We start from the raw sequence: 55,078 nt of genomic DNA, 5'->3' as shown, positions 1-55,078 counted from the left end.
TGCAATAGTTTCGGTAACTTGTCTAATATCCATAAGCACCTCCTAGATATTGTACATAGCATCGAAAATAGCTGCGCTCTGAATATTGATTTTGACATTCAATGTCTGGCCAAAGGCTTCAAACTCATTTCTTAGTTGAGTAAAATCATGTTTTTCATCACTGGATACTACAGCCATCATGGTAAAAAACTCATCCAAGACAGTTTGTGAAATATCATCAATATTTAATCCTAATTCAGCAATCTTAGTCGCAACACCTGCAACAATACCACCCTTATCTTTTCCAACAACAGTTATAATAGCTTTCATATTGGTCCTCCATCTTTGAAATCATAGAAAATAACCATATCTATATTTTTCTTTTTTCTCAGTATAGCACATTTACTTCAAAAAAACTAAAAAACGCCTGCTTACGAAATTGTTCTTAAAAGAAAAACAATTTCGTAAACAAGCGTCTACCCTACCATCTTATGATGAGTGTTCCCGCTAGGACAAAAGTCCTAGCGGTAGACCAGAGCTAGACTAAGAGCACAGGGCTCCATCATCATAACACTCAACAAAATTGATGATTTTATACTAATTCGATGATCGCCATTGGCGCTGCATCACCACGACGTGGTTCAGTTTTAAGGATACGAGTGTATCCACCGTTACGTTCTGCGTAACGAGGTGCGATTTCTGAGAACAATTTTTGAAGTGCTGTAGTAGAAGTGTACTTATCAGTTGCTTCATCATAGTTTTCAGATGCGATTTCATTACGTACGAAAGCAGCAGCTTGACGACGTGCATGCAAATCACCACGTTTACCTAGAGTAATCATTTTTTCAACAGTTTTACGGATTTCTTTAGCACGAGCTTCAGTTGTCACGATTGATTCGTTGATCAAAAGGTCAGTTGTCAAATCGCGAAGCATTGCTTTACGTTGTGAGCTAGTGCGTCCTAGTTTACGGTAAGCCATGTATTCCTCCTTTATTTATCTTTTAATCCAAGACCCAAATCAATGAGTTTGAGTTTCACTTCTTCCAAACTCTTGCGTCCAAGATTTCTTACTTTCATCATCTCTGCTTCAGATTTTTCTGTCAAATCATGCACAGTATTGATACCAGCACGTTTCAAACAGTTATATGAGCGTACAGACAAGTCAAGTTCCTCAATCGTACGTTCCAAAATACGGTCGTCCGATTCAGTATCAGCTTCTTTCATCACTTCTGCAGATTTAGCAATCTCTGTAAGATTTGTAAACAAATCAAGATGTTCTGTCAAAATACGTGCTGAAAGCCCTAAAGCATCTTCTGGAATAATCGTTCCATTTGTCAAGATTTCAAGGGTTAATTTGTCGAAACCATCATTGCTTCCTACACGAGCAGGTTCAACTTGATAGTTAACTTTTGTAACTGGTGTATAAATAGAATCTACAGCAAGTGTTCCAACTGGGGCATTATCTTTTTTATTTTCATCTGCAGGTACATAACCACGACCAGTGTTTACAGTCATAGTTGCTTTAAATGAAGCACCTTCTCCGATTGTAAAAAGATAATGATCTGGATTTACGATTTCAATATCACTATCAGTTAAAATATCTCCGGCTGTCACTTCAGCAGGACCTTCAACATCAAGTTCAATAGTCTTTTCGTCTTTTACATATGATTTAACTGCAATACCTTTAATGTTCAGAATGATTTGCATCACGTCTTCGCGAACACCAGGAATTGTATCAAATTCATGTAATACTCCATCGATATCGATAGATGTAACAGCTGCTCCTGGAAGAGAAGCAAGAAGTACACGACGAAGAGAGTTACCAAGTGTTGTACCGTATCCACGTTCTAGTGGTTCGATTACAAACTTGCCATAATCTTTATTTTCATCAATTTTTGTTATATTTGGTTTTTCAAACTCGATCATTTAGTTACTCCCTCTTAAACGAAAAGCAGTGTAAAGGTAATGATTATACACGGCGACGTTTTGGAGGACGAGCACCATTGTGTGGCACTGGAGTCACATCACGAATTGCTGTTACTTCAAGACCAGCGGCAGCAAGAGCACGAATAGCTGACTCACGACCAGAACCTGGACCTTTTACAGTAACTTCAACTGATTTAAGACCGTGTTCTTGTGCAGATTTAGCAGCAGCTTCTGAAGCCATTTGAGCAGCAAATGGTGTAGATTTACGAGAACCTTTGAAACCAAGAGCACCAGCTGATGACCAAGCGATTGCATTACCATGCACATCAGTAATCATAACAATAGTGTTATTAAATGTAGCGTGAATATGAGCAATACCAGATTCGATATTCTTTTTCACACGACGTTTACGTGTTGGTTTAGCCAAGACTTTTACCTCCTATATTATTTTTTCTTACCAGCAATCGCAACAGCTTTACCTTTACGAGTGCGAGCGTTGTTTTTAGTATTTTGTCCACGGACAGGAAGTCCACGACGGTGACGGATACCACGGTATGAACCGATTTCCATCAAACGTTTGATGTTCAAGTTCACTTCACGACGAAGGTCACCTTCAACTTTAATTGCATCCACTTCACGACGGATAGCATCTTCTTGATCTGATGTAAGGTCACGAACACGAATATCTTCTGAAACTCCAGCAGCTGCCAAAATCTTTTGAGATGTTGCAAGTCCGATACCATAGACATAAGTCAATGAGATAACTACGCGTTTGTCATTTGGAATATCAACTCCAGCAATACGAGCCATGTTTTCTCCTTTCTATCTTATCCTTGACGTTGTTTGTGTTTTGGATTTGCTGGGCAAATTACCATAACACGACCATTACGACGAATTACTTTACAGTATTCGCAAATTGGTTTGACCGATGGTCTTACTTTCATTTCTTATCCCTCCAAGTTTTTCGATTATTTAAAGCGGTAAGTGATACGTCCACGTGTCAAGTCATATGGACTCATTTCAACAGTAACACGATCTCCCGCTAAAATACGAATATAGTTTTTACGAATTTTACCAGAAACTGTTGCTAAAATCTGATGTCCATTTTCAAGTTCAACCGTAAACATTGCATTCGGCATCGTATCGACTACTTTGCCTTCAACTTCAATCACATCGTCTTTTGCCACGCAAAAGTACCTCCCTAAATTTCGATTTGATGCCTCTAGACACAGAGACAACAATTATAAGTCAGACTAACTCAGTATAACATTTGTCAAGACATTTTGCAAGCCTGAAAAACGCTTTTATTTCAAATTTGTCAATACCTTTTCGATATCTTTAAAGACATCATTGATATCTTGGTTGCCTTCGATATCATGTACTAGACCTTTAGCACGATAGTGAGCAATGATTGGTTCACCTTGAGCGATATTGACATCCAAACGACGTTTTACTGTCTCAGGTTTATCATCCTCACGTTGGTAGTAATCTTCCTCTTTGTAATCAACTGGTGGGTTGAATACTTTATGGAAAGTTTCGCCAGTTTCACGGTGAATGATACGACCACTCAAACGTTCAAGTAGGCAAGATGGATCTACTTCGATGTTGATAACACCTTCAAGTTTAATTCCAAGTTCAGCCAATGTTTTATCTAAGGCATGAGCTTGCTCAATTGTACGTGGGTATCCATCCAACAAGAAACCAGTTTCTTTAATATCATCTTGAGAAAGACGTTCTTTAACAATTCCATTTGTAACTTCATCTGGAACCAATTCGCCTTTATCGATATAAGACTTAGCTAATACACCCATTTCAGTTTGGTTAGCCATTGCTGCACGGAACATGTCACCTGTTGAGATGTGGGCAACGTGAAACTGTTCAACAATTTTCGCTGCTTGTGTCCCTTTACCTGCACCAGGTAAACCCATAATCAAAAGATTCATGATTCAAACTCCTTTTTTGTATTTAAATAGAAGCAAAAATTCATTTCAACTCCTATTTAAAAACAAAATAGAAGAGAGGAGATAAAAATCTGACAATGTCTTTGATTTTTACACTCCACTCTCTGAGCAATAGTGAATTTTATTTTCTATTACAATTATTCTGTTGTATCTAAGAAACCAACATACTTACGTTTCAATAGATAACCTTCCAATTGTTTAATTCCTTCGATACCTGTAGAGATAATGATTAGCAAACTTGTTCCCCCAAAAGCGACAACTTCTGAAAGACCAAATAAATCTTTAGCTACAATAGGTAAGATAGAAATCACACCTAGGAAGATTGATCCGACTGTTGCGAGACGACGAAGAAGTTTTGACATATATTCTTCTGTCCCTTTACCAGGACGGACACCATGGATATAAGCTCCACTCTTTTGTAAATTTTCTGCTGCTTTCTCTGGATTGATCTGTACAAATGTATAGAAGAATGTAAAGAGAATAATCAACAGAGCATACAAAGCAACACCTGTTGGGGTTGAAGTAGATACCAACTCTTGAGCTGTTTTTACCCATTCCCAATTAAGGCCAGACGCACTTACGAATTGTAAAATTGCTGCCGGTGCTGCTGTAATAGAGCTAGCAAAGATAACCGGGATAACCCCAGCAGGGTTAATCTTCAATGGAAGATAGGAGCTTGACGGCGCACCTTGAGCTACCTTTGTATACTGAATTGGAATCTTGTATTTAGCTTGTTCAACGTAAGTTGTAAAGTATACAATTAACAAAACAGCAATGATTAAGATGGCAACGAAAATGAGAGACGATGTCAATCGACTACTTGGTACATTGACAAAGTAGTCCACGTAGATGCCCTTAACCATGTCAGGAATTGAAGCAACAATCCCTGCAAAGATAATCATTGAAACACCATTACCATATCCCTTATCTGTGATTTGCTCTCCCAGCCAGGTTACAATCATGCTACCTGCTGTTAAGATCCCTCCAATCACAAGGAAAACTTGTGGTGTAAGTGGTACAGTCAAAAGTTTAGCTCCAGACAGAGCGTTAAATCCAGCAGTAATACCGACTGATTGAACAAATGCAAGCACTAGTGCAATGTATCGAGTCGCTTGGTTTAACTTTCTACGGCCAACTTCCCCTTGTTTGCCCCACTCCACAAACTTTGGTAATAAATCCATTTGCAAAAGTTGGACGACGATTGAGGCTGTAATGTAAGGGCTAACTCCAAGAGCAAAAACTGAAAAGTTTTTCATGGCATTCCCTGACACCAAGCTCAACATATTCAAGAAGGATAGTCCACTCAAAGCGTTCAAGCTATTTGCATTTACCCACGGTACAGTAATACTAGTACCGATACGAAAAACAAATACGATAAAAATTGTAAATAAAATCTTTGATCGAACTTGCTTAACTTTGAGTGCTTCTCTCAATAATTTAAAAAACATAGGTCACCTCACTTAGATGACTTCAACTGAACCACCTTTAGCAGTGATAGCTTCTTCAGCTGATTTAGAGAATTTAGCAGCTTTAACAGTCAACTTCTTAGTCAACTCACCGTTACCAAGAATCTTGATACCTGATTTTTCAGCTTTAACAATTCCTGATTCTACAAGTACCACTGGAGTTACTTCAGCACCATCATCAAAGGCGTTCAATTGGTCAAGGTTAACAATCGCATATTCTTTAGCGTTGATGTTAGTAAATCCACGTTTTGGAAGACGACGGAACAATGGAGTTTGTCCACCTTCGAAACCAAGGCGTACTCCGCCACCGCTACGAGCTTTTTGACCTTTTTGACCACGACCAGATGTTTTGCCGTTACCTGATGAAGTACCACGACCAACACGGTTACGAGTTTTACGAGAACCTTCTGCAGGTTTCAATTCATGAAGTTTCATTATATATTTTCTCCTCTTTTGTAAAATGCTAGCGCCGATAAGAGAGAAAAGGTTGTCTCTCCTATCAACTCGCCTATACTGAGTCATCTAAGATGACTATATCTAGTTTTAGGGGATGGTCTTATGCACATCCCCTAAAATTTTATTAGTTTACTTCTTCAACTGTTACCAAGTGAGATACTGCAGTGATCATACCACGGATAGCAGCATTATCTTCTTTAATAACAGAGCTGTTCAATTTGCCAAGTCCAAGTGCTACAACAGTTTTACGTTGTGATGGAATGCGTCCGATTGGAGACTTAGTCAAAGTAATTTTAATTTGAGCCATTTTATCCCCTTTCTTATGCCAAATCAGAAACTGAAATACCACGAAGGGCAGCAACTTCTTCAGCGCGTTTCAATTGTTTCAAACCTTCAACAGTTGCGCGAACAATGTTGATTGGAGTGTTAGAGCCAAGTGATTTAGATGTAATATCTGCCACACCTGCCAATTCCACAACGGCACGAACTGCACCACCTGCGGCAACTCCAGAACCTTCTACAGCTGGTTTCAACAATACTTTAGCTCCACCAAATTCTGAAAGAACTTCATGTGGGATTGTTGTTCCAACCATAGGAACTTCGATCAAGTTTTTCTTAGCATCTTCTACTGCTTTGCGGATTGCTTCTGGAACTTCTTGAGCTTTACCAGTACCAAATCCTACACGACCATTGCGGTCACCAACAACTACAAGAGCTGCGAAACGAAGACGACGTCCACCCTTAACAACTTTTGTAACACGGTTAACAGCAACTACGCGTTCTTCAAGTTCTACTGCATTGTCTTTAAATGCCATTTTCTAGTGTCCTCCTATTAGAATTTCAATCCGTTTTCACGAGCTGCATCAGCCAAAGCTTTCACACGTCCGTGATATAGATATCCACCGCGGTCGAACACCACTTCTGAAATACCTTTAGCACTTGCACGTTCTGCAACGAGTTTACCGACAGCAACGGCTTGTTCAGTTTTAGTTCCTTTTGAAACTTCTTTGTCAAGAGTTGAAGCACTTGCGAGCGTTACACCCGCTACGTCATCAATCACTTGAGCGTAGATGCCTGTATTAGAACGGAATACGTTCAAACGTGGGCGATCAGCAGTTCCAGAGAGTTTTCCGCGAACGCGACGGTGGCGTTTTTGGCGGAGTTTGTTTTTATCTGGTTTAGAAATCACAGTTTTCACCTCTTTAATTTTAAATCGTGTGCTATGCACAAAGTTGGTAATGAGGTTGGTGGTTGAAAATCAACCACTCAACATTATTTACCAGTTTTACCTTCTTTAAGACGAACATATTCGCCAACGTAACGGATACCTTTACCTTTGTATGGTTCTGGTGAACGAAGGCTACGTACGTAAGCAGCTGTTTGACCAACTTTTTCTTTTGAAATTCCGCTGATAACGATAGTCGTTGGGTTTGGAAGTTCGAAAGTAATTCCTGCTGGAGCTTCAACTTCATCTGGATGTGATTTACCAACAGCCAAAACAAGTTTGTTTCCTTGAAGTTGAGCACGGTAACCAACCCCACGCATTTCAAGTTCTTTCTTGAATCCTTCTGAAACACCAATAACCATGTTGTTCAAAAGTGCACGAGTAGTTCCGTGGATAGTTTTCATTTCTTTTGAATCGTTTGGACGGTGAAGAGTTACTTCAGTACCTTCCACACGGATTTCAATATCTTTTGAGAACTCACGAGTAAGTTCTCCTTTAGGTCCTTTTACAGTTACAACGTTGTCATTGTTAGTGAGTTCAACACCAGCAGGCAACACGATAACTTTATTACCAATACGTGACATGTTTTTATTCTCCTGTTAAATTGTCAGGCCATAAAGGCCAGTTTTCACGGGGTTTAAGATACTTGTTTAGTTCAAGAGCTGAACTGAACACGCTCTAAGAACTGTGTATCTTGATTTGAGTTCGAGCTAAGAATTTGGTGAAAAAGATAAGTTTGTCTTGGAGCATCGCTCCTGCTACAAACTTCCTATTTTCACTGCATTCTTTTAACGCTCTCACATCATCAATTACCAAACGTAAGCGATAACTTCCCCACCAACATTCTTTTGGCGAGCTTCTTTATCAGTAAGCAAACCTTCTGAAGTTGAAAGGATAGCAATTCCAAGGCCGTTAAGTACTTTTGGAAGATCTTCACGTTTTTTGTAGACACGAAGTCCTGGTTTAGAAACGCGTTTCAAGTTAGTGATAACTCGTTCACCGTTTGCTCCGTATTTAAGGAATACACGGATGATGCCTTGTTTGTCATCTTCGATGATTTCTACGTTCTTAACAAAACCTTCGCGTTTAAGGATTTCAGCAATCCCTTTTTTGATGTTTGATGCAGGCACTTCAAGTACTTCGTGTTTTGCTTGGTTAGCGTTACGAATACGAGTTAGGAAGTCTGCGATTGGGTCAGTCATAACCATTTTATTTTTCTCCTCTTACTAGTAGTTTGCAAGTTGCACTTGCTAGTTAATACATGATACAGAGAGCGTAACAGCTAGAGCAAAAATAGGCAATTTGATGCAGGAGCGATGCTCCAAAGAAAATTGGTCTTTTTTGCCAAAGCTGTAGCTCGTGTTCAAATTGGCGGGCCCAACTGAACCCGGGCTAAACTCTGCGCGAAAAAGATAAACTTTCCTAGAAACTAAAGTTTCTTCGTCAAATTTCCTATTTTCACTTAGAGTTTTGACGCCCTTGATATCTTAAATTACCAAGATGCTTTTGTTACACCAGGGATTTGACCTTTATATGCCAATTCACGGAAGCAAACACGGCAAAGTTTAAACTTGCGGTAAACTGAGTGTGGACGTCCACAACGTTCACAGCGAGTGTATGCTTGAGTAGAGAACTTCGCTGGGCGTTTGTTCTTAGCAATCATAGATTTTTTAGCCATTAGTTATACCTCCTATATTATTTTGCAAAAGGCATTCCAAGGCCTGTAAGCAATGCACGTGACTCTTCGTCAGTGTTAGCAGTAGTAACGATAACGATGTCAAGACCACGAGTTTTGTCAACGTCATCAAAGTTGATTTCTGGGAAAATCAATTGCTCTTTCACACCAAGTGTGTAGTTTCCGCGTCCGTCAAATGATTTTGTTGGAACACCGTGGAAGTCACGTACACGTGGAAGTGATACTGAAACCAATTTATCCAAGAATTCGTACATACGTTCACCACGAAGGGTAACTTTTGCACCGATCGCAACACCTTCACGAAGACGGAAGCCGGCGATAGATTTTTTAGCTTTAGTGATAAGTGGTTTTTGACCTGAGATAAGCGCCAATTCTTCAGCAGCTTTTTCAAGACTTTTAGCGTTTGATACTGCTTCACCAACACCCATGTTCAAAACGATCTTATCCACTTTAGGAACAGCCATCACTGATGAGTAGTTAAATTGTTCTGTCAAAGCAGGAACTACTTCATTAAGATATTTTTCTTTTAAACGATTTGCCATTATACTTCTCCTTTCCTTCGTGATTAATCAAGCACTTCGCCTGATTTTTTGTTGTAGCGAACTTTTTTACCGTCTACAAATTTGTAACCAACACGACCAGCTACACCATTTTTGTCCAAAACTTGAACGTTTGATACGTGGATAGCTGCTTCCTTCTCGATGATACCACCTTGAGGAAGTTCGTTAGTTGGACGTTGGTGTTTCTTAACGATGTTAACACCTTCAACGATAACTTTGTTTACTTTTGGAAGGGCAGTAAGGACAACAGCTTCTGTTCCCTTATCTTTACCAGCGATTACGCGAACTTTGTCGCCTTTTTTTACAAACATTTTTTTCTCCTTTTATTCTTACGCCCAATGGGCACCCTGGCTAAGCCAGGGGACTGTGTTTGTTTTTATTGATTAAAGTACTTCTGGAGCAAGTGACACGATCTTCATGAAGCCACCTTCACGCAATTCACGTGCAACTGGGCCAAAGATACGTGTTCCGCGAGGAGTTTTGTCGTCACGGATGATAACTGCTGCGTTTTCGTCAAATTTGATGTATGAACCATCAACACGACGAGCACCTGATTTAGTACGAACGATAACTGCTTTAACAACGTCACCTTTTTTAACCGCACCACCAGGAGTAGCTTGTTTTACAGATGCCACAATAACATCACCGATGTTTGCAAATTTACGTCCTGAACCACCAAGAACTTTGATAGTCAAGATTTCGCGAGCACCGCTGTTGTCTGCGACTTTCAAACGAGTTTCTGTTTGAATCATTTCAGTTTTCTCCTTTCAGGTTTGATTAGATGATTACCGCTTCTTCAACAACTTCTACAAGACGGAAACGTTTTGTAGCTGAAAGCGGGCGAGTTTCCATGATACGTACGATATCGCCTTCTTTGGCAACATTGTTTTCATCATGTGCTTTGTATTTTTTAGAGTAGTTAATACGTTTACCATAGACTGGGTGGTTACGTTTTGTTTCAACTACAACTGTGATTGTCTTGTCCATTTTGTCAGATACAACACGTCCAACAAGAACTTTACGATTATTGCGTTCCATTGAAATTTCTCCTTCCCTAGTCTATTATTTCGCTTCAGATTGAACTGTTTTGATACGAGCGATTTGTTTTTTAACTTCTTTCAAGCGAGCTGTTTGTTCTAATTGACCAGTAGCAGCTTGGAAACGAAGTTCGAACAATTCTTTTTTCAATTCGTTTTCGCGCTTCGCGAGTTCTTCTTGAGAAAGACCACGAAGTTCTTTAACAAATTCTTTTACTTCATTAAGTTTCATGCCTTCTCCTTATTCTGCTTCACGTTTTACGAATTTACATTTAACTGGCAATTTGTGGCTTGCAAGACGAAGCGCTTCGCGAGCAACTTCTTCAGATACACCAGCAACTTCAAACATTACTTTACCACGTTTAACTGGTGCTACCCAACCTTCAGGTGCCCCTTTACCAGATCCCATACGAACCCCGATAGCTTTAGCTGTGTAAGATTTGTGTGGGAAGATTTTAATCCAAACTTTACCACCACGTTTCATGTAACGAGTCATGGCGATACGAGCAGCTTCGATTTGGCGGTTAGTGATCCAGTGGCTAGTTGTAGCTTGAAGACCGTATTCACCGAATGCTACTTCTTTCCCACCTTTAGCTTCACCGCGCATTTTACCACGGAATTCACGACGGTGTTTAACACGTTTAGGTACTAACATTGGTTATTTACCTCCTTTAGTGTTTTTACGAGCTGGAAGAACTTCACCACGGTAGATCCATACTTTAACACCAAGTTTACCGTATGTAGTATCTGCTTCTTCCCAAGCGTAATCGATATCTGCGCGAAGTGTGTGAAGTGGAACTGTTCCTTCAGAGTATCCTTCAGCACGGGCAATATCTGCACCGTTCAAACGACCTGATACTTGAGTTTTAATTCCTTTAGCTCCAGCACGCATAGCACGTTGGATTGCTTGTTTTTGTGCACGACGGAAAGCAACACGTTGCTCCAATTGACGAGCAATTCCTTCACCAACAAGGTGAGCATCCAAATCAGGTTGTTTGATTTCGATGATGTTGATGTGTACTTGTTTTCCAGTCAATTTGTTAAGTTTTGCACGGAGTGCATCAACGTTAGCACCACCTTTACCGATAACCATACCTGGTTTAGCAGTGTGAAGTGAAACGTTAACTTTGTTTACTGCGCGTTCGATTTCAATAGTTGAAACTGCTGCGTCAGCAAGTTCTTTTTGAACGAATTTACGGATTGCAAGATCTTCATGAAGGTAATCCGCGTATTCTTTTTCAGCATACCATTTGGCATCCCAATCACGGATGATGCCGACACGCATACCAATTGGATGTACTTTTTGACCCACGATTTTACCTCCTTATTTTTCTGCAACAGCTACAGTGATGTGAGCTGTACGTTTGTTGATTGGTGAAGCTGAACCCTTCGCACGTGGACGGAAACGTTTCATAGTTGGTCCTTCGTTTGCGAATGCTTCAGATACTACCAAGTTAGCTTTATCCAAACCAAAGTTGTTTTCAGCGTTAGCTACAGCTGAGTTCAAAACTTTCAAGATGATTTCAGCAGCTTTGTTTGGAGTGAATGTCAAAATTGCGATTGCATCGGCTACACTTTTACCACGGATGTTGTCAAGAACAAGACGTGATTTACGAGGTGAAACACGTACTGTGCGAGCCATTGCTTTAGCTGAAGTAATTTCTGCCATTTATGTTCTCCTTATTTTCTACGTGTCTTCTTGTCGTCTGCGGCGTGACCTTTGTAAGTACGAGTTGGTGCAAATTCACCAAGCTTGTGACCTACCATGTCTTCTTGGATGTAAACAGGTACGTGTTTACGTCCATCATAAACTGCGATAGTGTAACCAATGAAACTTGGGAAGATCGTTGAACGACGTGACCAAGTTTTGATAACTTTTTTCTTTTCGTCGTTAGCTTGAGCTTCAACTTTTTTCATCAAATGCTCATCGACGAAAGGTCCTTTTTTAAGACTGCGTCCCATTTTTATATTTTCTCCTTTAAATATAGTACCACAGCGGCTTGCGCTCTCAACGAGCGCTACCGAGCTGGCGGATTATCTAGCGCTTAAGCGACTAATTTTAAATTATTTCTCGTTGCGACGACGAACGATAAGTTTGTCAGATTTCGCTTTCTTGTTACGAGTTTTAAGACCAAGAGCAGGTTTGCCCCATGGAGTTGATGGTGCTTTACGACCAACTGGTGCTTTACCTTCACCACCACCGTGTGGGTGATCGTTAGGGTTCATTACAGAACCACGAACTGTTGGGCGGATACCTTTCCAACGGCTACGTCCTGCTTTACCAAGGTTTACAAGTCCATGTTGTTCGTTTCCGACAACACCAACTGTTGCACGACAAGTTCCAAGAATCATACGAACTTCACCTGATTGAAGACGAACAAGAACGTACTTACCTTCTTGACCCAATACTTGAGCAGAAGCTCCAGCAGCACGTACCAATTCTCCACCACGACCTGGTTTCAATTCGATGTTGTGGATCAAAGTACCAACTGGGATGTTAGCAAGTGGAAGAGCGTTTCCGACTTTGATATCTGCTTCTGGACCTGAAACGATACGTTGACCTACTTCAAGACCTTTTGGAGCGATGATGTATGCTTTCACACCGTCAGTGTAGTGTACAAGAGCGATGTTTGCAGAACGGTTTGGATCGTACTCGATAGTTTTAACAACTGCTTCAACGTTGTCTTTGTTACGTTTAAAGTCAACCAAACGGTAGAAACGTTTGTGTCCACCACCTTGGTGACGAACTGTGATACGACCGTTGTTGTTACGACCAGCCTTGCTCTTCAATGCAACAAGCAATGATTTTTCAGGAGTGCTTGTTGTGATTTCAGCGAAATCCAAAGAAGTCATATTACGGCGACCGTTTGTTGTTGGTTTATAAACACGAATTCCCACGATATTTCCTCCTTAGATTATTCAGTATCAGCTGCAAACAACTCGATTGCTTTTGAATCAGCTGTAAGAGTGATGATAGCTTTTTTAGTTTTGTTAGTAAAACCAGTGTAACGTCCAACACGTTTAGCTTTAGGTTTTACGTTGATTGTGTTAACATTTGCAACTTTAACACCTTCGAAAGCAGCTTCAACAGCTTGCTTGATCAAAAGTTTGTGTGCACGAGTGTCAACTTCAAATACATATTTCCCTGCTTCAAGTTGAGCCATTGAGCTTTCAGTGATAACAGGTTTTTTGATAACATCATACAAATTCATTATGCAAGAACCTCCTCGATTTTAGAGATAGCTGCTTGAGTAACAAGAAGTTTGTCACTATTTGCGATGTCAAGAACACTTGCAGTTGTAGCAGTCGCAACTTTCACGTTTGGAAGGTTACGAGCTGAGAGAGCTGCGAATTCGTTTCCTTCTTCAAGAATAACAAGGACTTTAGAATCGATGCTCAAAGCTGCAAGAACTTTTGCAAATTCAGCAGTTTTTGGAGCTGTAAATTCAAGAGAATCAACGGCTACAAATTTGTTTTCAGCAACTTTCTCTGAGTAAACAGATTTAAGCGCAAGGCGACGAACTTTTTGAGGAAGTTTGTACGCATAGCTACGTGGAGTTGGTCCGAAGACGATTCCACCACCACGCCATTGTGGAGAGCGGATAGAACCTTGACGAGCACGTCCAGTTCCTTTTTGACGCCATGGTTTGCGTCCGCCACCTGAAACAGCTGAGCGGTTTTTAACTGCGTGAGTTCCTTGACGAAGGCTAGCACGTTGGCTGATGATCACATCAAACACAACAGATTGGTTTGGTTCGATACCAAAGATTGCATCGTTAAGAACAACTTCGCCCGCTTGTTTACCAGTTTGGTCGAATAATGTTACATTTGCCATTTTGACTGTATTCCCCTTTCCTTATTATTTACCAGCTTTAACTGCTGACTTGATAGTGATAAGAGATTTCTTAGCACCTGGTACGTTACCTTTGATAAGGATAACGTTCTTTTCTGGAACAACTTGTACAACTTCAAGGTTTTGAATTGTTACGCGGTCGCCACCCATACGTCCTGCAAGGTTTTTACCTTTGAATACGCGGTTAGGTGCAACAGGTCCCATAGAACCTGGACGACGGTGGTAACGAGAACCGTGAGCCATAGGTCCACGTGATTGTCCGTGGCGTTTGATAACACCTTGGAAACCTTTACCTTTAGATGTACCAGTTACATCAACAATGTCTCCAGCTGCGAAAGTTTCAACTGTGATTTCAGCACCAACTTCCAAGCCTTCAACGTTTTTGAATTCACGAATGAAGCGCTTAGGAGCCGTGTTAGCTTTTGCTACATGTCCTTTAGCAGGTTTGTTGCTCAATACTTCGCGTTTGTCATCGAAACCAACTTGGATAGCGTTGTAACCATCTGTTTCAACAGTTTTAACTTGAAGAACAACGTTTGGAGTTGCTTCGATAACTGTTACAGGGATCAATTCGCCAGCTTCAGTGAAGATTTGAGTCATTCCCACTTTTTTCCCTAAGATTCCTTTTGTCATGAGAAAATAGTTCCTTTTCTATATTTTTTATTCAAAAAGTTTTTAACGAGCGTTTTTTATGCTCAAGGTTTCAAACTTTAGATTAAAGTTTGATTTCTACGTTTACACCACTTGGAAGATCCAATTTCATCAAAGCGTCAACTGTTTTTTGAGTTGGGTTGATGATATCGATCAAACGTTTGTGTGTACGCATTTCGAATTGTTCGCGAGAGTCTTTATATTTGTGAGTCGCACGAATAATTGTGTAGAGGCTACGTTCAGTTGGAAGTGGGATTGGACCTGCAACTTCTGCACCTGTGCGAGTAGCTGATTCTACGATTTTAGCAGCCGCTGTGTCAAGCGTACGGTGTTCGTAAGCTTTCAAACGGATACGGATTTTTTTGTTTGCCATCTTTTTCTCCTTTTCGTCTATTTAAGATAATAGGCTAGCTCCACAAGAAAACCGACGCGCGTTGCGTGGCAATGCAACCGAGCGTGTCGCAACCTCTTGCATCAAAGCTAAGGCTGTAATTTACAGCACCATAATAGAATAACACAAAGCCCCTGCGATTGCAAGGGATTTGACAGGATTTTTTTAATTTTTCGAATGAAACTGTTTTCTTATCGCTCCTTATCTCAAATAAGCATAAATGAAGAGCGAATTTTTATTTTTTCTTCTATATAATATTCGTTTTGATCTGAAATTTATCATTTGATTGATTTATCAAGATATCCGCTTTTGACTCGGTTTCTTTATAGTATTGCAGATACTGTTCTCGTCTCATTTGCTGACTAGCCAATATAAAGGACGCATCGCGATTTCTCACAGTCGTATCTCGAGCTAGACGCCTCTTTAATTCTGTCTCTTCATTCGTGTAGAAACAGACAGTTTTGTCAAAGAGTTCCTTGGGTAGAAAACCCACAGACATCCCTTCGACTATCAGAATTGGTTTAGAACCAGACAAGATTTCACTAGCTTTCCAAGGTTCTTCGATTGTCAAGACATCCATACCCGCCTGCAGGGCGAGAATATCTCTCTGCAAACTTGCCAGTTCATGCGCCACTGGCAGACAGGCTGTCACCTTTTGATCAGGTGCTTGCTTTGGTACTACCAGGTGACGTTCTGAGGTGATATAGGGATCTGTTTCTAGCAAATTTACTGTAGTAGAATCTAGGGCTTGATACAATTCCTGAGCGAAGGTTGATTTCCCTGAAGCCCCATGACCGTAAATACCCAGCGTTTTTACTTTTCCGGACTCTATTTCTGATACTAGTCTTTCTATTAAGTCTTTTTTCTTCATTCTCTCTTCACCTGTTCATAGCTTTGCTTCCCATCATTAAGCTTGTCCCAAATAACTACTTTTCCACTTTGCATAGATTTTTGTACATCGATAATTCGTTGATTGGAAGAGCCACGGAATTGAAGCATGAGATTACGCTTGCTTTTATCATACCGTCCATCAACCAAGATATCAATCATTGACAAGAGCTCCAGTTTATCAGGTGTCTCCAACATCATCTCTTCCCATGTGTATCCCGTCCAAGACCAGATATCTTTTTCTGGCAATTCTTTCCGGATACGTTTCACGAGCGGCAAGAGGATTCCTGTATTTAGGAAGGGTTCTCCTCCTAATAAAGTCAAGCCTTGAACATAGGGTTGGGCTAGGTCTACTATGATTTGCTCTTCCAACTCTGGGGTATAAGGTATGCCTGCATTAAAGGACCAGGTCGCAACATTATAACAGCCCTCACAGTGAAACATGCAACCTGCTACATAGAGAGAATTGCGCACCCCCTCTCCATCGACAAAGTTAAAAGCCTTATAGTCAATGATGCGCCCCTGACTGAGTTCTTCACTTTTCCACTCGCCTGGTTTTGGTGTATTCCATGTCATGCTTTCTACTCCAAGTCTATCCAATAGCGCTCCGTTCCATTTCGAACATCCTCCAACTCCCCACCATTAGCTAAGATAACAGCTCGGCTTGCTGGATTTTCTGTGCTACAAGTCACTAAAGCTCGTTTAATATTTTTTCCCTTAGCAACTTGTAGACCTTGTCGGAGGGATTCTTTCGCATAATCCTTACCTCTTTCAGATGGACGAATAGAGTAGCCAATGTGGCCAGCATAATTCAGCAAGCCCTCATTCAGTCTTAATCGCAGATTCAAAAACCCTAAAGCACAACCTACATCATCAAATGATACAAATTGAATAGAAGGAACCCAGTTTTCAGGAATATTGAGTCCCGCTTCCGCTTGAAGATTTTCTTCTAACCACTCTTCATAAACAAAATTCTCAGCATCCCAAAATCCGCCATCGTGGGCTGATTGAGTCTGTTCAAACTCTGCCATCATCTCTAAAACTGTTTCTTTATCTGCCAATCTTGGTCTGCGTAGTTCCATATTCCCCTCCCCGCTATAAGAAAAGCGAGAGGCAACTCTCACTTTTTCTTGTTCTTGTTTAAAAATTGTTCTCTAAGGCTAGCTACTCGGTCTTTTTTATTGACTCCACCCTTTGAATGTTTTTCGTGGAATCGTTGAACCAAGGCCTTGCCTTTATCATCTAATTGATATTTTCCCATGCTATCTCTTTCTAATTTCTTACTTCATGTCCTGCTGTTTTGATAGTAGAACCGTTCATGTGTTTGACACGCGCAGCAATTTCCTTGTGGCGTCCATTAACCATCGGACGCGCTTGTGGGTTCCCAAGATAGCCACAGGTCCGTTTAACCACATCTACTGTTTTAGGATCGTTATTTCCACAGTTAGGACAAGCAAATCCTCTCTCAGTAGGTTCAAAATCTCCTTCAAAATCACACTTGTAGCAACGGTCAATCGGAGTATTGGTTCCTAGATAACCTACACGGTCATAAGCATAGTCCCACACAGCTTCCAAGGCCTTTGGGTTTTGTTGGAGAACAGGATACTCGCAGTAGTGGATAAAGCCACCTGATGCACCTGCTTCTGGATAAACCTTTTCAAAATCTAGTTTTTCAAAAGGAGTTGGATTTTTACGCACATCATAATGGAAGGAATTTGTGTAGTATTCTTTATCAGTAATGTCTGGAATAGAGCCAAATTTCTCTGTATCCAAGCGGCAGAAGCGGTCTGTCAGACTTTCAGATGGTGTTGAATAAATAGAGAAATGATACCCATATTGGTCTGACCACTCTTCCACTCGATGTTTCATATCTCGAATGATATTAAGGGTGAATTCTTTAGCTTCTGGATTAGTTTCCCAATTGTTGCCAAAGAATACTGTCGCTACTTCATAAAGTCCAATGTAGCCAAGCGAAACAGTCGCACGACGGTTCTTAAAGAGCTCGTCAACTCTTTCTTCTTTACCAAGACGACGTCCGAAGGCACCATATTGATAAAGAATTGGTGCATTAGCTGGAGTGGCTTCCTTGGTTCTTTCCACACGGTAAACCAAGGCATCTTCCGCGATATTCATACGCTCATTGAAGATTTCCCAGAACTTGTTCAGGTCGCCTTCGGATTCAAGTGCGATACGAGGAAGATTAACCGTCACGACCCCTAGATTCATACGGCCCGAATTGACTTCTACTCCATTTTCATCCTTCCATCCTTGAAGGAATGAACGACATCCCATCGGAACCTTGAAAGAACCTGTCAACTCGACAATCTTATCATAAGACAAGACATCTGGGTACATGCGCTTGGTTGCACACTCAAGAGCCAACTGTTTGATGTCGTAGTTAGGAGAGCCTTCCTCTAAGTTGAGTCCTCTTTTTAGCGTAAAGATGAGTTTAGGGAAGATGGCTGTTCGATGTTCCGAACCAAGCCCCTTGATACGAATGTTCAGGATTGCCTTTTGAATTTCACGTTCAAAACGACTGGTTCCTAGACCGAAACCAAGAGAGGTAAATGGCGTTTGCCCATTTGATGTAAAGAGGGTATTAATCTCGTACTCTAGAGATTGCATGGCATCGTAGATGTCTTTTTGGGTTTTCTTCCAGGCATATTCTTGGCGCTTATCAGGCAGAACCCATTCCTCCGCATCTTTGAGGTGCTTTTGGTAATTTTTCTCTGCATAAGGAGCCAATACTTCATCGATACGGTCAGCTGAACAGCCCCCATACTGGCTAGAAGCAACGTTTGCGATGATTTGTGAAATCTGCGCTGTCGCAGTCTGGATAGATTTGGGACTCTCTACCTCAGCATTCCCAATCTTAAAACCATTTTCCAACATGCCCTTGAAATCAATCAAACAGCAGTTGGTCATAGGGGTATAGGGACTGTAGTCCAAATCATGATAGTGGATATCTCCTTTTTGATGGGCATTAGCCACATGTTTAGGAAGCATTTGAAGTCCGATGGATTTCCCAACAATCCCTGCCGTCAAATCACGCTGGGTATTAAAAACATCACTATCCTTATTGGCATTTTCATTGACAACTGCCTGATCTTTATTGAGAAGTTTATGAATACTAAAGTTGATATCTGTCGCTTTTGAGCGCTCAAAATCCCTTTGAGTCCGATAGGTGATATACTCCTCGGCCAAGGCGTATTCTTTAGCTTCCAATAACTCATGTTCTACGATGTTTTGGATTTCATAGATTTTTACACCTTGAGGAAAGCGACTATGAATCTCTTCGACGATACGTTCAACTAGGGTACTAAGTCGCTTTTCAACCAAAGGGGTTACATCCATAACCTTTTCAGCTGCCTTATGAAGCGCTTTGTCAATCTTGTCTACATCAAAAATTACACGTCTGCCGTCACGTTTTTCGACGAATAAAGTCGGATCAGGGACAGCCTTCTCTTCCAATACAATCATATCCATACCCTTTTCTTAAATATAATATTGATTCTAAAAAGTATTATATCACTAAAAAAATAAAAATCAATATCTTGTGTTAAAAAATAAAAATTTTTTAAAATTACACAAGATATTGATAGTTTTTATTTTAATTTATAGAGTTTAAAATCTTTGAATTCACTTTGAACCGCTTGATAATTTTCAGCTAAGAGCTGCTCAACTTCTGTCCATAGACTTGTTTTTGTATTCACTACAATCATCTTTGGTTGATTATCTCTCAGATCATTAACAAGTTTGGTACGATTTTCACCAAGTCCTGTATGCAACCTAGGCGAAAGCAACTGACTCGCAGCTAAACGTTCACTAGCCTTATAACTACTTGTCAGATTATCCCAAACATAGATACGATCTGTAGCTTGAGTTTCCCCTTTGACCTTAGCTTCAATGCTTGTGCGCTCTTGATATTGTTCCGCATGAAGTAAATATCGTGATACTAGAGGGGCTGAAAATAGATAAACGAGAGCCAAAATTGGTAGATAGGCATTTCCTTTTACAAAAACTTCCCATACCGAAGTTTCTTCTCTAGATCTTCTACGACGATTCGCTCCTTCTGGCTTCTCTGTAGGAATTCGTGTCAGAAAAAGAAGCGACAAGAAAGGAAGTAACTCAACCATACGACTACCATTGATAAGATCTGTAGAGAAAATTTCTAAAACTAATACCAAAACAACAGCTATTGCAGCAGTGATTGATAAGACTGATTGCTTCAATGGTTTATATTTGAAGAGACCTGTCAATGCAAACGTCAATGCTCCAAGAGCAATTGCTAACAATCCATAAAAGAGGATATTGTCGAGTAATCCCGAGTTAGACGTAAAGTTTAAACTATCTAATGGATAAAGGATTTGACTAATCGCATTTCCAAAGCTACCTTTATAAGCCGTATAATATCCGATTGGATAAAAGAGAATTGAAAAACCAAGGCCCGCTGCAAAAAATTGGTAGACACCATGAGCCAAATTTTTGCGACCAATATTAAAAGCTGTTACAGCAAAAAACAAGACAAAGGCGTACAAAGTTGTAACCAAAGGTGCAAAGAAAAATGCTAGAGCTAAGCTAGCTCCAATACGGATAAATCCTTTGTCAAGGCTTGGTTCTGCCAAATAAGCTGTTACTAAACTCAAGGAATAGAACAAGAATGGGAGTGCAAGAATAGTTGCATAGCCCCCACCAAAACTAAGAGCACTAGCCAGGACATAAAAGACTGTCAACACTTGTTGCGATTGCTTATTTTGTTCCGTCAGATTGTAAGCCGAACGGAAAAGAAAGAATCCGGCACCTACTAAAGCCAACCAATTAAAGACGGCAAATAAAATACTGCCCTTTGTTAAATACTGTAAAAAGTAATAAAGGAGACCACTAGTTCCAAAATAATCTGTGTAGATATCTCCGCTCTGATGCATAGCCCATCCAATATAAAAATCCTGAGATTGCTCCGGACTTATTAACCCTAAGAAGAAGGGTAAAATTACGGACACAAGGACCACTAGAGTACTCAAAATGAGGATATTCAAAAATGGTAAGCGGGCAGGCTGACGAGTTTCAACCTCGAGTTGCTCCTCATTTTCTACTGGAGCATCCTGACTTCCCATCCAAGTTGGAGTTGGTTCGTCTTCTAATCTGCCATATACGTTCATTCGCTCTCTCCTATATTTTAATTTGTTCTAGTATATCAAAAAGTCTAGTTCTTGTCAGCCTTTGGCGGACGTTCGCTCAACTTTTCAGACAAGGTAACAAAGCGTTCAATCTCATAAAAACGATGATATGAAACTCTTTTATAGCGGTCTAAAAAATTTTTTTCTTCTACTGTCAGCATAGTCATTTCTCCTTTTCTCTTAATTCGAAAAATGAAGAAAAAACTAAAAAAACTGAATTCTCAAAATGAGAATTCAGCTTTTTATTTTTAGTCAGCTTTCTTTTCTAAGTTTTTAGAAATGCTTCGATTTTTACCTTCTAAATACACCATAAGAATGGAAATATCTGCTGGGTTTACACCTGAAATACGGCTAGCTTGCCCGATAGTTTCTGGATTGATGAGCTTGAACTTCTGACGAGCTTCAGTCGCGATAGAGTCAATATCATCCCAGTCAATATTCGCTGGAATCCGTTTTTCTTCCATGCGTTTCATCTTGGCAACCTGATCCATGGCTTTTGAAATGTAGCCTTCGTACTTGATTTCTGTTTCAATCAATTCGATAATCTTGTCATCTAACTCTTCAGAAGCAGGTCCGATGAAGGCTACCACATCTTGGTAAGAAACTTCTGGACGGCGAAGGAATTCCTTGGCTGTCACTGCATCGGTCAACGGCTTGAAGCCCATCTCCTCAACCTTGGCATTGGTTTCCTTGACTGGCTTGAGTTTGATGCTGTCTAGGCGCTTCATCTCATTTTCAAATTGATTTTTCTTGATTTCAAAACGAGCCCAACGTTCATCGTCAACAAGCCCAATCTCGCGCCCCATCTCAGTCAAACGCATATCGGCATTGTCATGACGGAGAATGAGACGGTATTCTGCACGACTGGTCAAGAGACGGTAAGGTTCAATGGTTCCCTTGGTCACCAAGTCATCAATCATAACCCCGATATAACCGTCGCTTCGTTTTAGAATTAACTCAGGCTTACCTTGGATTTTCAGCGCTGCGTTGATACCCGCGATAATCCCTTGACCAGCAGCTTCTTCATATCCAGACGTTCCATTTGTCTGACCCCCAGTGAAAAGTCCTGAGATTTTCTTGGTTTCAAGCGTTGCACGCAATTGATGAGGCAAGACCATGTCGTACTCGATAGCATAACCAGTTCGCATCATCTCTGCATTTTCCAAACCTTTGATGGAATGAACCAAGTCACGTTGGACATCCTCAGGAAGACTGGTTGAAAGTCCTTGGACATAAACTTCTTCTGTGTTTCGTCCTTCTGGCTCAAGGAAAAGCTGGTGGCGTTCCTTGTCCGCAAAACGCACAATCTTGTCCTCAATCGACGGACAGTAACGAGGTCCCACTCCCTTAACCACACCTGTAAACATAGGCGCACGATGGAGGTTGTTTTGGATAATCTCATGACTGGTACCATTGGTATAGGTCAACCAGCACGGCACTTGGTCTTTAACATAATCTTCATCGCGTGAAGTGTAAGAGAAGTGATTTGGTGTTTCATCTCCTGGCTGAATCTCTGTCACATCATAGTTGATAGAGGAAGCCTTGACACGTGGAGGCGTTCCTGTCTTGAAACGACCGATTTCAAGTCCAAGTTCCTTGAGATTGTCAGCTAGGTTAATAGAAGCTAGGCTGTGGTTTGGCCCTGATGAGTACTTGAGATCTCCGATGATGATTTCCCCACGGAGGGCTGTCCCTGTGGTCACGATAACAGCCTTGGCAGCATATTCCTGATGGGTAGCTGTACGAACACCGACAACCTTGCCTTCTTCCACCAAGATCTCATCAATCATAGTTTGACGAAGGGTTAGATTTTCTTGATTTTCAACCGTCTTGCGCATTTCCTTAGAGTAAAGTTCCTTATCAGCCTGCGCACGAAGGGCACGGACAGCTGGTCCCTTCCCAGTGTTGAGCATCTTCATCTGGATGTAACTCTTGTCAATGGTCTTAGCCATTTCGCCACCAAGGGCATCTACCTCACGCACGACAATCCCCTTGGCAGAACCACCAATAGACGGATTACAAGGCATGAAAGCCAACATTTCAATGTTGATAGTCGCAAGCAAGACCTTGCAACCCATACGGCTCGCAGCTAGGGAAGCTTCGACCCCAGCATGTCCCGCACCGATTACAATAATATCGTATTCTTCCGTAAAATTATAAGTCATTTTCTCTCCTATTCTTCAAGGTGAATGTGTCTTAGTTGGCCGTCCCAATCTGGCAGGGCTGTTTTTAAAAAGGCTGGAACTAGTTGGAAATCCTCAAGCTTTTCCAAGTCAATCCACTCACAGGGTTGCCTTTTCTCATCTTCCTGCATGGTCAATGGGGCGTCCTCAAGTAAGTCTACCAGATAATGAAACTCGATGTTGTGATAGGAAACACCGTCCTGTTCAAAACGATTTTCAACCACGAAAGCTAGTGGCCCAGCTTGAGCTTTAACACCCAGTTCTTCCCTCACTTCGCGGACTACCGCGTCTTCCGTGCTTTCATTTACTTGGATCGCACCGCCAATAGTGTAATACTTGCCCTTATCTTTGGTGACTAGGAGCTTGCGGTTTTGAAGAATCAAAGCTGTCGCCCGAACGCCAAAAACCGTATCCCCCACTTTTGTCCGAAAGTCTTGTTGAGTCATGTTGTCCTTTCCTTTAAACGACACAAAAACAGTCAAAACTCGTAAGAAGTGCAGGACAAAAAAGCCTGCAACATCCATGAGCTTTGACCATCATTTCTATTGCTTTTATTATTGTAGCAAATTGAGAACATTTGTCAATCTAAATGTACTGACAAACCTTGCCATCACGGTAAGCATTATCAATCAAACCGCCACCGAGACACTCTTCACCGTCGTAAAAGACAACTGCTTGTCCTGGTGTAATGGCGCGTTGTGGCTCCGCAAAGATGACCTCTGCCTTATCTCCTTTGACATGTACAGTCACTTTAGAGTCAGGCTGACGATAGCGGAATTTAGCCGTGCATTCTAGCGTAAATTCCTCTGGCATATCACGAGTAAAGTGAACCTGACTGGCTTCTAAGCTAGTTGACATAAGCGAATCATGGTAGAAACCTTGGCCTACATAGAGGATATTCTTGCTCAGGTCTTTTCCAACAACGAACCAAGGAGCATTGTCACCGCCGTGTTGTCCACCGATACCGAGTCCGCCACGCTGACCGATCGTATAGTACATCAGACCAGCATGCTCACCCATATCGCGACCATCTACAGTCATCATTCGACCAGGTTGAGCTGGCAAGTAGTTGCTGAGAAATTCTTTAAAGTTCTTTTCTCCAATAAAGCAAATCCCTGTTGAATCTTTCTTCTTAGCAGTCGCAAGGCCTGCTTCTTCTGCTAGTCTGCGAACTTCAGGCTTTTCCAAATGTCCCAATGGGAACATAGTCTTTTGTAATTGTTCTTGTGAAAGTTGACTGAGGAAATAGGTCTGGTCTTTGCCATTGTCCACGCCACGAAGCATGTGAACGATACCATCCTCATCACGCGCCACTCGGGCATAGTGCCCAGTCGCTACATAGTCTGCTCCCAAGGTCATGGCATAGTCCAAAAAGGCCTTAAACTTGATTTCCTTGTTACACATAACGTCTGGATTTGGCGTGCGTCCTGCACGGTATTCCGCTAGGAAATACTCAAAAACGCGGTCCCAGTACTCTTTTTCAAAATTTACAGAGTAGTAAGGAATGCCAAGTTGATCTGCTACCGCAGCCACATCCTTGTAATCTTCGGTCGCCGTACAGACGCCGTTTTCATCTGTGTCGTCCCAGTTCTTCATGAAGATACCGATCACATCGTAGCCCTGTTCTTTGAGCAAGAGAGCCGTCACCGACGAATCAACACCACCACTCATCCCCACGACAACACGTGTCTTAGAGTTATCACTCATGGTATGTCTCCCATCTATTCGTTTATTCACGATTGAAGGTCGTGTTTGCTATCACGATTGAAGGTCGTTTGAGCAGTTTTCATTATAACATGCTTGATTAGAGAAGACAAGGAAGATGCTGACAAACCTAGCCACCTCATTTATAAATACATGAAGATAGGATACAAAAAAGTCAATCCATTCCTAAATCTCTATTCTCTTTAAAAACTTATTTTTAAAATCAACTAAAAATGATATACTTTAATAAGGAGGAATGCGCACATGATTCCATATATACACCATCATCCGTGTGCGTAGAACAAATGTGAACAATTACAAAGATATTCTAAAATCAAAAAATACTATTTTTATTATTACACTTATTGCAGGTATTGGACTTTTGACAGGCTTAGTCCTCCATCAAGAAAAAATCCAAGCAGAGAGAGGGAATGTTGCTCTCATCAAACAACAAAAAAATCAACAAGATGTCGAACAAGTAAAAAACGCCATTAAAGACTTCAATATTGATTCTGAAACCATTATAGAAGATTGGAAAAAAATTCAAGAATTAAAACCAACTACTGATGAAGGCAAAAAGACATTAGCAGACTTTCTCGCTTCTACTGCCGATAAAGTCACAAATCATTATAGTGAAAAAGCTTTGAAATTAGATATAAAGGATTCTGATAGCCATTTTCAAGATAAACAAACACTTGAGACAGCCATCACTTCCTTGCAAAAAATAATAGACATCATTAAAAACATTAATTCTGCCAGCGACCAAGTTGCTCTTGAAGAAAAGACAAAACCAATTCAAGAACTAATCTCTAAATTCCAAAAACAAGTTGAAACCTTGACCAAAAAAGAAGAACAAAAGTCTAACCATACTGAAACGACTAGTAACGTTCAGGGAGTAGAAAACTACAATTCAGAAGATAGCAACTACACTCCAACCTACACTGAATCATATGGAAGCATAAATAATTCTCAAGCACCTGCAACTGAGCAATACTCGTCTGATAGTGCTGGCAGTGAAGGAAATCATAGTGTTGACACACAAGGTCAACCTTCTAATTCTTCCAGTTCTCAAGTAGAGTCTAATAACCACAGTGATTAGACTGAATTTCACGAAACAAACCGTTCATCTTACTAATTCGAGTGAAAAATTCTGTAAACATCATCAGCATTAATGAATCTACCATCACTAATCTCTAAAAAATTGTCTTTCATCAAAAGGCATACAAAAAGAGCCTTTCAAGGCTCTTATTTTTATTTCTTAGTACCAACCGTTGTTAAGCCAGAAGTTCTTAGCAGCTGTCCATGAACCGTAACGTCCTGAAACGTAAGCATCTGCTACACGTTCTTGGTTTTCTGCTGAATAGTCACCGTTCAAGTATGAATCTGTCAATTGGTAACGTCCGATGTAGCGTCCGTTTGTAGCTGTGTAGCTACCACCTGATTCTTTTTGAGCAATCCATTCTTTCGCTTCTGCTTCAGATCCGCTTACAGTCGCAGCTGGTGTTGTGCTCTCTTCTGCTACTGGGGCTGGTGTTGCAGCTGCTGGGGCAGAAGTTTCTTCTACTGCTGGAGTTTCTTCTGCAGTCGCTGGGGCTGGTGTTGAAACCGGAGCTTCAGTATTTGCAGATGGTGCAGGAGTTGTCGTTGCAGGAGTCGCCGCTACTACTGGAGCTTCTCCTTCAATAACTAAAACTTGGTCAACATAGATGAGGTCAACGTTTTTAATGTTGTTCAATTTAGCCAATTTTTCAACTGTTGTGTTGTAAGTCTCAGCAATTTCTGATAGAGTATCTCCAGGTTTAACTGTATAAGTTTTTGATTCTTGTGCAAAAGTAAGTGATGGTGCAAGGAAAGCAAGTACAACTGCAAATCCTGCAAGTTTAGTCTTAATGTTTAATTTCATTTAAAAAAGTTCTCCTTTTTTCTTATACTACCATGATACCTTTCTAATGTTACTATTTGTTAACGAATTTGTGTAGAAATGTTACAAAACTGTGATTTATTTACTTAAAAAAGCCCTTTTTTGTTACAAAACCCTTGTTATTAAAGCTTTTTAATCTTTTTATATATTTCAGAAAGTAATTAAGCACTTACATCTAATCTTTGCTATAATAGAAGTAAGAATCTTTTTAAGGGGAAACAGATGCAATCACTTCGTTTTCAATCTGTCTTTGATATCATTGGACCAGTAATGATTGGGCCATCTAGTAGTCACACTGCAGGAGCTGTTCGTATCGGTAAAATCGTTTCATCTATCTTTGATGATACTCCAACTGAGGTTGAATTCCAGCTTTTTAACTCTTTTGCAAAAACCTATCGTGGACACGGGACAGACCTTGCCCTTGTAGCTGGTATTTTGGGAATGGATACGGATGATCCTGAAATTCCAAATAGTTTAGAAATTGCCCATAAGCGTGGCATTAAAATCGTGTGGACCATCCAAAAGGACAGTAATGCTCCCCACCCAAATACTACGAAAATCACTGTTAAGAACGATCGTAAGACTATCAGCGTAACAGGAATTTCAATCGGCGGTGGAAATATCCAGGTGACAGAATTAAATGGTTTTGCCGTATCTCTCAACATGAACACCCCTACCATCATCATCGTTCATCAGGATGTTCCAGGTATGATTGCTCATGTGACTGAGGCTCTTTCTCGCTTTGGTATCAATATCGCTCAGATGAATGTAACTCGAGAAAAAGCTGGCGAGAAAGCAATCATGATTATTGAAGTTGATAGTCGCAACTGTGAAGAATCTATCGAAGAAATTCGGAAAATTCCTCATTTGCACAATGTCAATTTCTTTCAATAGGAGAAAATATGTTTTACTCTATCAAAGAATTAGTCGAACAAGCCGAACTTGATTTCCAAGGAAATGTTGCTGAGCTCATGATTACTACTGAGTATGAGCTAACTGGTCGTGAGCGAGAAGAAGTTCTCCTCCTCATGGAACGTAACCTCGAAGTCATGAAAGCTTCCGTCGAGCTTGGTCTCAGCGAAAAGAAATCTCGTAGCGGTTTGACTGGTGGTGATGCAGCTAAGCTCGACCACTACATCAAAAAAGGAAAGACCTTATCAGACTTCACTGTCTTGTCTGCCGCCCGTAACGCCATTGCCGTTAATGAGCACAATGCCAAGATGGGCCTTGTGTGTGCGACACCAACTGCAGGTAGCGCAGGTTGTCTTCCTGCAGTTCTCACATCTGCTATTCAAAAGTTAGATTTAACGCATGAACAACAACTAGATTTTCTCTTTGCTGCCGGTGCTTTTGGGCTCGTCATTGCTAATAACGCTTCTATCTCGGGAGCCGAAGGAGGCTGTCAAGCCGAAGTTGGATCTGCCTCTGCCATGAGCGCTGCTGCCCTAACTCTAGCTGCAGGTGGAACTCCTTATCAAGCGAGTCAGGCTATCGCCTTCGTTATCAAAAACATGCTCGGTCTTATCTGCGATCCCGTTGCAGGTTTGGTTGAAGTCCCTTGTGTTAAGCGTAATGCTATGGGGGCAAGTTTCGCCTTCATCGCAGCTGATATGGCTCTAGCCGGTATCGAATCAAAAATCCCGGTTGACGAAGTCATTGATGCCATGTACCAAGTAGGCTCTAGCCTCCCAACTGCCTTTCGTGAAACTGCCGAAGGTGGTCTCGCAGCCACACCGACAGGCCGTCGCCTTCAAAAAGAAATCTTCGGCGAATAATTTCAAGATTACTAGGAGAATCAATGTCATCTCTATCAGCCATCTTTTTCGACTTAGATGGAACCCTTGTGGACAGCTCTATCGGTATTCACAATGGCTTCACCTATACTTTTGAACAACTGGGAATTCCTAGTCCAGATGCAAAAACCATCCGTGGTTTTATGGGACCTCCTTTGGAAACTAGTTTCGCTAGTTGCTTACCAACTGAGCAGATTGAGTCAGCTATCCAGCTTTATCGCTCCTATTATAAGGAAAAAGGAGTCTACGAAGCTCAGCTCTTTCCACAAATCAAGGAACTACTCACTGAACTAGCTCAACAATATCCTCTCTATATCACGACAACAAAAAATACTCCGACAGCAGTCCATATGACAGCTAATTTTGAAATCGATCATTTCTTTGACGGCATCTATGGTTCAAGTCCGCAAGCAGTGCATAAGGCAGATGTCATTCGTCAAGCTTTGGCAACTCATAAATTGGATCCAGAAAAAGTGGTCCTTATCGGAGATACTAAATTTGATATGATTGGCGCCCAAGAAACTGGCATTAAAAAACTAGCGGTTACTTGGGGATTTGGTGACGAGAAGGACCTCATGACCTATCAACCTGACTGGGTTGCACATCAACCGGCAGACATTTTACATCAACTACAATAGAAGATTTAAACAAAAGCACTCCAATTAAATTGGAGTGCTTTTTTAACTTGTTGATAATAAAATACAAGAAGTCCAAAACAGATTCAACCGTAAAACAAGAATCTCTTAGTTCTTATCTGATTCTTCGAACGGTGTATCTTCGATGGCTTCTTCATTTTTGACTGCTTGAGATTCACTATAGTTTACCACTTCAGTTTCTTTTGTCGGCATAGCGAAAAGAATCAAAAGAGCTATCCCTCCCATTGGGGCAAAGCGAAGGAAGATAAAGGCCCAGTGGAATCCGGCATCACGCAAACGGCGAACTGATAAAGCCAAAGTCGGTACTAAGATTGCTAGGTAGAAAACTGCATAAATAATAGCAACTAAACCAAAAACCATGAAAATAGCCTCGCTGGCTGAATCGCTCACTGAATCCATCACAGTACTAAGATATACAATGTAGAAATAGATAATCCAGAAAGGAATAGAAAGGATGAGGTTTCCTAGCCAAACCCACCAGAAATCTGGACGCGTCGAACGACCGGTGAACTCTGCATAATTCTTAAAAAAATTCTTATACGCGTTAATCATATGATACTCCCATTTTTTATTTTATCAGTAGATACTAAACTGTACAGTTATAGAACACTCCCAAATCTAGTAAAAGGCCTGGGAGTGTTAGCCAATTATTCGACAAGACTGAAAATTCTTCGTCCTTGTAGCATTCTTCAGATAGTTGAACTTATATTTAATCCTTTGTCGGCATAGCTAGGAGTATCATAAGAGCGATACCTCCAACAAATGGAACAAATGCTACGAAAATGAGTGCCCAATGGAAACCAGCATCACGCAGACGACGAACTGTCAATGCAAGTTGAGGCAAGAAAAGTGCCAGACCAAAAATGAAATAAATAAATATGAAAAGACCCAAAGTCGTAACAGCAGCTTCGCTATCTGGATTTGCTATTGCACTACCGTAGACTATGTCAAAAGGAATAGAAAGGATAATGTTTGCCAACCCAATCCACCAGTAATCAGGACGTGTTGAACGTCCAGAGAAATCTACATAACCTTTAAAGAAATTTTTAATTGCGTTAATCATATGATACTCCCAACTTTTATTTTATCAGTAGATACTGTACAGTTATAGAACACTCCCAAATCTAGTAAAAGACCTGGGAGTGTTAGCAAATTATTCGACAAGATTGAAACTTCTTCGTTCTTGTAGCATTTTTTCAGTTAGCTGAACTTAGTGTTAGTCCTTTGTTGGCATAGCTAGGAGCACCAAAAGTGCGATACCTCCAACCATTGGAATAAAAGCAACGAAGATGAGCGCCCAATGGAAACCAGCATCACGTAGACGACGAACTGTCAGTGCTAGTCCAGGCAATAAAACTGCTAGTCCAAAAATGAGATAGACAAATCCGATTAAGCCCAAAGTCATAATAGCAGCTTCGCTATCTGGATTTGCCATTGCAGCACCGTATGCCATGTAGAAAGGAATAGAAAGGATAATGTTTGCCAACCAAATCCACCAGTAATCTGCGCGAGTTGAACGTCCTGAAAAATCTACATAACCTTTAAAGAAATTTTTAATTGCGTTAATCATAAGTTACTCCCTAATTTTTTATTTACTATAGTTTACCATATCTGTTCAATAATAACAAGTTTGTTCAAAAAACTCTGAAAGTCTCTCGAAATCTAGAAAAAAGATACTATCCGCTCTTTCTCATAAACAGAAGTTGCAGATAGTATCTTATCTATTTTTAGTCAGCATGTGTTGTTTCATTAGCAAAAGCTATGATTGCTCTCTTCAATTCAGAACCTTGCAAGGTACGGAACTCTTCAATCTTCTGATTGATCATCTCAAGAGGCATTACATTTACTTTACCAACAAAGATTTTGTCCATTACTTGATTGTCAACTAGTTCAGTTGATACAAGCAACTCTTCGTATAGTTTTTCACCTGGGCGAATACCTACTTCTACGATTGGAATTTCATTTTCAGTATGGCCACTGAGTAGAACCATTTTCTTAGCCAAATCGTAAATGCGTACTGGTTTACCCATATCAAGGATAAAGACTTCTCCATCCTTTGCATAAGCGCCCGCATGAATCACCAAGCGACTAGCTTCTGGAATGGTCATAAAGTAACGAGTCATTCGGAAGTCTGTCACCGTTACAGGCCCACCTTCAGCGATCTGACGTTCAAAAACAGGAATCACACTACCACGGCTACCGAGTACGTTACCGAAACGAACCGCACAATAGGTTGATTGGCTACGTTGATTAAATCCAGTGACAATCAACTCAGCCACACGTTTAGTTGCTCCCATTACGTTTGGTGGATTAACGGCCTTATCTGTCGAAATCATGACCATTTTTGGAACTCGTGCGGCGTCAACTGCCTTAGCAACATTATAAGTCCCAAGGATATTATTCTTAAAGGCTTCTTTTGGATTGCGTTCCATCATCGGAACATGTTTATGAGCTGCAGCATGGTAAACAATCGCTGGTTCGTACTGTTCAAAAACTTGAAGCAAACGATCGTAATCTTGAATATCGGCAATGACAGGAACAAAGTCAATTCCCTGGAATTTACGAATCAATTCATGGTAAATCAGATAAATAGAGTTTTCGCCATGACCGAGCAAAATGACACGTTCAGGATTGAATCGACTAACTTGACGGCAGATTTCTGAACCAATCGAACCTCCGGCACCAGTTACCAAAATCGTTTTATTAGTGATTTCAGAACCCAGGCGTGATTCATCGAGCTGAATCTCTTTACGTCCCAACAGGTCCGTGATATCAATTTTCTGGAAACCACCTACTTGAGGCTGGATACCTTGCACAACTGACTCAATCATCGGCATTTTAAAGCATTTTACACCGATACGGTTACACATTTGCAGGATTCGTTCATATTCAGATGGATCTAGAGACGGAATCGCAACGATAACTTTTTCAACTCTGTAGCGTTTAGCCAATTCTGGTAGATCATCATAAGAACCCAAGACTGGGATTTTCCCAAGCTTTTGTCCTTTTTTCTTTTCATCATTATCCAAAATCCCAACTAGTTCAAGGTCACTAGTAGGATGTTGATAGCTGTTCATAAAGAGCGCGCCACCATCACCAGCACCAATCAAGAAGGTACGACGGTGTTCTCCATCTCCGTTTCCCTTTTTTCGTCTTGAGTAAATCAACTGCCAAGTGATACGAGGAAGTAGAATCAAGAAGGTAGTTAATAGGATAAAGAGTACGATAAAGCGGATAGAAAAGAGTGGCAAGAAAGCATAGCAGATCACATAAGATAAGATACTACTGATAGTTACTCCGAAGAAAATCTTCATGAAATCTGTTATTTTGCTATATCGACTAATACTAGCATTCAACCCCCAGAATCCAATTATCAGTTGGTAGAAAAGGAAGGTTAGACCTGTGTAAATGACATAGTCTACCGGGGCTGGATTAATCAAGCCATAAAATAGAATATAGGAAACAATAATTGATAAGACCATACTGGCAATATCAAAAAATCCCCAAAATATTTGTTTCTGTTGTTTATTTAATACTTCAACCAGATCAATTACGTAATCTGTTATTTTTTTATTCATGTGAATGGTATCCTCCTACACAGAATCACATTTTCTAGCAGTGATAAGATATAGTTTTTAAATCCTATCAGCTAGACATTACTTGCTTTTTCTTAGAAGTTTCAAAAATATAAACTGTCGCACAAATCCTGGACATAGGGCAACGATAACTTGGATTAAAACACTTTTCAGATATTCGCCATAAGAAATCTGTCCACGATCGTACATTCTCTTTCGTGCTTGGCGATAGAGTTTGAGATAGCGAAGGCCACCACGACGTTCAAACATCCCAGCTCCCACGCGCACCTTACATAGAATTTGATCCACATTTCCAGTTCGAGCTCCTGCACTAATCATATTGAGCCAGAGAAGATCATCTTCCATATAAAGGCCATCCTCGTAGTTACCAGCTTTGAGCACCATTTCTTTTTTGAACATAACCGTCATATGATTAAAGGCACTTCTCATACGTTGGTAGGCAATAATATCCTCATGCTTAGTCGGTACACGACGGTAAGACACGATCTCGTCAGGTTGGTCGATAAACTCTGCGATATGACCACCTAGCAGGTCCAAGTTTTCTTTTTCCATCAATTCGAACTGTTGTTCGAAACGGTCTTCAACAGCAATATCATCTGTATCCATACGAGCAATGACGTCATATTGGCACTGTAAGACACCGTACTGAAGCGCTAAACCTAAGCCACGATTTTGCTCAAGTGGGCAACGTTTGATTGGAATACTTGACTGTGCTTCCAATTTCTCCAAAACTTGATACAGTTCAGGTGTCAGCGGACCATCTTCGACGATTACCACTTCGCTAGGTTTGAGCGTTTGATGTATGATACTCTCTACCGCCTCTTCTAGAAAGACTGGATTTTCTTTAACATAGACTGACATCAGGACGCTAAATTTACGATTTTCAGACACAGTAGTTCTCCAATGTATAGATTTTCTTTCACTATTTTATCACAATTTTTCAGACTTTCCTATTTTTATTTGAATCCCAGAAAAAAACTAGTAAATATATTGTCCTTATTTTCTATGATTTCTATCGGCTACGTAGCGAATCACGTCAGGTCAACTTGACATCTTTAGGAAAAAAAATTAAAATAAGCTGTTATCAAAATCAGCTTATTGAGGTCCACATGAAAAAACGATCACTCTTTTTTATTCTAGGAATTATCTTAATTGGAGCGGTCTTAAGAGCTCCTTTCACAGCTTTGCCAACTGTTTTGGGAGATATTGCCCAAGGTTTAGGAGTTGAGGTCAGTTCACTTGGTGTTTTGACGAGTCTTCCTCTCTTGATGTTCGCCCTTTTCTCCTCTTTTGCGACCCGTTTGGCTCAAAAAATTGGACTTGAGCACCTTTTCACCTATAGTCTTATCGTCTTGACCGTCGGTTCAGTGATTCGTATCTTCAATCTCCCTCTGCTCTATCTGGGAACCTTACTTATCGGAGCAAGTATCGCTATTTTCAACGTGCTTCTTCCTAGTGTCATTCAGGCAAACTACCCGCAAAAAATCAGTTTTCTGACAACACTTTATGTGACTTCTATGGGGATTGCAACTGCCCTCTCCTCTTACATCTCTGTCCCTATCACTCAAGCTACTTCTTGGAAAGGTTTAATCCTTTGTCTAAGCCTTCTCTGCTTGCTAACCTTCTTCATTTGGTTACCCAACCATGGGTACAACCATTTTCTGGAAGGGCATGAGAAAAAACAAAAGAAAGAGAATATCTTAAAAAACAAGCAGGTTTGGGCTATCATGATCTTTTGCGGTCTCCAATCCTTACTCTTTTACACTAGTATGACCTGGTTACCTACCATGGCAATCAGTGCTGGTTTATCTCACACAGATGCCGGTCTTTTAGCTTCTATCTTTTCTCTGACTAGTATCCCCTTCTCCATGACCATTCCAAGTCTAACGACTCGTTTGTCCAATCGTCACCGTCAAATCATGTTAACAATCGTCTCTCTGGCTGGAATGCTTGGAATTGCTATGCTTTTATACCCGAGCAACAGTTTCCTCTACTGGTTGGTGGCCCATCTCTTAATTGGTACTGCCTGTAGCGCACTTTTCCCCTATCTCATGGTTTGCTTCTCTATCAAAACAAGCTCACCTGAAAAGACGGCTCAATTGTCTGGACTTGCCCAGACCGGTGGCTACATTTTGGCAGCCATCGGCCCAGCCCTCTTTGGTTACAGTTTTAACTTTTTCCAATCTTGGGTCCCAGCCGTACTGGCTCTTCTAATTATTGATATCATTATCATTATTTCAGTCTTTATAGTGGACCGAGCGGATAAAATCCTTTAAAAGGTTGAAATTCAACTCAACGAGAAATACTTTTCAAGTCAGACGGATGTCTGGCTTTTTCTTTTAAAAATGTTTGATAAGACTCTTCACAAGACTTCCCTGAATCCTAAACATGCTATAATATACCTATGATGGAAACAACTATACAATTTATCTCTCAATTGAAGGGGACTGTTTTGCCCCTAAAAACATCCATGTAGATTCCTCTATCTTTTTAAATGATATACCATAGTTACGCTATTTCAACTTTTTTACTGGTATCCTAAAAAGTAAGGACCCAACTTCAATCATTAATCTGATAAAGCTAGAATATCTAACAATCAAACCTTCCAAGGAGGTTAACCTTTTGCATCATAAAATCCTTCAATTCCCAAAATTGAAGGATGGTTCAGTCATTGAGGAACCAGAAATCTATCTAAAATAAAATCTTAAAGAACTTTACTTGTTTTAACTCAATTACAAACAAGTATTTGTTTAAAAGTCTAAAAAGACTATTGAAAATGTAGTAACATTTAAGGAGAAATTTATATGCTATCAAAAGCAGGGGACGTCTATTGTGTTTACAATACCCATCTAAAAAAATACATAGCTTGCCAGATAACCAAGATCGAAGAGGGGGAGAAAAAGCCTCAGGCTGTCCTGCTGTCATTAGACTGGTCAGGAGAAGAACCTCTTAGAGAAGAAGAACTATCTTTCTTAAAGCCACTGTACATTGATTTTATGTACTGGGATAGAGGCTTGCATCTGAGTAATGTTGATATTCATGTGCCGTCAAATTATATTTTTATTGGGAATACAACACCATTAACAACCGAAAGCACAAACACATATGCTATGTTTTGGGGGAATGGTTACGATATTTATAGGCAACTGAAATGGCAAGAAATCCCAAAAGAAAAAAGAGATTTATTTAAGAAAGCAGATAAAAGCAAGGAAAAGGTTTCATTTGCAGGAAATGAGTATCGTATTTCTAAACACAATATCAATGACGAGTGGACGCCTTTTGAAGACGCATTAGAATTAAAAGTCTTTCCTTGCTTATCTAAGTTGGCATTAACTAAATGGCACAAAAATATATATGAGTATTTGCAGTCGACTCCTTTTATTACAGAACTAGTTCTTGAAAAGCATGGACAAACAAAACTGGATTTTTCTAAGACATCCATACATCGACTTTCCATTGATTTGACAGGTGTAGAGGAACTTATATTGAATGATGATCTGGAGGAGCTACTCTTATTAGGAGACATGAGCGACAATTGTCAGATACTTGTAAAGGATCATGGAGCCAGCTTACGATTACAACTTGATAGTTCTCTGCCTAAGGTACTGGGATTAAAGGATTTGGGAGCCATCCATTGTTCTAACATCCTTGAAATAGACTTTGCACAAATCTTGAATAACTATCCAAATCTTAGGGAATTAAGATTGTGGGGGAAACCTGGTCATATTCTTAATTTCCATAAATTATCAGAGTTCAAAGAGTTAGTCAATTTTTCAACTGTTGATTTGTTTGGCTTTACTGCAGAGGATATTCCCAAACCAGAAGATTTACCTCGATTAAGCATGTTTTGGATGAGCAGCTTACCAGAAGAGGCCGCTAAAGTGGCCAAAAAATATTATAAAAAACAGCAGGACAAGGGACTGAATCTTTGGATAACAAAACCGAGAAAAGCTGAATGGCTAGCCCAAAACCTAGACAATCCATTTCGCTCATGGGATGGTCAAGAGAATATTTCAACCGCAAACGCAAAAAAAGCAGCCTCTCTATATAGAAAGACTAGAGCAAGCCTTATAAAGCTTCTAGAAAACCCCAACGAGGACACTATGGAACACATAGAAGCCCTCATAAGAGAATATACTCAAGGTTTCAATAAAATGGACAAGCGTAACTGTTTTATTGAAACAATCGAGAGAGAGGATATCTATAGTGCCCTAGTTGAGATCTTAGATTTACTACCTGAAGATTTAGGGATGGACAAAGAAAAATTTATAGAAATCTTTGATGAGCTAAAAGATTTTTAAATGAGAAGCCTTTCTAGTTCATTCTTGAAACGGAGATTATCATGACTAACTTTATACAAACTATCACAGTCGAAAATCGGCAGGTCGACAAAGAAAATTACTTTACAATTGGCTACTCTCCTGAGATAGAAAAATCTTTACTGTGTGTTTATATTTCTTGGATTGCTGGTTATGAACGCTATTACCAGTTAGATGATGGAGATTTGGCTCTCTTTGAAAGCAAACGAGAAGCATTTCTCAAAAAATATGAAAAAGAAATCAAGGCTTATCGGACTGAAAGATTGATTGGTTCTGGGGCTCTGAGGGATTACAATTTTAGTTCTTTGCCTGAGAATATCCTAAAAAACTTGGATAGCTATCCTCCATTTAACGGATATGTCTATCAAAACGGCATCCTCTGTGCCAAAATCAAGATTGAAGACAAGTATTTTTATCTTCCGCCCATTTATGATGAGGATTACAGATAAGCATTGCCTCAAAGTAATGCAAAACAGCCTCCAATCTTCTAGTTTTTACTAGGAGATTTTTATATATAAAAATTTTACACATATTACTTGACAGGGCTTTCATTTAGATGTATGATGTATGTGTAGAATAATTATATATAAAATTTTTACATACTAAAAAGGAGGTGCCCCATGTATTTTCCAACATCATCGGCCCTGATAGAATTTCTCATCTTGGCCATTCTAGAACAAGGGGATTCCTATGGTTATGAAATTAGCCAAACCATTAAACTCATCGCCAAAATTAAGGAATCTACCCTCTACCCCATCTTGAAAAAACTGGAGACCAACCGCTATCTGACTACATACTCTCGTGAATACCAAGGTCGGATGCGCAAGTACTACTCCTTGACAGAAATTGGAGAGGAGCAACTATTTGTCCTTCGAGAAGAATGGACACTCTACACTGACACTATCAATGGCATCATAGAAGGGAGCATTCGCCATGACAAGAACTGAATATTTGAATCAGCTTGAAGCCTATCTGATGAAGCTTCCTCAAGCTGATCGCATCGAAGCCATGGATTACTTCAAAGAACTCTTTGATGATGCTGGTCCTGAAGGCGAGGAAGACCTAATAGCTAGCCTGGGAAGTCCAAAAGAAGCTGCCCATGATGTCCTGACTACACTTCTTGATAAAAAAATCAACGAAGAAAATTCCAATAAGAACAACCGTCAGGTTTTACAAATCGCTATCCTAGCACTTCTTGCGGCTCCTATCGGAATTCCTGTTGCAATTGGAATTCTCATGACTATCATCGGAATTTTTATCGCAGCAATCAGTGTACTGTTGGCCTTCTTTGCTGTATCAGTGGCTGGACTAATCCTAGGAGGCGTTCTCCTATTTGAAAGCTTCTACGTTCTGGCTGAATCGACATCTGCTTTTGTGCTGATTTTTGGAGGAGGTTTATTAGCGATTGGGGCTTCGTCTCTAGTCTTACTAGCAACTTCTTATGTGACCCGTTTCTTTGGATTACTAGTCCTTCGACTTATCCAATGGATTCTTAATAGAGGAAAGAGAGGTGAAAGACATGCGTAAATGGACAAAAGGATTTCTTATCTTTGGTGTTGTTACTAGTATCATTGGTTTTTCCATGATGATCATCGGGATCCAAACAGATGGTGTCAGAAGCCTCCTTGCAATGTCTCAAAATCCAGTATTTGAAAGTCGAATGGAAGAACTCGTTTTTGATCAAGATATTGAAAATCTAAACATGTCACTGACAGAACATTCGTTAGTCATTAGAGAATCTAGCGATGACAAGATTCACCTTCAGTATCATCCAACCATCTCTGAAAAAGAAAATCTTCAACACTCTATCAAAGAGAAAAGTCTTGAAATAACTGACACCAAGTCAACTACACGTCGCTCTATAGGTTCTAGTATCGAGGGTATTCTCTATATCGCAAGCGGAATTTCTAGTCGCAATGATGAAGTTGTTCTCTCATTACCAAGAGGAAAAGACTTAAATAATCTAACTGCCCAGGTAAACCATCGTATCCTTTCAATTTCCAATGCAAAAATCAACAATGCCAAGATTCTGTCAAATGGCTTTCTTCTTCGTATCACTGATAGCGAGATTAAAAATAGCCAACTGACTACAACTGGAATTGTCAATGTATTTGAAACCAGTCTAACAGATAGCCGCATCCAAGCAGATCATGAACATATCGAGGCAGACGATATCCAAGTGCATGGTCGAGTGGAATTCGAGGCAAGAAAAGATATCTCATTCGAGTTATCTCAAAAGGAACTTGATCGAATCAATGTTGAGTTTTCTGCTGAACATGGTGATATCTATCGTTGGCATCGAGACAGACGTGACATACCTACGGGAGGTAGTAAAGGTGAAGCATTAGCTAACCCTTACAAAACAGAAAAAAAAGATACGCAAGATCTCCTCGTCGCAAAATCGAATCAAAGTATCTATTTCCCATAATAAGGTCGCATGCTTTCTTATAGAAATCATGAATAAAGACAACTAGTAGTTACTACTCAAAAATTAATCAAAAAAGGGAGGTCTATTATGACTCAAGAATGGTTTGAAAGTGCTGATTTCGAAAAAACAGCCAACAATGATAAAAAAGATAGCCCATCCGACTCAGTTCTCCTTGAAGAAGATTCAGAGGCAAGAGAAGAGGCGCCAGTAGTTGAGGAAAATCCTCAAGCCAATCCTGAAAATCAGGAAACTGACCTAGAAAAAGTAGAGGCTGAAGAAGAAGAAACTGAAGAAGCTGAAGAAGAACTGGTAACAAAGACAGACAAGTCAGAAGAACCTGTTGAAGAAGTTTCTCAGACAAGCAAACCTTTAACCAGCAAATCTTTGGAAAGCCCATTTTTACCAGACCCTACATCTACAAAAACTGCAATCTTCAAAGAAGAATTGGCTGATTTTTGGATTTGGTTACAAGGTGCCCTTAAAGAACCGACAGCAAGTTTCGATACAGATAAAAAACACAGTTACACTGCTTTTGCGCTCCTAACTATCTTTTCTGCCACGAGTTTCCTCTTTACAGTTTATCACGCCAAGCAAGGCTACTACGGCCGCATGGCAGCCATCGACTCTAAAGCTCTCCAGCATCTCCCTTCACTAAATCTCTTTTCTATCTTCTCCATCCTGGTAGCGACAAGTTTGTTCTTCTTCTCTATCCTCATGGGTGGATTTGTAGTCAAACGTTTTGTCGATCAGGACAGTGATTGGACATTGGAAAGAGCCTTTCAAGTACATAGCAGACTCTTGGCTATCCCAATTCTCTTGACAGGTATTGCTAGCTTCTTTGCCTTCTTTAACGGTCTACGCTTTGCGGCTCTTCTCTGCCTCATTAGTATGGGCATGGTTCTACTTGGTAACCTCTATATCATTTCAAGACCTAGCAAGGACAGTCAAGTTGACTCCTTCTATCGTCTCCTCTTGGCATTCCTAGTCAACGGTGGCATTCTATTTCTATTCTTCCTAGCAGAAATGGCTCTTGTTTTTGACTATCTTCGAATCCTTGCTTTTATGTAAGATAAAATCCTGTCACTCTTGACAGGATTTTATCTTACATAAAAAGCAGACCAAAAATCTGCCTTTTCACATTATTTAAAACCAATATCTTTCATTTATGCCTCTAGTTACCTTTTACTAAGTTCTCAAAATCTTTCCCTAAAACAGGGCCTACTTCTACTTGGTTAGCATCTAAGTCCTGATAAAGTTCTTTTGGCAAAGCTTCTAAAAACGCTTGATAATCCAGTCTAGCTACTGCTTCATAGTCTTCTGGTTTTGAACCATCTCCAGAGATTTTCACCAGGTCAATCTCCCATACAAGCTCCTTGCCTACTAACTGTTCAACGTAAGGTGCTGGAATCACAGGTTCTTTTGGTAAGATAGTTTTTACTCCCTGAGCTAGGTGGTAGATACCATGAACCTTACCTTCTCCATCTGGATAAAATTTTGCGCTGGCAGGGTAAGCATCTGAACCTTGAACCTTCTTGACTAACTCTTCAAAACGTGTCAATCCATCTTCTTCTAGGAAACTCTCTAAATCCTTCTTATCAAAGTAAACAGGTGAAAGAATTCCTTGGCAGAAGGCCATACGAGCAGCCTTATCCGCTAGATAGCTCTTGACAGTTTCTTGGAAATAGTTTTCCAAGTCAAAGTCTGCCAAGCCTTCAACTGCTTCACCAACCTTGCTAGACAAAGCCCGCAAGAGCCCTTCTACAATCTCCCAATCAGCTCTTGTAATCAAGTCAGGAATGATGACTTGATAGCCTTTTTGAGCATCTAGATATCGAACTTTAAAGAGAAATTGAGACTTACCTACGATTCCACACTCGATATACTCAAGGCGATTGAGAGGTTGACGGAGGTAGACAGCATCATAACTATGCGACTCTAGGCCTTCTACTAAGCCTAAAATTGATTTGGCCGTAAGAATCTCCTGTTGTCCTAAAATACTTTGTTTATTTGGAATAAAAAATGTCTTCACCATAATGGTCTCCTTTGAAATCGTTTACATATAGTATACACCATTTTCCTGAAAGATGCAGAAACAAATTTAAGATTTTTTGGTCAAAAGCATAGAAAAACAGCCCCTAAGGACTGTCTGACTTTTATACAACTTCAGAATGATCCAAGTTCTCACCAATCGCTGCTAAACGCTCGATGACTTGGTCTTGCGTCAATTCATGTTCTAAAACATAGCGATTACGTGGGTGAACACGGCACTCGTGCGAGCAGCCACGGAGATATTTATCTTCGTTGTCTTCTGATGCCAAGATACGGCGGTTACAGAAAGGATTACCACAGTTTACATAGCGTTCGCACGGTGTGCCATCAAACCAATCTTTCCCTACAATGGTTGGATTAACATGGTTAACATCGACTGCAATACGTTCATCAAAGACATACATTTTCCCATCCCAAAGTTCCCCTTGAACTTCTGGATCTTTCCCATAAGTCGCAATTCCTCCATGCAATTGACCGACATCTTTGTAGCCTTCACGGACCATCCAACCTGAGAATTTCTCACAGCGGACGCCACCTGTACAGTATACTACGACACGTTTATCCATGAATTTTTCCTTGTTATCACGAACCCATTGTGGCAATTCACGGAAGTTGCGGATGTCTGGACGGATAGCCCCACGGAAGTGTCCAAGGTCGTACTCATAGTCATTACGAGTATCAAGGACCACTGTATCTTCATCTAAGAGGGCTTCTTTAAATTCTTTTGGTGACAAGTAAGCACCTGTTGTTTCAAGAGGATTGATGTCGTTATCAAAGTTATCATCCTCTAAACCAAGGTGAACAATTTCCTTTTTGTAGCGAACAAACATCTTCTTGAAGGCTTGCTCACTTTCTTCGTCAATCTTGAACCAGAGGTCTTCCATACCTGGGAGGCTGTGAACGTAGTCCATGTATTTTTGCGTTGTTTCGTAGTCACCAGAAACAGTTCCGTTGATCCCTTCGTCAGCCACTAGGATACGGCCTTTGAGGCCGATTGATTTACAGAAAGCCAAGTGGTCAGCCGCAAATTGTTCTGCGTTTTCGATGGGAACATATTTATAGTAAAGTAAAACTCGAATATCTTTTGACATTTGCTTCTCTTTTCTAAGATTAAATTATCAGAATTTTTCATTCAACTATACCAGTATACTCTCCCAAGAAAACGAATGCAATTTATTTGACCGAAAAATAAAAAACAAGACTCATTTTCAGATCTTATTTTAATTAAATATTCGATGAAGAAAACTTAACAAAAAGATATCCATGGCCTGTCTTGAATAAAATACCTATCATGATCCAAAAAAGAATCACCACCCCGTCTGGAAAACTCCAGACAAGGCAGTGATTGCATCTTTTAGGAATGAATACACGAAATCAATCTATCTTAAGATTTTTTGTTTTTCAAGAATTCGTCGTATTGTTTTTGCATTTCATCCAATACTTTTTGGTAAGCACCTTCAGATTTAAGTTTTTCCATCAATTCTGGAATAGCTTTTTCTGGGTCTACAGTACCAGTGTTGATAGCTGTATCGAATTGTTGCATAGTGTTAGTAATAGCTGAGATTTCAGATTTCACGTTGTCAGTGTTGAAGATGAATCCAAGCGCTGGAGATTCTTTTGCAGTTTCCAAGTCTTTCTTAGATTGTGCAATTTGTTCATCTGTAACATTTTCGTTGATGTAAAGGATCCAGTTGTTACCAGTGTTCCATCCTGACATGTGAGTGTTTCCTTTGTATCCGTCAAGGACTTTAACACGGTTTTCTTTACCTGCAACTTTTTCCCAGTTCTTGCCTTCTGGTCCATAAACAAGCCCGTTCAAGAGTTCTGGGTTAGTGTTCAAGAGGTTCAACACTTCCATTGCTTTTTCTTTGTTCTTAGAGTTGTTTGAGATTACAAAGTTTGCCACTTGAGTTGTTTGGTTTTTCTTGATGAAGTTAGTAAATGGTTTGATTTGGATGTCTCTGTTAGCAACACGAGAAAGCAAGCTGCTACCGTAGTCAGCTGGTCCTACTGTTTCTTCACGAACAAACCAAGTATCTTGAGTAAGGTCATATGAAGTTTCGCTAGTTGCTACGTCTTTTGGAATGTATCCTTCTTCATAGAATTTGTGAAGAGTCTTCAAGTGTTCTACGAAACGAGGAACTTCGTAACGGTTTACGATCTTAGTAGTGTCACCTTCGAGATCGATGACGAATGGAAGACCATTTGCAACTGGGTAGTCAAAGTTTTCTGATGGGATAAAGTTTTTACCAACAGCGAATGGCATTACGTCTGGAGCTTTTTCTTTGATTTGTTTCAATACTGGTTCAAGTGTTTCGTATGAAGTTACACCTGAGATATCGATTCCATATTTTTCAAGAAGCGGGCCGTTGAAAGCAAAGTTTTGTGAAGATGCAACGTTAGCTGCAACTGGAACAGAATAAATCTTACCGTTTATAGTGTTACCTTTGATGTAAGCTGGGTCAAGCGCTTTGTAAAGCTCAGCACCTTCTTTCTTGTACAATTCTGTCAAGTCAGCATAAGCACCTTTTTGAGCGTTTACAACGTAGTTATCTGCAAATGCGATATCATAGTTTTCACCTGATGATGTGATAACTGACATTTTCTTACCGTAGTCACCCCAACCAAGATATTGGATGTCTAATTTAGCACCAACTTTTTCTCCGATGATTTTGTTTGCATTTTCTAGCAACTCATCCAAGTTATCTGGTTTGTCACCGATTTGGTACATTTTGATAACAGTTTTGTCACCTGAAGCTGAGTCAGCAGCTTTTTGGTTGTTACCTTTAAGGTTTCCACAAGCAGCGAGGCTAGCAGCTAAAGCTACAAGGCTAGCAGATGCAAAAGCATATTTTTTCCAGTTTTTCATGATAAAAACTCCTTTTTTTATTTTTAAATTTAAAACAATTTTAGTGATCTACTTTTCAACATAGAAAAGTTAGATAGGGTAGAGAAAGCTTGTTTCTCAGTGTCTCTTATTCTTTAACACCACCGATAGTTAAACCTTTTACAAAGTAGCGTTGGAAGAATGGATAGAGAATCGCAATTGGAACAGTCGCAACTACGACCATGGCCATACGACCTGTTTCTTTTGGTAGGGCAACTGCAAGTTGTCCTGACATCCCAACTGACTTAGCAATGTAATCCATGTTGTTTTGAATTTGCATGAGCAAATATTGCAATGGATACAAGTTGTCACTCTTGATGTAAAGAAGGGCATTGAACCAGTCGTTCCAGAATCCAAGTGCTGTCAACAGTGTGATAGTTGCAATCCCTGGAAGAGAGAGTGGTAAACAGATTTGGAAGAAGATCCGCGCCTCGCTAGCACCATCGATACGAGCTGATTCGAGGATTGCTTCTGGAATGGTTTTCTTGAAGAAAGACCGCATCAACATGATGTTGAATGGCGATAGAAGCATCGGAACAATCAAGGCCCAAATAGTATCACCCAAGTGAAGTAACTGAGTTACCACAATATAGCCTGGTACCAAACCAGCATTGAACAACATACTAAGAAGAGCAAAGATTGTAAAAAATTTGCGATACTTAAATGTTGAACGTGAGATGGCATAAGCGTATGTTGTTGTGATGAAGACGTTTGTCAAAGTTCCAACAACTGTTACAAAAGCTGAGATAAAAAGCGCTTGTAAGATTTTGTCTTTAAACTGAGCCAAAAACTCAAAACCATCTACACCAAACTTGGAAGGGAAGAAACTATATCCATATTGAACAATACTTTTTTCGTCTGTAACTGAAATAATGATTACGAAGATGAAAGGCAAGATACAAGAGAAGGCCAGCAAACCAGATATGATACTAAAGAAGATATCTGCCTTTTTGCTGAAGGAGTGTATGCCAACATTATCAATTTTTTCTTTTTGAATTTTTTTTGCCATATGCTCCTCCTTTCTAGAATAGTGCTGAGTTAGGATCAACACGTCTTGCAAGCAAGTTTGATAGGATAACCAGAATCAAACCAACGACTGACTGATAGAGACCGGCTGCCGAAGCCATACCGATATCTGCTGTTTGAGTCAATCCGTTAAAGACATAGACGTCCAATACATTTGTTACACTATAGAGCTGACCAGCATTGTGAGGGATTTGGTAGAAGAGACCGAAGTCTGCACGGAAGATATTTCCGACTGCAAGGATGGTCAATACTGTCACAAGCGGTGTCAACTGAGGGATGGTTACGTTACGGATACGTTGCCATTTGCTAGCACCGTCCACTGTCGCTGCTTCGTAGTAAGTTGGGTCAATACCCATGATGGTTGCGTAGTACATCACACTACTGTATCCAAAGCCTTTCCAAATACCTAGGAAGAGGAGAAGATAAGGCCAGATACTGATGTCAGCGTAGAAGTTAATTCCCTTCATGCCAAGAGCTTCCAAGGTGTGGTTAATAAGCCCTTTATCGATATTTAGGAAAGCATCTGTAAAGAAACTGATGATAACCCAAGATAGGAAGTAAGGAAACAACATAGAGGTTTGGTAGATTTTAACCATTCTCTTAGAGCGAAGTTCACTAAGGATAATGGCGATACCAACTGACACAATCAAACCGATAAAGATAAATCCAAGGTTGTAAAGGACAGTATTTCGAGTGATGACAAAGGCATCTTTCGAACTAAACAAGAATTTAAAGTTATCTAGTCCGACCCATTTACTATTTATAATACTGTGGACGAATCCTTCACCAGTCATATGGTAGTCTTTGAAGGCAACCACATTCCCAAAAACTGGAATGTAGAAGAATAAAATCAACCAAATTGTTCCTGGTAAAACCATTAAGAGAAAAATCCAATTATCTCTTAAAGTTTTTGAAAACTTATTCATAATTTCCTCCCTTTTTATTTTTCTAAAGCTTCATAATCTCACATTTTTAGATTTGATAACGTTTACAAAAATAGTATACTCTTATTTTTAGGACAGTTTAAACTACAAATTATAGAAAAAACTCCACAAATTATTTTATGTGGAGAACTTTTTTATATAAGAATAGGTTTCACGGGAAACACTCTGCCTGAATAGAGTTTTTCTAGGTCGTATAAATAGTCGATGCTGTCGCAATAGTATGCCACTGATTAGCCGTTGTAGCTGCGAAGTCCTTGTCTGCGTAAAAGTCAGTAAATGGAAGAATTTCGACTTCTAATTCTTCGATGCGGTCAATTTGACCAGCCAAATAAGCCTCGATACGGCTTTCTGCTCGCTTGATTCGTTGCAAGAGCCCACCCATACGGATATCTACTGTATCCAAACCAAAGACCTTGTTTTCTTTCAACCATTGCTGGCTAAAGAGCTTGTGGAAAGTTTCAATCTGGCTTCTGAGTTTTGGCAATTCTTCCCTAGCAATTTGTTGCAAGCTCTCTTTATCACCTGTTTGATAGGCTTGACGAATGCGTCGTCCCACATCAACCTTGCCACTTAAAATAGCATTCAACTGGGCCTGAGTTTCGAAAAGATAAGCGTAGACTCCAGCTTTTTCTGTAATGTCAGAAAGAGTCTCAGCTGCCTGAGCAAAGTGAGGCTTATCCTGTTCAGGAGTCATGTGCTTATCAAGAATTGGGCAAAGAACATCCTGATAAAAGACATAGCGGTTAGGGTTGATACCATGTATATTACCTGGCAGGTCTGGTAAGAGGTTGGCAAGGTCAAGCTGCATAAAGTCCTCAACGGATAGACCTGTATTGGTTTTGAAATGTGCAGACAAACGGTCTAGGTCATTGCGGTAGCAGAGTTCTGCCCAAATTTGCAAGCTCGGTAAGATAGAGAATTGGGCTGTTTCACCACCATTATCTGCCCATCCCGTCACGATGACTTCCTTGATCTGATTGGCACGGCAGGCTTTATTGGCTTCAATAGCTACTAAGCGGCTAAATTGGTTGTGGGGCGTAAAACCAATCCATTTCCAAGCACCACCTGCAAAGGCAATATCCTGGCTAATCTTGTGGTGGTTACCGAAGTTTCGGTTGTATTTTTCTTCGCTATCCTGATAATAATCCCAGTAAACCAAGGTCACACGGTCTTTTAGACGGTCAAGATAAACACGAGTTTCTTCTGGAATTTCGACATCACGGTCGTACTGGCCATCTGCTGACATGAGTTTGAAGAACATATCGCTCCACATCTGGCAGTGGAAACCATACTTGTCTGCAATATCCAACACACGCTCCAAGTGTTGGCACATGAGGAGGCTACGATCAACTACACCGTTTAGGATAAGGTAACGTCCCAAACCAACCAAGTGGGCTTCGTCCATGCCGATATTGACCTTGCGTGTTTGTAGTTTAGACAAAGTAGCAAACATACCGTCAATCAGATCGTAGACTTTTTCTTCACCGATGAGGAGAATATCCTCTACATCGCGGAGTTGCTGGACTTCTTTAACACCCCATTTGACAAAGGCAGATAAGTGAGCCAAGGTCTGGATGCATGGGACAAAGGTCATGTCAAACTGCTGGGCGTATGCTTCAATTTCCTGTAACTCTTCAGCTGAATACGCTCCACGGAAATAACCAAAGTAAGGTTGCCCCTCAATCTGATAGGTGTCTTCCATATAGAGCTCAAAGGTTGAATAACCCATGAGAGCCAAGACTTCAATCATCTGTTTGGCAGATGCGACATTTATCACGGCATTTCGCGAACAGTCCGCCATATAGGCTAAATCTTCATAGGCCGCCTGCTCTTCAATCTCTACCTTGTCCCCTTCTGCTAAAGCTGTTGCTAGCACAGATAAAGCACGGTAGAGTTGATGAGGTTTACGGTAGGTCAGTTGATACTGCCCCTTATCACCCTTGATAGAGATAGAAGCTTGGTCAGATTGAGCGACTGCCACCTCTACATCTGATAGAGAAATGTGACTTTTTAATACTTCGATAGCTTGCGCTTGTTTGGAACTAAGTCCTGTAAAACTTACCATTGGTTTTCCTCCTGTAACCAGTTGACAAGGGCACCGTAGAGATTGGCATCTGCCTGATAGGTGCAAGCTTGGATCACTGGCGCAATTGTATATTCTTCATATCTTTCCACAAAGGTGTCTACTGCTTTTTGCACCCCTTTGATAAAATCTGGGTTCTGACTGATAGAGCCACCTAGGCTAATCACATCTGGATCAATCAGGTACTGGATATTGAGCAGTCCTTGAGCTAGATTACGATTCATCCGCTCAATAGCTTCCTGGCAAAGAGTATTGCCGGCTGCCGCCTCTTGGTAAACCTTTCGGCCATCCCAGTCTGACTGACCTGATTTTTCAATTACGTAGCGAACCATGTTTCCTGTAGAAGCTAGTTGTGACCAGTTATTGAGTTTTTCTGCTGGTTCGATAGTAGTCATGTAACCAAACTCTCCACCCAAGCCATGGCGACCACGGTGAATTTTGCCATTGATAATCATGGCCCCGCCAATCCCTGTGCCAATGACAACACAAGCTGCATTTTCAATCTCAGGATGAGCCAGCAGTTCACTAAGTCCAACACAGTTGGCATCATTTTCTAGATGGACAGGGAGTTGGTGATGAGCAAGGGTCTCATACCATGAAAAACCATGGATATAAGGAATGGCACTAATTCCCTCAATCACACCTGTTTCTTGATTGACCGCTCCTGGAACACTCATAGCAATCCCACGATAGTCCTGTTCTGATAAGCATTGGTCCAACCAAGCCAACAAATCTTCTAGAGTTTCTGGAGTTGGGGTGCTGGTCTTATCTAAAATCTTTCCATCAGGAGTTAGACTAGCAAACTTAATGCCAGTCCCTCCGATATCAATCGTTGCAATGGTCATTGCTTTCACCTGCAAAAAGGAGCGAATCAGCAGTTGTTTCTTACTTTTTCGCTCCTCCTTTCTGTTTATGTTTACTTTTTGAAATTAAATTTCTTCTTTTTGAATGAGTTCTGTACGAATTTCCTGTGGTGCCAATAGTCCTGAATGGACTGGGTATGGGCGTTCCAACAAGTCAAGAATGGTTTGTTGTTTTTCAGACACACGGATATTTTCTTGACTCATATTGTAGTAACGAAGGACATAACCTTCTTCATTCTCAGCCACCTTAAAGGCTGTTGGGCAGACTTGTGGCAAGTTCAGTGCCGGATGGTTAAAGAGGCTACCCGTTGCTGCAACGCTACCCTCTTGTTTTGCAACTTGAAGAGCTGTAAATGGCACCTGGAAGGCTTTGGCACGACGGAAAGCTGAGAAGCGTTCCCCTGCTTGGTGACATTCTACTGCAAATTCAACTTCGATATCACGCAAGCACTGAGCTTCCGGTGTTGGGAAGTAGCCCCAGTCACCTAGCTCACCTGAAGCACGCAGAAGGGTTACTGCGATTGTGTCGTCTCCAAGGATTTCGTATTCGTGCAATCCTTTATTGGATACGGTCACTCCTTTTACATCATCATACAAGCTGACAAAGGCTTGTTGGTGTTGTGGATTTTCAGGATTTTCCCAAGAAGCTGCTGGTTTATTTGGCCGTGTCACAACTTCATAGATGCTTTCCGAGTCATTGCTTGGACGAGTGTTATGAGTCTTCACCAAGAGACGAATACGGTGATCCTTAGCAGTATTGGTAAAGCTCGTCTTGAAGCGAATTTGCGGGTCATCCACAAAGACGGTCATCACTGTTTCAAGAGGGATGGTTGTCACCTCTTCTGAACGACCTGCGTCTCGGTTCATAAACTCAATAATGCCTCTTTGCTCCGCATCCAATTTTTCATCTGCACTGACTGGAATGGTTAAGTCATGCTTGAGCAAGATTTTGGCATAACGAGCATTGTTTTCCAAGATTTCATGGCTTTTCAGCTCCGCATAGATTGGCTCGGTTCCTTTTGGTTGGAAGTAAATATACTCATTTCCAATATCCCCACGATCCTCGAATTGGATGAAGTCTTCGTAAGCTTCGTTAGTCGTCTTATCGTAAAGGGTCAAGCCATCATCAATACTGAGAGTTACGAATGGTGTATCGAGAACCCCATTTTGGTAAATCCCATCATGATGGGAAGCTTTTCCTTCCAGAAGCTGGAAGGTGGTCCAAGAAAGAGGTGATAGGTGAACTGGAACCGTCACGCGCACTTGACGCGCAATATAGGGTTGGCGAAATTTATCCTTAGGTAAGGTATAGCCAAAGCTTGCCCCCAAGTCTTCAATCTCAGCTTCTACAAGATGCCCATCTAAATCCTCTACATGATAGTCTGGCAAGGTCAAAGCGGCCATTTTCTTGAAGCCTTCTGTCGGGTGCAATTCCTTAAATGGACAAACCGCTACATCGACAATCGTACTGACGGTATCCACCTTGCCATGCAAGCCAGTGTTCATAACCGTAAAGAGATGCTCACTCTGGGCTTTCTGAGTCGCGAGTTTCTCTTTCCATTCGTTCAAAAGGTTGGTTTTGACGAAGTTTCCGACTTGATTGACCTTGGCAAAACGAACTTCCATTTCACGGTGAACTTCGTCAATACTACAACCACAGATACTATCGTGCGGTGCATTCTGCAGAAGTACTTTCCAAGCGTAGGTCAATTGATCCTTGTGGTTGTGTCCACCAGTGATAATGGTTAATGGTTCCACTACTTGCTCCAGCAAGTTGCTATTTTCTTGGAAGGCTTGTTTGAGATAAACACGTGAAGAAGAGGTATTGGCAAGGGTGTACCAGCCATCCGTTTCCTGGCTAGTCAACTCACCTGTGACCGTTGATAATTGTTCAGGAAGGGCACTTTCCACTGCTTGGACATATTCGTCAAATGAGCTATGAATAAAGGTCACGTCAGGGAAGAGTTCGTTGGCCACGCGAATGGCTTCACTCAGATTTCTCTGAACAGGCTGGTGGTCACAGCCGTTCATCATCAACCATTGGTTGGTCGATGCATAGTCACGAACGTCTGCTAATTTTTGCTTCCAGAAAGCCAAGGCTTCGTCTTTATCCACTGGAATTTCATTCCCGTTACTGTACCAGTTAGCAAAGAGAATACCGAGGACACGGCTACCATCAGCCCCTTGCCAGTACATCTCAGAAAATTGAGAGGTAAACTGTTCATCTTCAAGGACTTGGTTATCAAATCCGATTGGCTTGACACCGCGACCAAAGGCTGCTACGTGAATACCTGATTTTTGAAGGATTTGAGGAGCCTGCCCCATATTTCCAAAGGTGTCTGGGAAGTAACCAATTTGAGTAGATTTGCCCCATTTAGCACATTCCGCTTGTCCAATCAAGGTATTGCGGACGTTAGCTTCACTGGAAATCAAGTAATCATCCTGCAAGATATAGAATGGTCCAATCTTCAATTTGCCTTCGTCGATATAACGCTGCACCTTGTCACGGTTTTCAGGGCGAATTTCTAAATAGTCATCGAGGACAATGGTTTGTCCATCTAGGTGGAAGCTCTTGAACTCAGGATCATTTTCAAACAGATCAAACAGATTGTCAAAAAGTTCCACCAATTGCATACGGTGACTTTCAAAAGGTAGATACCACTCACGATCCCAGTGACTGTGAGAGATGATATGTACAACAACATTTTCCATGAGTAAAACCTCATTCTAACTTAAATTTAAAAATATATTTGTGATTCTTTCCTAGAATCAGTTGAGCGAAAACGTGCTCCTTATACTCAATGAAAATCAAAGAGCAAACTAGGAAGCTAGCCGCAGGTTGCTCAAAGCACTGCTTTGAGGTTGTAGATAGAACTGACGAAGTCAGTAACATATATACGGCAAGGTGAAGCTGACGTGGTTTGAATTTGATTTTCGAAGAGTATTAGCGAATATCTAGGTAATCCAAGACCAATTCGCAGAACATCATGTTGGCCCAAGAGAACCATTCACGAGAGTAGAGAGTCGGATCATCTACGTGGAAGCTTTCGTGCATAACCCCTGTTCCGCCATCACAGGCAACTAGTTGGTCTAGCAAGTATTTTTTCTCAGCTTTATCTGTAGCTGTTAAGCCTTGGATAGATAGGGCAATCGGCCAGATATAACGATAGAAGGTATGAGAGCTTCCGAGACCGCTAGCGTATTCTCCTTGGTAGAAGTAGGGATTTTCAGGGCTGAGAATGGTGCGACGAGTTGCTTGATACACTTCGTCATTGACATCACAGTAACCAAGATATGGAGCAGCTAACAAACTTGGTACGTTAGGGTCGTCCATGATGCTGGCATTTCCTAAACCGTCTACTTCAAAGGCATAGATCTTCTCGCCCTTGCTGTTAGTCGTGTAGGCGTAATTTTCGATCCCTTCTTGTATTTCAGCTTGCAGGCGTTTTGCATCTGCAATGATACTCTCACTATCAGCTAGATTCAATGTAGCAAAAATTTCCTGGACATATCCCAAAACAACCACCGCAAACATATTTGATGGAATCAAGTAGCTATACTGACAGCAGTCATCACTCGGACGAAAGGCTGACCAGGTCATCCCTGTCACGGCAAAATTAGGACCAAAACCATCATTTACCAAGGTATCTTCCTTACGATCAGTATCACGAACGAAACGGTATGGTGAGTTATTGTGATCTTGCTCCACCGTCCAGAGATGGAGAATCTCCTTAGTCGCCGTAACAAAAGTTTCATCAAACTGGCTAGTCTCACCAGTTTCCTTCCAAAGAAGGTAAGCCAATTGCAAGGGATAGCAAAGCGAATCTACTTCATACTTGCGTTCCCAAATCCAGCCATTGAGGTCTGTATGGTCTGTCTCGTGATGACCCTTCCAGTTCTCCTCAATATTGAAAGAGTTGGCATAGGGATCCTTGAGAATCAAAGTCATCTGGCGTTTAACCAAACCAGCAATGGTCTGGCGCAAACGAGGGTCTCTTTTTGCCACATGAAGGTATGGTCTAAGCTGAGCAGTCGAGTCCCGAAGCCACATAGCTGGGATATCCCCAGTTAGTACAAAGGTCGAGCCGTCTTCTAAGATTTCAACTGTATTGTCTAAAGTGTCTGTGTAGCAACGTTCAAAGACATCCACCCATTCAGGATGTTCCTTGGCTCTCTCCGCTACCTCATCTAGCCACTCTCTGACGATTTCTTTAGAATAAACCATAAACTATTTTGCCTCTTTCAAACAGATTTTCATTTTCAGTATATAGCTTTTAGCCCAGAAAATATATACACAAATGTTAGTCATTATTCTACAAAATTGTTATATTTTGAAGTCATTTTCTAAAAGTATCCTTTTTCTGATATAATGTAGAAAACTACAGAAGGAAATCGCTATGAAACCTATACTTGAAACCATAGATACCCGATTTGGCACCGCGAGCAAGCATGTCTTTTCTCGGGGAAATACCCTACCATACACTGGAGTGCCTTTTGGGATGAATTACTTTGTTCCACAAACGAGTGACCAGGAAGGGTCTTGGTTTTTTGATCCCCATCTTCCCATATTTCAGGGTGTTCGACTAACCCATCAGCCTAGCCCTTGGATTGGTGATTATTCTTGGTTACTACTGACGCCTGTTACAGGAGAAATCAGTGGCGACACCCTCTTCCATCGTCAGTCTTCTTATAACCTTGATCGTGCTATTTTCAATCCCCATTATCTCAGAATTTTTTCTGAGCGTTATCAGATTGAAACCCAACTCACACCTACTTGCTATGGGGCTTCTATTCAACTAAGACAGATACAAGGCAAGAAGCTCTCACTCTATCTGCATGCAACTGATGATTTATCATTAGAGCAAGTAAATGAGCGTACTGTCAGCCTTGGTCAAAGCGGATTAACCGAAACCAACAAAAGTCCCCTCGTCATGTTTACTGCTCTCGCATTCTCTACGGATATTCTATCTATCAATCAAGTGGGGCAAGACTGGCGTATTGACTTGGCTGGAGCAGAAGCTCTAGTTCAACTAGCTACTTCTTTTATTTCTAAAGAACAGGCCCTCTTTAATCTGCCTAGAAAAGACTTTGAAGAAACGAAGTCAGAGGCTAAAGCAAGTTGGGAAGACCTTCTAGGCCGTTTTGATGTCGTGGAAACTGGCTCTGTAGACCGAACATTTTTTGATCACTGTCTTTATAGACTCTTGCTTTTCCCACAAACCTTCTATGAGGTAAATGAGCAAGGCGAGAATATTCATATAGACCTTGCTTCAGGGACTATCAAACCAGGGCTATTCTTTACCAACAATGGTTTTTGGGATACCTTCCGCACTTCATTCCCACTCTTTGCCTTGATTATT

Annotated in this window: 68 protein-coding genes (2 of these 68 only partly in view); 12 read left to right on the top strand and 56 right to left on the bottom strand. The window is 40.7% G+C overall.

Annotated features, from left to right (window positions below):
• From ACLNCS_RS07535 to mnmA, 41 genes are all read right to left on the bottom strand, one after another.
• A protein-coding gene (locus ACLNCS_RS07535; protein WP_049494408.1) for a PFL family protein crosses the window boundary here: on the bottom strand, positions 1–33 show its 5' portion. Its footprint begins 1,305 nt before the window's first position; only the first 33 of its 1,338 coding nucleotides appear in the window; it begins with the start codon at positions 31–33; the stop codon falls past the left edge of the window.
• A gap of 9 nt (positions 34–42) precedes the next feature.
• Positions 43–309, bottom strand: coding sequence for an ACT domain-containing protein (locus tag ACLNCS_RS07530; RefSeq protein WP_006149010.1), 267 nt, complete (start codon positions 307–309; stop codon positions 43–45).
• Between the two features lie 262 nt (positions 310–571).
• Positions 572–958: a 50S ribosomal protein L17 gene (gene rplQ / locus ACLNCS_RS07525; protein WP_000331493.1), complete on the bottom strand. Its 387-nt coding sequence runs from the start codon at positions 956–958 to the stop codon at positions 572–574.
• Positions 959–969: 11 nt separating this feature from the next.
• Positions 970–1,905, bottom strand: a complete 936-nt coding sequence (locus tag ACLNCS_RS07520) for a DNA-directed RNA polymerase subunit alpha (RefSeq protein WP_004251121.1) — start codon at positions 1,903–1,905, stop codon at positions 970–972.
• A gap of 43 nt (positions 1,906–1,948) precedes the next feature.
• Positions 1,949–2,332: a 30S ribosomal protein S11 gene (gene rpsK / locus ACLNCS_RS07515; RefSeq protein ID WP_001118385.1), complete on the bottom strand. Its 384-nt coding sequence runs from the start codon at positions 2,330–2,332 to the stop codon at positions 1,949–1,951.
• Positions 2,333–2,349: 17 nt separating this feature from the next.
• Positions 2,350–2,715 carry a 30S ribosomal protein S13 gene (rpsM, locus tag ACLNCS_RS07510; protein ID WP_004251117.1) on the bottom strand — a complete coding sequence of 122 codons (366 nt, stop codon included), beginning with the start codon at positions 2,713–2,715 and terminating at the stop codon, positions 2,350–2,352.
• Between the two features lie 17 nt (positions 2,716–2,732).
• Complete coding sequence (gene rpmJ, locus ACLNCS_RS07505; RefSeq protein WP_001808836.1) at positions 2,733–2,849, bottom strand: 50S ribosomal protein L36; 117 nt, start codon at positions 2,847–2,849, stop codon at positions 2,733–2,735.
• Positions 2,850–2,873: 24 nt separating this feature from the next.
• Positions 2,874–3,092, bottom strand: coding sequence for a translation initiation factor IF-1 (infA, locus tag ACLNCS_RS07500; RefSeq protein WP_001029883.1), 219 nt, complete (start codon positions 3,090–3,092; stop codon positions 2,874–2,876).
• Between the two features lie 117 nt (positions 3,093–3,209).
• Positions 3,210–3,848: an adenylate kinase gene (locus ACLNCS_RS07495; RefSeq protein ID WP_004251114.1), complete on the bottom strand. Its 639-nt coding sequence runs from the start codon at positions 3,846–3,848 to the stop codon at positions 3,210–3,212.
• A gap of 155 nt (positions 3,849–4,003) precedes the next feature.
• The gene (secY, locus tag ACLNCS_RS07490) at positions 4,004–5,314 is read right to left on the bottom strand and encodes a preprotein translocase subunit SecY (RefSeq protein WP_004251112.1); all 1,311 of its coding nucleotides are present in this window, start codon (positions 5,312–5,314) and stop codon (positions 4,004–4,006) included.
• Between the two features lie 12 nt (positions 5,315–5,326).
• Complete coding sequence (gene rplO / locus ACLNCS_RS07485) at positions 5,327–5,767, bottom strand: 50S ribosomal protein L15 (RefSeq protein ID WP_006154715.1); 441 nt, start codon at positions 5,765–5,767, stop codon at positions 5,327–5,329.
• A 145-nt stretch (positions 5,768–5,912) separates the two neighbouring features.
• Positions 5,913–6,095, bottom strand: coding sequence for a 50S ribosomal protein L30 (gene rpmD / locus ACLNCS_RS07480; protein WP_000057241.1), 183 nt, complete (start codon positions 6,093–6,095; stop codon positions 5,913–5,915).
• 13 nt (positions 6,096–6,108) lie between these two features.
• Positions 6,109–6,603, bottom strand: coding sequence for a 30S ribosomal protein S5 (rpsE, locus tag ACLNCS_RS07475; protein ID WP_004251100.1), 495 nt, complete (start codon positions 6,601–6,603; stop codon positions 6,109–6,111).
• Positions 6,604–6,620: 17 nt separating this feature from the next.
• On the bottom strand, positions 6,621–6,977 hold the full coding sequence (gene rplR, locus ACLNCS_RS07470) for a 50S ribosomal protein L18 (protein ID WP_004251098.1): 357 nt from the start codon (positions 6,975–6,977) through the stop codon (positions 6,621–6,623).
• An 83-nt stretch (positions 6,978–7,060) separates the two neighbouring features.
• Positions 7,061–7,597 carry a 50S ribosomal protein L6 gene (gene rplF, locus ACLNCS_RS07465; protein WP_004251096.1) on the bottom strand — a complete coding sequence of 179 codons (537 nt, stop codon included), beginning with the start codon at positions 7,595–7,597 and terminating at the stop codon, positions 7,061–7,063.
• 225 nt (positions 7,598–7,822) lie between these two features.
• A complete protein-coding gene (gene rpsH / locus ACLNCS_RS07460) occupies positions 7,823–8,221 on the bottom strand; it encodes a 30S ribosomal protein S8 (protein ID WP_004251095.1) in 399 nt (132 codons plus the stop codon).
• A 284-nt stretch (positions 8,222–8,505) separates the two neighbouring features.
• Entirely contained in the window at positions 8,506–8,691 is a 186-nt protein-coding gene (locus ACLNCS_RS07455) for a type Z 30S ribosomal protein S14 (protein ID WP_001085699.1), read from the bottom strand.
• Positions 8,692–8,708: 17 nt separating this feature from the next.
• Positions 8,709–9,251 (bottom strand): 50S ribosomal protein L5, encoded by a 543-nt coding sequence (gene rplE / locus ACLNCS_RS07450; RefSeq protein ID WP_000013542.1) that lies wholly within the window; start codon positions 9,249–9,251, stop codon positions 8,709–8,711.
• A 23-nt stretch (positions 9,252–9,274) separates the two neighbouring features.
• Complete coding sequence (rplX, locus tag ACLNCS_RS07445) at positions 9,275–9,580, bottom strand: 50S ribosomal protein L24 (protein ID WP_000497691.1); 306 nt, start codon at positions 9,578–9,580, stop codon at positions 9,275–9,277.
• 72 nt (positions 9,581–9,652) lie between these two features.
• Positions 9,653–10,021: a 50S ribosomal protein L14 gene (gene rplN / locus ACLNCS_RS07440; RefSeq protein ID WP_424848043.1), complete on the bottom strand. Its 369-nt coding sequence runs from the start codon at positions 10,019–10,021 to the stop codon at positions 9,653–9,655.
• A 25-nt stretch (positions 10,022–10,046) separates the two neighbouring features.
• The gene (rpsQ, locus tag ACLNCS_RS07435; protein WP_000440801.1) at positions 10,047–10,307 is read right to left on the bottom strand and encodes a 30S ribosomal protein S17; all 261 of its coding nucleotides are present in this window, start codon (positions 10,305–10,307) and stop codon (positions 10,047–10,049) included.
• Between the two features lie 24 nt (positions 10,308–10,331).
• The gene (rpmC, locus tag ACLNCS_RS07430; RefSeq protein WP_000772918.1) at positions 10,332–10,538 is read right to left on the bottom strand and encodes a 50S ribosomal protein L29; all 207 of its coding nucleotides are present in this window, start codon (positions 10,536–10,538) and stop codon (positions 10,332–10,334) included.
• Positions 10,539–10,547: 9 nt separating this feature from the next.
• The gene (rplP, locus tag ACLNCS_RS07425; RefSeq protein ID WP_002928793.1) at positions 10,548–10,961 is read right to left on the bottom strand and encodes a 50S ribosomal protein L16; all 414 of its coding nucleotides are present in this window, start codon (positions 10,959–10,961) and stop codon (positions 10,548–10,550) included.
• A 3-nt stretch (positions 10,962–10,964) separates the two neighbouring features.
• Entirely contained in the window at positions 10,965–11,618 is a 654-nt protein-coding gene (rpsC, locus tag ACLNCS_RS07420) for a 30S ribosomal protein S3 (protein ID WP_000529936.1), read from the bottom strand.
• 12 nt (positions 11,619–11,630) lie between these two features.
• Entirely contained in the window at positions 11,631–11,975 is a 345-nt protein-coding gene (gene rplV / locus ACLNCS_RS07415) for a 50S ribosomal protein L22 (protein ID WP_000818137.1), read from the bottom strand.
• Positions 11,976–11,986: 11 nt separating this feature from the next.
• Positions 11,987–12,268 carry a 30S ribosomal protein S19 gene (gene rpsS, locus ACLNCS_RS07410; RefSeq protein ID WP_000533766.1) on the bottom strand — a complete coding sequence of 94 codons (282 nt, stop codon included), beginning with the start codon at positions 12,266–12,268 and terminating at the stop codon, positions 11,987–11,989.
• Positions 12,269–12,370: 102 nt separating this feature from the next.
• The gene (rplB, locus tag ACLNCS_RS07405) at positions 12,371–13,204 is read right to left on the bottom strand and encodes a 50S ribosomal protein L2 (RefSeq protein WP_000512910.1); all 834 of its coding nucleotides are present in this window, start codon (positions 13,202–13,204) and stop codon (positions 12,371–12,373) included.
• 17 nt (positions 13,205–13,221) lie between these two features.
• On the bottom strand, positions 13,222–13,518 hold the full coding sequence (locus ACLNCS_RS07400) for a 50S ribosomal protein L23 (protein WP_424848040.1): 297 nt from the start codon (positions 13,516–13,518) through the stop codon (positions 13,222–13,224).
• Positions 13,518–14,141 (bottom strand): 50S ribosomal protein L4, encoded by a 624-nt coding sequence (gene rplD / locus ACLNCS_RS07395; protein WP_000024549.1) that lies wholly within the window; start codon positions 14,139–14,141, stop codon positions 13,518–13,520. The genes ACLNCS_RS07400 and rplD overlap by 1 nt, the downstream gene beginning before the upstream one ends.
• A gap of 24 nt (positions 14,142–14,165) precedes the next feature.
• Positions 14,166–14,792: a 50S ribosomal protein L3 gene (rplC, locus tag ACLNCS_RS07390; protein WP_004251088.1), complete on the bottom strand. Its 627-nt coding sequence runs from the start codon at positions 14,790–14,792 to the stop codon at positions 14,166–14,168.
• 82 nt (positions 14,793–14,874) lie between these two features.
• Positions 14,875–15,183, bottom strand: coding sequence for a 30S ribosomal protein S10 (gene rpsJ, locus ACLNCS_RS07385; RefSeq protein WP_001284511.1), 309 nt, complete (start codon positions 15,181–15,183; stop codon positions 14,875–14,877).
• Positions 15,184–15,448: 265 nt separating this feature from the next.
• Positions 15,449–16,072 carry a uridine kinase family protein gene (locus ACLNCS_RS07380; protein ID WP_004251086.1) on the bottom strand — a complete coding sequence of 208 codons (624 nt, stop codon included), beginning with the start codon at positions 16,070–16,072 and terminating at the stop codon, positions 15,449–15,451.
• Positions 16,069–16,665, bottom strand: coding sequence for an anaerobic ribonucleoside-triphosphate reductase activating protein (gene nrdG, locus ACLNCS_RS07375; protein WP_004251085.1), 597 nt, complete (start codon positions 16,663–16,665; stop codon positions 16,069–16,071). Before nrdG ends, ACLNCS_RS07380 begins: the two co-directional genes overlap by 4 nt.
• A 5-nt stretch (positions 16,666–16,670) precedes the next feature.
• Complete coding sequence (locus ACLNCS_RS07370; RefSeq protein WP_004251074.1) at positions 16,671–17,171, bottom strand: GNAT family N-acetyltransferase; 501 nt, start codon at positions 17,169–17,171, stop codon at positions 16,671–16,673.
• A gap of 38 nt (positions 17,172–17,209) precedes the next feature.
• Complete coding sequence (locus ACLNCS_RS07365) at positions 17,210–17,350, bottom strand: hypothetical protein (RefSeq protein ID WP_000521611.1); 141 nt, start codon at positions 17,348–17,350, stop codon at positions 17,210–17,212.
• 11 nt (positions 17,351–17,361) lie between these two features.
• On the bottom strand, positions 17,362–19,569 hold the full coding sequence (gene nrdD / locus ACLNCS_RS07360; RefSeq protein ID WP_070677873.1) for an anaerobic ribonucleoside-triphosphate reductase: 2,208 nt from the start codon (positions 19,567–19,569) through the stop codon (positions 17,362–17,364).
• Between the two features lie 125 nt (positions 19,570–19,694).
• Positions 19,695–21,248: a damage-inducible protein CinA gene (locus tag ACLNCS_RS07355; protein ID WP_424848036.1), complete on the bottom strand. Its 1,554-nt coding sequence runs from the start codon at positions 21,246–21,248 to the stop codon at positions 19,695–19,697.
• A 44-nt stretch (positions 21,249–21,292) separates the two neighbouring features.
• Positions 21,293–21,427 carry a hypothetical protein gene (locus ACLNCS_RS07350; RefSeq protein ID WP_024054483.1) on the bottom strand — a complete coding sequence of 45 codons (135 nt, stop codon included), beginning with the start codon at positions 21,425–21,427 and terminating at the stop codon, positions 21,293–21,295.
• Positions 21,428–21,514: 87 nt separating this feature from the next.
• Positions 21,515–23,431 (bottom strand): tRNA uridine-5-carboxymethylaminomethyl(34) synthesis enzyme MnmG, encoded by a 1,917-nt coding sequence (gene mnmG / locus ACLNCS_RS07345; RefSeq protein ID WP_424848034.1) that lies wholly within the window; start codon positions 23,429–23,431, stop codon positions 21,515–21,517.
• Between the two features lie 8 nt (positions 23,432–23,439).
• Positions 23,440–23,895, bottom strand: a complete 456-nt coding sequence (locus ACLNCS_RS07340) for an NUDIX hydrolase (protein WP_070677840.1) — start codon at positions 23,893–23,895, stop codon at positions 23,440–23,442.
• A gap of 139 nt (positions 23,896–24,034) precedes the next feature.
• The gene (gene mnmA, locus ACLNCS_RS07335) at positions 24,035–25,156 is read right to left on the bottom strand and encodes a tRNA 2-thiouridine(34) synthase MnmA (protein ID WP_070677838.1); all 1,122 of its coding nucleotides are present in this window, start codon (positions 25,154–25,156) and stop codon (positions 24,035–24,037) included.
• 304 nt (positions 25,157–25,460) lie between these two features.
• On the opposite strand from mnmA, the gene ACLNCS_RS07330 reads away from it, so the two are divergent.
• Positions 25,461–26,252, top strand: a complete 792-nt coding sequence (locus ACLNCS_RS07330) for a hypothetical protein (RefSeq protein ID WP_070677872.1) — start codon at positions 25,461–25,463, stop codon at positions 26,250–26,252.
• Between the two features lie 159 nt (positions 26,253–26,411).
• Here ACLNCS_RS07330 and ACLNCS_RS07325 read toward each other — a convergent pair whose 3' ends face one another.
• Positions 26,412–27,056, bottom strand: a complete 645-nt coding sequence (locus ACLNCS_RS07325; RefSeq protein WP_049494420.1) for a LysM peptidoglycan-binding domain-containing protein — start codon at positions 27,054–27,056, stop codon at positions 26,412–26,414.
• Between the two features lie 240 nt (positions 27,057–27,296).
• Here ACLNCS_RS07325 and sdaAB point away from each other — a divergent pair, with 240 nt between their 5' ends.
• From sdaAB to ACLNCS_RS07310, 3 genes are read left to right on the top strand one after another with little or no spacing between them, the layout of a single operon-like run.
• Complete coding sequence (sdaAB, locus tag ACLNCS_RS07320; protein ID WP_004251057.1) at positions 27,297–27,968, top strand: L-serine ammonia-lyase, iron-sulfur-dependent subunit beta; 672 nt, start codon at positions 27,297–27,299, stop codon at positions 27,966–27,968.
• Between the two features lie 8 nt (positions 27,969–27,976).
• Entirely contained in the window at positions 27,977–28,849 is an 873-nt protein-coding gene (gene sdaAA, locus ACLNCS_RS07315) for an L-serine ammonia-lyase, iron-sulfur-dependent, subunit alpha (RefSeq protein ID WP_004251056.1), read from the top strand.
• Between the two features lie 23 nt (positions 28,850–28,872).
• Positions 28,873–29,505: an HAD hydrolase-like protein gene (locus ACLNCS_RS07310; protein WP_424848030.1), complete on the top strand. Its 633-nt coding sequence runs from the start codon at positions 28,873–28,875 to the stop codon at positions 29,503–29,505.
• Between the two features lie 105 nt (positions 29,506–29,610).
• Here ACLNCS_RS07310 and ACLNCS_RS07305 read toward each other — a convergent pair whose 3' ends face one another.
• The 5 genes from ACLNCS_RS07305 to ACLNCS_RS07285 form a co-directional block, all read right to left on the bottom strand.
• Positions 29,611–30,075: a DUF805 domain-containing protein gene (locus ACLNCS_RS07305; RefSeq protein ID WP_254804316.1), complete on the bottom strand. Its 465-nt coding sequence runs from the start codon at positions 30,073–30,075 to the stop codon at positions 29,611–29,613.
• A 157-nt stretch (positions 30,076–30,232) separates the two neighbouring features.
• On the bottom strand, positions 30,233–30,586 hold the full coding sequence (locus tag ACLNCS_RS07300) for a DUF805 domain-containing protein (protein ID WP_424848027.1): 354 nt from the start codon (positions 30,584–30,586) through the stop codon (positions 30,233–30,235).
• Positions 30,587–30,739: 153 nt separating this feature from the next.
• Complete coding sequence (locus ACLNCS_RS07295) at positions 30,740–31,093, bottom strand: DUF805 domain-containing protein (RefSeq protein ID WP_004251045.1); 354 nt, start codon at positions 31,091–31,093, stop codon at positions 30,740–30,742.
• Between the two features lie 157 nt (positions 31,094–31,250).
• Positions 31,251–33,101, bottom strand: coding sequence for a polysaccharide biosynthesis protein (locus ACLNCS_RS07290; protein WP_424848025.1), 1,851 nt, complete (start codon positions 33,099–33,101; stop codon positions 31,251–31,253).
• A gap of 78 nt (positions 33,102–33,179) precedes the next feature.
• The gene (locus ACLNCS_RS07285; protein ID WP_414312430.1) at positions 33,180–34,010 is read right to left on the bottom strand and encodes a glycosyltransferase; all 831 of its coding nucleotides are present in this window, start codon (positions 34,008–34,010) and stop codon (positions 33,180–33,182) included.
• Between the two features lie 218 nt (positions 34,011–34,228).
• Between ACLNCS_RS07285 and ACLNCS_RS07280 the strand changes: the two genes are divergently transcribed.
• The 7 genes from ACLNCS_RS07280 to ACLNCS_RS07250 all read left to right on the top strand — a co-directional run bounded on the left by ACLNCS_RS07280 (position 34,229) and on the right by ACLNCS_RS07250 (position 40,934).
• A complete protein-coding gene (locus tag ACLNCS_RS07280; protein ID WP_424848022.1) occupies positions 34,229–35,395 on the top strand; it encodes a CynX/NimT family MFS transporter in 1,167 nt (388 codons plus the stop codon).
• A gap of 528 nt (positions 35,396–35,923) precedes the next feature.
• Positions 35,924–37,420 (top strand): gliding motility protein, encoded by a 1,497-nt coding sequence (locus tag ACLNCS_RS07275; RefSeq protein ID WP_424848020.1) that lies wholly within the window; start codon positions 35,924–35,926, stop codon positions 37,418–37,420.
• Between the two features lie 41 nt (positions 37,421–37,461).
• Entirely contained in the window at positions 37,462–37,887 is a 426-nt protein-coding gene (locus tag ACLNCS_RS07270) for a hypothetical protein (RefSeq protein WP_178895589.1), read from the top strand.
• A gap of 171 nt (positions 37,888–38,058) precedes the next feature.
• Positions 38,059–38,385: a PadR family transcriptional regulator gene (locus ACLNCS_RS07265; RefSeq protein WP_049526196.1), complete on the top strand. Its 327-nt coding sequence runs from the start codon at positions 38,059–38,061 to the stop codon at positions 38,383–38,385.
• Positions 38,372–38,965: a DUF1700 domain-containing protein gene (locus tag ACLNCS_RS07260; protein ID WP_424848017.1), complete on the top strand. Its 594-nt coding sequence runs from the start codon at positions 38,372–38,374 to the stop codon at positions 38,963–38,965. The genes ACLNCS_RS07265 and ACLNCS_RS07260 overlap by 14 nt, the downstream gene beginning before the upstream one ends.
• Positions 38,958–39,866, top strand: a complete 909-nt coding sequence (locus ACLNCS_RS07255) for a DUF4097 family beta strand repeat-containing protein (RefSeq protein ID WP_424848015.1) — start codon at positions 38,958–38,960, stop codon at positions 39,864–39,866. Before ACLNCS_RS07260 ends, ACLNCS_RS07255 begins: the two co-directional genes overlap by 8 nt.
• An 87-nt stretch (positions 39,867–39,953) precedes the next feature.
• The gene (locus tag ACLNCS_RS07250; RefSeq protein ID WP_424848013.1) at positions 39,954–40,934 is read left to right on the top strand and encodes a DUF6574 domain-containing protein; all 981 of its coding nucleotides are present in this window, start codon (positions 39,954–39,956) and stop codon (positions 40,932–40,934) included.
• A 103-nt stretch (positions 40,935–41,037) separates the two neighbouring features.
• Here ACLNCS_RS07250 and ACLNCS_RS07245 read toward each other — a convergent pair whose 3' ends face one another.
• The 9 genes from ACLNCS_RS07245 to ACLNCS_RS07205 form a co-directional block, all read right to left on the bottom strand.
• Entirely contained in the window at positions 41,038–41,898 is an 861-nt protein-coding gene (locus ACLNCS_RS07245; protein WP_414254575.1) for a DUF4299 family protein, read from the bottom strand.
• A gap of 121 nt (positions 41,899–42,019) precedes the next feature.
• Positions 42,020–43,006 carry an oxygen-dependent tRNA uridine(34) hydroxylase TrhO gene (trhO, locus tag ACLNCS_RS07240; RefSeq protein WP_004251023.1) on the bottom strand — a complete coding sequence of 329 codons (987 nt, stop codon included), beginning with the start codon at positions 43,004–43,006 and terminating at the stop codon, positions 42,020–42,022.
• Between the two features lie 293 nt (positions 43,007–43,299).
• Complete coding sequence (locus tag ACLNCS_RS07235; protein WP_049494436.1) at positions 43,300–44,784, bottom strand: ABC transporter substrate-binding protein; 1,485 nt, start codon at positions 44,782–44,784, stop codon at positions 43,300–43,302.
• Between the two features lie 106 nt (positions 44,785–44,890).
• Positions 44,891–45,811: a carbohydrate ABC transporter permease gene (locus ACLNCS_RS07230; RefSeq protein ID WP_424848010.1), complete on the bottom strand. Its 921-nt coding sequence runs from the start codon at positions 45,809–45,811 to the stop codon at positions 44,891–44,893.
• Positions 45,812–45,824: 13 nt separating this feature from the next.
• On the bottom strand, positions 45,825–46,754 hold the full coding sequence (locus ACLNCS_RS07225) for an ABC transporter permease (protein WP_006149056.1): 930 nt from the start codon (positions 46,752–46,754) through the stop codon (positions 45,825–45,827).
• A 202-nt stretch (positions 46,755–46,956) separates the two neighbouring features.
• Positions 46,957–48,837 (bottom strand): beta-N-acetylhexosaminidase, encoded by a 1,881-nt coding sequence (locus ACLNCS_RS07220; RefSeq protein ID WP_424848008.1) that lies wholly within the window; start codon positions 48,835–48,837, stop codon positions 46,957–46,959.
• On the bottom strand, positions 48,831–49,700 hold the full coding sequence (locus ACLNCS_RS07215; protein WP_414272980.1) for an ROK family protein: 870 nt from the start codon (positions 49,698–49,700) through the stop codon (positions 48,831–48,833). The genes ACLNCS_RS07220 and ACLNCS_RS07215 overlap by 7 nt, the downstream gene beginning before the upstream one ends.
• Before the next feature lie 84 nt (positions 49,701–49,784).
• The gene (locus ACLNCS_RS07210) at positions 49,785–52,430 is read right to left on the bottom strand and encodes an alpha-mannosidase (RefSeq protein ID WP_424848006.1); all 2,646 of its coding nucleotides are present in this window, start codon (positions 52,428–52,430) and stop codon (positions 49,785–49,787) included.
• 232 nt (positions 52,431–52,662) lie between these two features.
• Positions 52,663–53,943, bottom strand: coding sequence for a glycoside hydrolase family 125 protein (locus ACLNCS_RS07205; RefSeq protein ID WP_424848004.1), 1,281 nt, complete (start codon positions 53,941–53,943; stop codon positions 52,663–52,665).
• A 172-nt stretch (positions 53,944–54,115) separates the two neighbouring features.
• On the opposite strand from ACLNCS_RS07205, the gene ACLNCS_RS07200 reads away from it, so the two are divergent.
• Positions 54,116–55,078, top strand: partial view of a GH92 family glycosyl hydrolase gene (locus ACLNCS_RS07200; protein WP_414312420.1) — the 5' end (the start) only. 1,122 nt of this gene lie beyond the right edge of the window; 963 of the gene's 2,085 nt are visible here — the first part of the coding sequence; it begins with the start codon at positions 54,116–54,118; its stop codon lies beyond the right edge, outside the window.

Origin of the sequence: Streptococcus sp. CL9.43 (genome assembly GCF_049737935.1) — a bacterium.
In the GTDB taxonomy this organism is placed as follows: Bacteria; Bacillota; Bacilli; order Lactobacillales; family Streptococcaceae; genus Streptococcus; species Streptococcus infantis_I.
The sequence above is the reverse complement of the archived record's forward strand: the minus strand, read 5'-3'. Positions and strand labels throughout refer to the sequence as shown.

What these genes read in the sequence shown, in the direction of transcription:
- rpmJ (WP_001808836.1), bottom strand. Translation starts at nt 2,849, where the DNA reads ATGAAAGTAAGACCATCGGTCAAACCAATTTGCGAATACTGTAAAGTA.
- ACLNCS_RS07325 (WP_049494420.1), bottom strand. Translation starts at nt 27,056, where the DNA reads ATGAAATTAAACATTAAGACTAAACTTGCAGGATTTGCAGTTGTACTT.
- rpsE (WP_004251100.1), bottom strand. Translation starts at nt 6,603, where the DNA reads ATGGCATTTAAAGACAATGCAGTAGAACTTGAAGAACGCGTAGTTGCT.
- ACLNCS_RS07310 (WP_424848030.1), top strand. Translation starts at nt 28,873, where the DNA reads ATGTCATCTCTATCAGCCATCTTTTTCGACTTAGATGGAACCCTTGTG.
- ACLNCS_RS07265 (WP_049526196.1), top strand. Translation starts at nt 38,059, where the DNA reads ATGTATTTTCCAACATCATCGGCCCTGATAGAATTTCTCATCTTGGCC.
- ACLNCS_RS07210 (WP_424848006.1), bottom strand. Translation starts at nt 52,430, where the DNA reads ATGGAAAATGTTGTTGTACATATCATCTCTCACAGTCACTGGGATCGT.
- ACLNCS_RS07250 (WP_424848013.1), top strand. Translation starts at nt 39,954, where the DNA reads ATGACTCAAGAATGGTTTGAAAGTGCTGATTTCGAAAAAACAGCCAAC.
- nrdD (WP_070677873.1), bottom strand. Translation starts at nt 19,569, where the DNA reads ATGATTGTATTGGAAGAGAAGGCTGTCCCTGATCCGACTTTATTCGTC.
- rpmD (WP_000057241.1), bottom strand. Translation starts at nt 6,095, where the DNA reads ATGGCTCAAATTAAAATTACTTTGACTAAGTCTCCAATCGGACGCATT.
- rpsJ (WP_001284511.1), bottom strand. Translation starts at nt 15,183, where the DNA reads ATGGCAAACAAAAAAATCCGTATCCGTTTGAAAGCTTACGAACACCGT.
- sdaAA (WP_004251056.1), top strand. Translation starts at nt 27,977, where the DNA reads ATGTTTTACTCTATCAAAGAATTAGTCGAACAAGCCGAACTTGATTTC.
- rplP (WP_002928793.1), bottom strand. Translation starts at nt 10,961, where the DNA reads ATGTTAGTACCTAAACGTGTTAAACACCGTCGTGAATTCCGTGGTAAA.
- rplC (WP_004251088.1), bottom strand. Translation starts at nt 14,792, where the DNA reads ATGACAAAAGGAATCTTAGGGAAAAAAGTGGGAATGACTCAAATCTTC.
- ACLNCS_RS07300 (WP_424848027.1), bottom strand. Translation starts at nt 30,586, where the DNA reads ATGATTAACGCAATTAAAAATTTCTTTAAAGGTTATGTAGATTTCTCT.
- rplE (WP_000013542.1), bottom strand. Translation starts at nt 9,251, where the DNA reads ATGGCAAATCGTTTAAAAGAAAAATATCTTAATGAAGTAGTTCCTGCT.
- ACLNCS_RS07270 (WP_178895589.1), top strand. Translation starts at nt 37,462, where the DNA reads ATGACTAACTTTATACAAACTATCACAGTCGAAAATCGGCAGGTCGAC.
- ACLNCS_RS07370 (WP_004251074.1), bottom strand. Translation starts at nt 17,171, where the DNA reads ATGGAACTACGCAGACCAAGATTGGCAGATAAAGAAACAGTTTTAGAG.
- rpsH (WP_004251095.1), bottom strand. Translation starts at nt 8,221, where the DNA reads ATGGTTATGACTGACCCAATCGCAGACTTCCTAACTCGTATTCGTAAC.
- rpsQ (WP_000440801.1), bottom strand. Translation starts at nt 10,307, where the DNA reads ATGGAACGCAATAATCGTAAAGTTCTTGTTGGACGTGTTGTATCTGAC.
- ACLNCS_RS07295 (WP_004251045.1), bottom strand. Translation starts at nt 31,093, where the DNA reads ATGATTAACGCAATTAAAAATTTCTTTAAAGGTTATGTAGATTTTTCA.
- ACLNCS_RS07260 (WP_424848017.1), top strand. Translation starts at nt 38,372, where the DNA reads ATGACAAGAACTGAATATTTGAATCAGCTTGAAGCCTATCTGATGAAG.
- secY (WP_004251112.1), bottom strand. Translation starts at nt 5,314, where the DNA reads ATGTTTTTTAAATTATTGAGAGAAGCACTCAAAGTTAAGCAAGTTCGA.
- rplX (WP_000497691.1), bottom strand. Translation starts at nt 9,580, where the DNA reads ATGTTTGTAAAAAAAGGCGACAAAGTTCGCGTAATCGCTGGTAAAGAT.
- ACLNCS_RS07455 (WP_001085699.1), bottom strand. Translation starts at nt 8,691, where the DNA reads ATGGCTAAAAAATCTATGATTGCTAAGAACAAACGCCCAGCGAAGTTC.
- ACLNCS_RS07380 (WP_004251086.1), bottom strand. Translation starts at nt 16,072, where the DNA reads ATGAAGAAAAAAGACTTAATAGAAAGACTAGTATCAGAAATAGAGTCC.
- mnmA (WP_070677838.1), bottom strand. Translation starts at nt 25,156, where the DNA reads ATGAGTGATAACTCTAAGACACGTGTTGTCGTGGGGATGAGTGGTGGT.
- rpsM (WP_004251117.1), bottom strand. Translation starts at nt 2,715, where the DNA reads ATGGCTCGTATTGCTGGAGTTGATATTCCAAATGACAAACGCGTAGTT.
- ACLNCS_RS07290 (WP_424848025.1), bottom strand. Translation starts at nt 33,101, where the DNA reads ATGAATAAAAAAATAACAGATTACGTAATTGATCTGGTTGAAGTATTA.
- ACLNCS_RS07520 (WP_004251121.1), bottom strand. Translation starts at nt 1,905, where the DNA reads ATGATCGAGTTTGAAAAACCAAATATAACAAAAATTGATGAAAATAAA.
- ACLNCS_RS07205 (WP_424848004.1), bottom strand. Translation starts at nt 53,943, where the DNA reads ATGGTTTATTCTAAAGAAATCGTCAGAGAGTGGCTAGATGAGGTAGCG.
- rpsS (WP_000533766.1), bottom strand. Translation starts at nt 12,268, where the DNA reads ATGGGACGCAGTCTTAAAAAAGGACCTTTCGTCGATGAGCATTTGATG.
- ACLNCS_RS07305 (WP_254804316.1), bottom strand. Translation starts at nt 30,075, where the DNA reads ATGATTAACGCGTATAAGAATTTTTTTAAGAATTATGCAGAGTTCACC.
- ACLNCS_RS07400 (WP_424848040.1), bottom strand. Translation starts at nt 13,518, where the DNA reads ATGAATTTGTATGATGTTATCAAAAAACCTGTTATCACTGAAAGCTCA.
- ACLNCS_RS07215 (WP_414272980.1), bottom strand. Translation starts at nt 49,700, where the DNA reads ATGACCATTGCAACGATTGATATCGGAGGGACTGGCATTAAGTTTGCT.
- sdaAB (WP_004251057.1), top strand. Translation starts at nt 27,297, where the DNA reads ATGCAATCACTTCGTTTTCAATCTGTCTTTGATATCATTGGACCAGTA.
- ACLNCS_RS07235 (WP_049494436.1), bottom strand. Translation starts at nt 44,784, where the DNA reads ATGAAAAACTGGAAAAAATATGCTTTTGCATCTGCTAGCCTTGTAGCT.
- trhO (WP_004251023.1), bottom strand. Translation starts at nt 43,006, where the DNA reads ATGTCAAAAGATATTCGAGTTTTACTTTACTATAAATATGTTCCCATC.
- rpmC (WP_000772918.1), bottom strand. Translation starts at nt 10,538, where the DNA reads ATGAAACTTAATGAAGTAAAAGAATTTGTTAAAGAACTTCGTGGTCTT.
- ACLNCS_RS07280 (WP_424848022.1), top strand. Translation starts at nt 34,229, where the DNA reads ATGAAAAAACGATCACTCTTTTTTATTCTAGGAATTATCTTAATTGGA.
- ACLNCS_RS07365 (WP_000521611.1), bottom strand. Translation starts at nt 17,350, where the DNA reads ATGGGAAAATATCAATTAGATGATAAAGGCAAGGCCTTGGTTCAACGA.
- ACLNCS_RS07230 (WP_424848010.1), bottom strand. Translation starts at nt 45,811, where the DNA reads ATGGCAAAAAAAATTCAAAAAGAAAAAATTGATAATGTTGGCATACAC.
- nrdG (WP_004251085.1), bottom strand. Translation starts at nt 16,665, where the DNA reads ATGACATGGAATACACCAAAACCAGGCGAGTGGAAAAGTGAAGAACTC.
- rplN (WP_424848043.1), bottom strand. Translation starts at nt 10,021, where the DNA reads ATGATTCAAACAGAAACTCGTTTGAAAGTCGCAGACAACAGCGGTGCT.
- ACLNCS_RS07245 (WP_414254575.1), bottom strand. Translation starts at nt 41,898, where the DNA reads ATGGTGAAGACATTTTTTATTCCAAATAAACAAAGTATTTTAGGACAA.
- ACLNCS_RS07340 (WP_070677840.1), bottom strand. Translation starts at nt 23,895, where the DNA reads ATGACTCAACAAGACTTTCGGACAAAAGTGGGGGATACGGTTTTTGGC.
- ACLNCS_RS07225 (WP_006149056.1), bottom strand. Translation starts at nt 46,754, where the DNA reads ATGAATAAGTTTTCAAAAACTTTAAGAGATAATTGGATTTTTCTCTTA.
- rplQ (WP_000331493.1), bottom strand. Translation starts at nt 958, where the DNA reads ATGGCTTACCGTAAACTAGGACGCACTAGCTCACAACGTAAAGCAATG.
- rplO (WP_006154715.1), bottom strand. Translation starts at nt 5,767, where the DNA reads ATGAAACTTCATGAATTGAAACCTGCAGAAGGTTCTCGTAAAACTCGT.
- ACLNCS_RS07350 (WP_024054483.1), bottom strand. Translation starts at nt 21,427, where the DNA reads ATGCTGACAGTAGAAGAAAAAAATTTTTTAGACCGCTATAAAAGAGTT.
- ACLNCS_RS07220 (WP_424848008.1), bottom strand. Translation starts at nt 48,837, where the DNA reads ATGGTAAGTTTTACAGGACTTAGTTCCAAACAAGCGCAAGCTATCGAA.
- rplV (WP_000818137.1), bottom strand. Translation starts at nt 11,975, where the DNA reads ATGGCAGAAATTACTTCAGCTAAAGCAATGGCTCGCACAGTACGTGTT.
- rplF (WP_004251096.1), bottom strand. Translation starts at nt 7,597, where the DNA reads ATGTCACGTATTGGTAATAAAGTTATCGTGTTGCCTGCTGGTGTTGAA.
- ACLNCS_RS07275 (WP_424848020.1), top strand. Translation starts at nt 35,924, where the DNA reads ATGCTATCAAAAGCAGGGGACGTCTATTGTGTTTACAATACCCATCTA.
- mnmG (WP_424848034.1), bottom strand. Translation starts at nt 23,431, where the DNA reads ATGACTTATAATTTTACGGAAGAATACGATATTATTGTAATCGGTGCG.
- ACLNCS_RS07255 (WP_424848015.1), top strand. Translation starts at nt 38,958, where the DNA reads ATGCGTAAATGGACAAAAGGATTTCTTATCTTTGGTGTTGTTACTAGT.
- ACLNCS_RS07355 (WP_424848036.1), bottom strand. Translation starts at nt 21,248, where the DNA reads ATGAACGTATATGGCAGATTAGAAGACGAACCAACTCCAACTTGGATG.
- ACLNCS_RS07530 (WP_006149010.1), bottom strand. Translation starts at nt 309, where the DNA reads ATGAAAGCTATTATAACTGTTGTTGGAAAAGATAAGGGTGGTATTGTT.
- rplD (WP_000024549.1), bottom strand. Translation starts at nt 14,141, where the DNA reads ATGGCAAATGTAACATTATTCGACCAAACTGGTAAACAAGCGGGCGAA.
- ACLNCS_RS07495 (WP_004251114.1), bottom strand. Translation starts at nt 3,848, where the DNA reads ATGAATCTTTTGATTATGGGTTTACCTGGTGCAGGTAAAGGGACACAA.